Annotated in this window: 57 protein-coding genes and 3 pseudogenes (1 of these 60 running past the window's edge); 22 read left to right on the top strand and 38 right to left on the bottom strand. The window is 60.2% G+C overall.

The window, feature by feature from the left end; all coding sequences use genetic code 11:
• The first annotated feature begins 1,326 nt into the window (after window positions 1-1,326).
• The 3 genes from AC1RMG_RS19815 (at window position 1,327) to AC1RMG_RS19825 (ending at window position 4,429) form a co-directional block, all read left to right on the top strand.
• Entirely contained in the window at window positions 1,327-1,653 is a 327-nt protein-coding gene (locus AC1RMG_RS19815; protein WP_015636211.1) for a hypothetical protein, read from the top strand.
• 112 nt (window positions 1,654-1,765) lie between these two features.
• Window positions 1,766-3,640: a D-arabinono-1,4-lactone oxidase gene (locus AC1RMG_RS19820; RefSeq protein WP_493170022.1), complete on the top strand. Its 1,875-nt coding sequence runs from the start codon at window positions 1,766-1,768 to the stop codon at window positions 3,638-3,640.
• A 75-nt stretch (window positions 3,641-3,715) separates the two neighbouring features.
• On the top strand, window positions 3,716-4,429 hold the full coding sequence (locus AC1RMG_RS19825) for an SOS response-associated peptidase (RefSeq protein WP_410036851.1): 714 nt from the start codon (window positions 3,716-3,718) through the stop codon (window positions 4,427-4,429).
• Here AC1RMG_RS19825 and AC1RMG_RS19830 read toward each other — a convergent pair whose 3' ends face one another.
• The 4 genes and pseudogenes from AC1RMG_RS19830 to AC1RMG_RS19845 form a co-directional block, all read right to left on the bottom strand.
• Window positions 4,430-4,684: a hypothetical protein gene (locus tag AC1RMG_RS19830; RefSeq protein WP_041120661.1), complete on the bottom strand. Its 255-nt coding sequence runs from the start codon at window positions 4,682-4,684 to the stop codon at window positions 4,430-4,432.
• Window positions 4,685-4,847: 163 nt separating this feature from the next.
• Window positions 4,848-5,201 (bottom strand): hypothetical protein, encoded by a 354-nt coding sequence (locus AC1RMG_RS19835; RefSeq protein ID WP_410036852.1) that lies wholly within the window; start codon window positions 5,199-5,201, stop codon window positions 4,848-4,850.
• Between the two features lie 17 nt (window positions 5,202-5,218).
• On the bottom strand, window positions 5,219-5,614 hold the full coding sequence (locus AC1RMG_RS19840; RefSeq protein WP_493170260.1) for a structural protein P5: 396 nt from the start codon (window positions 5,612-5,614) through the stop codon (window positions 5,219-5,221).
• A gap of 59 nt (window positions 5,615-5,673) precedes the next feature.
• Window positions 5,674-5,745, bottom strand: a pseudogene (locus tag AC1RMG_RS19845) (glycoside hydrolase family 19 protein); the annotation flags it as partial.
• Window positions 5,746-6,140: 395 nt separating this feature from the next.
• Between AC1RMG_RS19845 and AC1RMG_RS19850 the strand changes: the two are divergent.
• On the top strand, window positions 6,141-6,917 hold the full coding sequence (locus AC1RMG_RS19850; protein ID WP_370059340.1) for a hypothetical protein: 777 nt from the start codon (window positions 6,141-6,143) through the stop codon (window positions 6,915-6,917).
• Window positions 6,918-6,920: 3 nt separating this feature from the next.
• Here AC1RMG_RS19850 and AC1RMG_RS19855 read toward each other — a convergent pair whose 3' ends face one another.
• A complete protein-coding gene (locus tag AC1RMG_RS19855; protein WP_125063474.1) occupies window positions 6,921-7,577 on the bottom strand; it encodes an HD domain-containing protein in 657 nt (218 codons plus the stop codon).
• A 544-nt stretch (window positions 7,578-8,121) separates the two neighbouring features.
• Between AC1RMG_RS19855 and AC1RMG_RS19860 the strand changes: the two genes are divergently transcribed.
• Complete coding sequence (locus AC1RMG_RS19860; protein WP_019094218.1) at window positions 8,122-8,322, top strand: hypothetical protein; 201 nt, start codon at window positions 8,122-8,124, stop codon at window positions 8,320-8,322.
• Between the two features lie 240 nt (window positions 8,323-8,562).
• Here the strand turns inward: AC1RMG_RS19860 and AC1RMG_RS19865 are convergent, their stop codons facing one another.
• Complete coding sequence (locus AC1RMG_RS19865) at window positions 8,563-9,399, bottom strand: bifunctional allantoicase/(S)-ureidoglycine aminohydrolase (protein WP_011062092.1); 837 nt, start codon at window positions 9,397-9,399, stop codon at window positions 8,563-8,565.
• Between the two features lie 186 nt (window positions 9,400-9,585).
• On the bottom strand, window positions 9,586-10,470 hold the full coding sequence (locus AC1RMG_RS19870; protein ID WP_011062093.1) for a LysR substrate-binding domain-containing protein: 885 nt from the start codon (window positions 10,468-10,470) through the stop codon (window positions 9,586-9,588).
• A gap of 222 nt (window positions 10,471-10,692) precedes the next feature.
• Between AC1RMG_RS19870 and AC1RMG_RS19875 the strand changes: the two genes are divergently transcribed.
• Window positions 10,693-10,887 carry a hypothetical protein gene (locus AC1RMG_RS19875; RefSeq protein WP_015636219.1) on the top strand — a complete coding sequence of 65 codons (195 nt, stop codon included), beginning with the start codon at window positions 10,693-10,695 and terminating at the stop codon, window positions 10,885-10,887.
• An 80-nt stretch (window positions 10,888-10,967) separates the two neighbouring features.
• On the opposite strand, the gene ykgO is transcribed toward AC1RMG_RS19875, so the two are convergent.
• From ykgO to AC1RMG_RS19895, 4 genes are all read right to left on the bottom strand, one after another.
• A complete protein-coding gene (ykgO, locus tag AC1RMG_RS19880; protein WP_011062095.1) occupies window positions 10,968-11,117 on the bottom strand; it encodes a type B 50S ribosomal protein L36 in 150 nt (49 codons plus the stop codon).
• Between the two features lie 186 nt (window positions 11,118-11,303).
• Window positions 11,304-12,518 (bottom strand): TPM domain-containing protein, encoded by a 1,215-nt coding sequence (locus AC1RMG_RS19885; protein WP_493170035.1) that lies wholly within the window; start codon window positions 12,516-12,518, stop codon window positions 11,304-11,306.
• A 156-nt stretch (window positions 12,519-12,674) separates the two neighbouring features.
• Window positions 12,675-14,081: an aldehyde dehydrogenase family protein gene (locus tag AC1RMG_RS19890; protein ID WP_019094216.1), complete on the bottom strand. Its 1,407-nt coding sequence runs from the start codon at window positions 14,079-14,081 to the stop codon at window positions 12,675-12,677.
• Window positions 14,082-14,091: 10 nt separating this feature from the next.
• Window positions 14,092-15,135 carry a homoserine dehydrogenase gene (locus tag AC1RMG_RS19895; protein ID WP_019094215.1) on the bottom strand — a complete coding sequence of 348 codons (1,044 nt, stop codon included), beginning with the start codon at window positions 15,133-15,135 and terminating at the stop codon, window positions 14,092-14,094.
• A gap of 273 nt (window positions 15,136-15,408) precedes the next feature.
• Here AC1RMG_RS19895 and AC1RMG_RS19900 point away from each other — a divergent pair, with 273 nt between their 5' ends.
• Window positions 15,409-15,666, top strand: a complete 258-nt coding sequence (locus AC1RMG_RS19900) for a hypothetical protein (RefSeq protein ID WP_072449878.1) — start codon at window positions 15,409-15,411, stop codon at window positions 15,664-15,666.
• A 173-nt stretch (window positions 15,667-15,839) separates the two neighbouring features.
• Here AC1RMG_RS19900 and AC1RMG_RS19905 read toward each other — a convergent pair whose 3' ends face one another.
• The 22 genes and pseudogenes from AC1RMG_RS19905 to AC1RMG_RS20010 form a co-directional block, all read right to left on the bottom strand.
• Window positions 15,840-16,253: a hypothetical protein gene (locus AC1RMG_RS19905; protein ID WP_125063479.1), complete on the bottom strand. Its 414-nt coding sequence runs from the start codon at window positions 16,251-16,253 to the stop codon at window positions 15,840-15,842.
• 208 nt (window positions 16,254-16,461) lie between these two features.
• A pseudogene (locus AC1RMG_RS19910) lies at window positions 16,462-16,896 on the bottom strand (toxin C-terminal domain-containing protein); the annotation flags it as partial.
• A gap of 250 nt (window positions 16,897-17,146) precedes the next feature.
• A complete protein-coding gene (locus AC1RMG_RS19915) occupies window positions 17,147-17,617 on the bottom strand; it encodes a hypothetical protein (RefSeq protein WP_233447052.1) in 471 nt (156 codons plus the stop codon).
• Complete coding sequence (locus AC1RMG_RS19920) at window positions 17,617-17,961, bottom strand: polymorphic toxin type 24 domain-containing protein (RefSeq protein WP_320334754.1); 345 nt, start codon at window positions 17,959-17,961, stop codon at window positions 17,617-17,619. Before AC1RMG_RS19920 ends, AC1RMG_RS19915 begins: the two co-directional genes overlap by 1 nt.
• A 60-nt stretch (window positions 17,962-18,021) precedes the next feature.
• Window positions 18,022-19,406 (bottom strand): annotated as a pseudogene (locus AC1RMG_RS19925) (hemagglutinin repeat-containing protein); the annotation flags it as partial.
• A 43-nt stretch (window positions 19,407-19,449) separates the two neighbouring features.
• The gene (locus tag AC1RMG_RS19930) at window positions 19,450-19,701 is read right to left on the bottom strand and encodes a hypothetical protein (protein WP_077933565.1); all 252 of its coding nucleotides are present in this window, start codon (window positions 19,699-19,701) and stop codon (window positions 19,450-19,452) included.
• Between the two features lie 3 nt (window positions 19,702-19,704).
• On the bottom strand, window positions 19,705-20,286 hold the full coding sequence (locus tag AC1RMG_RS19935) for a hypothetical protein (RefSeq protein ID WP_493170037.1): 582 nt from the start codon (window positions 20,284-20,286) through the stop codon (window positions 19,705-19,707).
• A gap of 300 nt (window positions 20,287-20,586) precedes the next feature.
• Window positions 20,587-20,871, bottom strand: a complete 285-nt coding sequence (locus AC1RMG_RS19940; RefSeq protein ID WP_123578011.1) for an immunity protein CdiI family protein — start codon at window positions 20,869-20,871, stop codon at window positions 20,587-20,589.
• 43 nt (window positions 20,872-20,914) lie between these two features.
• Window positions 20,915-21,277 (bottom strand): hypothetical protein, encoded by a 363-nt coding sequence (locus tag AC1RMG_RS19945; RefSeq protein WP_146043171.1) that lies wholly within the window; start codon window positions 21,275-21,277, stop codon window positions 20,915-20,917.
• 212 nt (window positions 21,278-21,489) lie between these two features.
• Complete coding sequence (locus tag AC1RMG_RS19950) at window positions 21,490-21,876, bottom strand: hypothetical protein (RefSeq protein ID WP_145711663.1); 387 nt, start codon at window positions 21,874-21,876, stop codon at window positions 21,490-21,492.
• 1,357 nt (window positions 21,877-23,233) lie between these two features.
• The gene (locus tag AC1RMG_RS19955) at window positions 23,234-23,392 is read right to left on the bottom strand and encodes a DUF8617 domain-containing protein (protein ID WP_492590233.1); all 159 of its coding nucleotides are present in this window, start codon (window positions 23,390-23,392) and stop codon (window positions 23,234-23,236) included.
• Between the two features lie 81 nt (window positions 23,393-23,473).
• Window positions 23,474-23,728, bottom strand: a complete 255-nt coding sequence (locus AC1RMG_RS19960) for a CdiA C-terminal domain-containing protein (protein WP_176876790.1) — start codon at window positions 23,726-23,728, stop codon at window positions 23,474-23,476.
• A gap of 100 nt (window positions 23,729-23,828) precedes the next feature.
• Window positions 23,829-24,146: a MafI2 family immunity protein gene (locus AC1RMG_RS19965; RefSeq protein ID WP_019094981.1), complete on the bottom strand. Its 318-nt coding sequence runs from the start codon at window positions 24,144-24,146 to the stop codon at window positions 23,829-23,831.
• On the bottom strand, window positions 24,143-24,496 hold the full coding sequence (locus AC1RMG_RS19970) for a polymorphic toxin type 50 domain-containing protein (protein ID WP_176876789.1): 354 nt from the start codon (window positions 24,494-24,496) through the stop codon (window positions 24,143-24,145). Before AC1RMG_RS19970 ends, AC1RMG_RS19965 begins: the two co-directional genes overlap by 4 nt.
• An 8-nt stretch (window positions 24,497-24,504) precedes the next feature.
• The gene (locus tag AC1RMG_RS19975; protein ID WP_072453203.1) at window positions 24,505-24,783 is read right to left on the bottom strand and encodes a YrhB domain-containing protein; all 279 of its coding nucleotides are present in this window, start codon (window positions 24,781-24,783) and stop codon (window positions 24,505-24,507) included.
• Entirely contained in the window at window positions 24,783-33,452 is an 8,670-nt protein-coding gene (locus AC1RMG_RS19980; RefSeq protein WP_493170040.1) for a hemagglutinin repeat-containing protein, read from the bottom strand. The genes AC1RMG_RS19975 and AC1RMG_RS19980 overlap by 1 nt, the downstream gene beginning before the upstream one ends.
• A 27-nt stretch (window positions 33,453-33,479) precedes the next feature.
• Complete coding sequence (locus AC1RMG_RS19985; RefSeq protein ID WP_019094135.1) at window positions 33,480-33,617, bottom strand: hypothetical protein; 138 nt, start codon at window positions 33,615-33,617, stop codon at window positions 33,480-33,482.
• Window positions 33,618-34,009: 392 nt separating this feature from the next.
• Window positions 34,010-34,447 carry an Lrp/AsnC family transcriptional regulator gene (locus AC1RMG_RS19990; RefSeq protein WP_019095870.1) on the bottom strand — a complete coding sequence of 146 codons (438 nt, stop codon included), beginning with the start codon at window positions 34,445-34,447 and terminating at the stop codon, window positions 34,010-34,012.
• Between the two features lie 22 nt (window positions 34,448-34,469).
• Window positions 34,470-35,846: a threonine synthase gene (locus AC1RMG_RS19995; RefSeq protein WP_493170042.1), complete on the bottom strand. Its 1,377-nt coding sequence runs from the start codon at window positions 35,844-35,846 to the stop codon at window positions 34,470-34,472.
• Between the two features lie 16 nt (window positions 35,847-35,862).
• Window positions 35,863-36,753, bottom strand: coding sequence for a LysR substrate-binding domain-containing protein (locus AC1RMG_RS20000; RefSeq protein WP_072452821.1), 891 nt, complete (start codon window positions 36,751-36,753; stop codon window positions 35,863-35,865).
• A gap of 41 nt (window positions 36,754-36,794) precedes the next feature.
• Complete coding sequence (locus AC1RMG_RS20005) at window positions 36,795-38,231, bottom strand: amino acid permease (protein ID WP_493170044.1); 1,437 nt, start codon at window positions 38,229-38,231, stop codon at window positions 36,795-36,797.
• 153 nt (window positions 38,232-38,384) lie between these two features.
• Entirely contained in the window at window positions 38,385-39,659 is a 1,275-nt protein-coding gene (locus tag AC1RMG_RS20010) for a cystathionine gamma-synthase family protein (RefSeq protein WP_125063482.1), read from the bottom strand.
• A gap of 239 nt (window positions 39,660-39,898) precedes the next feature.
• On the opposite strand from AC1RMG_RS20010, the gene AC1RMG_RS20015 reads away from it, so the two are divergent.
• Window positions 39,899-40,435 (top strand): DinB family protein, encoded by a 537-nt coding sequence (locus tag AC1RMG_RS20015; RefSeq protein WP_011062104.1) that lies wholly within the window; start codon window positions 39,899-39,901, stop codon window positions 40,433-40,435.
• Here AC1RMG_RS20015 and AC1RMG_RS20020 read toward each other — a convergent pair whose 3' ends face one another.
• Complete coding sequence (locus AC1RMG_RS20020; protein ID WP_041118987.1) at window positions 40,436-40,747, bottom strand: hypothetical protein; 312 nt, start codon at window positions 40,745-40,747, stop codon at window positions 40,436-40,438. It lies immediately after the preceding gene.
• Between the two features lie 92 nt (window positions 40,748-40,839).
• Between AC1RMG_RS20020 and AC1RMG_RS20025 the strand changes: the two genes are divergently transcribed.
• Window positions 40,840-41,139 carry a YceK/YidQ family lipoprotein gene (locus tag AC1RMG_RS20025; RefSeq protein ID WP_125063483.1) on the top strand — a complete coding sequence of 100 codons (300 nt, stop codon included), beginning with the start codon at window positions 40,840-40,842 and terminating at the stop codon, window positions 41,137-41,139.
• Between the two features lie 59 nt (window positions 41,140-41,198).
• Entirely contained in the window at window positions 41,199-41,588 is a 390-nt protein-coding gene (locus AC1RMG_RS20030; protein WP_041118989.1) for a YceK/YidQ family lipoprotein, read from the top strand.
• A gap of 27 nt (window positions 41,589-41,615) precedes the next feature.
• On the opposite strand, the gene AC1RMG_RS20035 is transcribed toward AC1RMG_RS20030, so the two are convergent.
• Window positions 41,616-42,389: an EAL domain-containing protein gene (locus AC1RMG_RS20035; RefSeq protein WP_011062108.1), complete on the bottom strand. Its 774-nt coding sequence runs from the start codon at window positions 42,387-42,389 to the stop codon at window positions 41,616-41,618.
• Window positions 42,390-42,635: 246 nt separating this feature from the next.
• Between AC1RMG_RS20035 and AC1RMG_RS20040 the strand changes: the two genes are divergently transcribed.
• Entirely contained in the window at window positions 42,636-43,637 is a 1,002-nt protein-coding gene (locus AC1RMG_RS20040) for an AraC family transcriptional regulator (protein ID WP_011062109.1), read from the top strand.
• Between the two features lie 46 nt (window positions 43,638-43,683).
• On the opposite strand, the gene AC1RMG_RS20045 is transcribed toward AC1RMG_RS20040, so the two are convergent.
• Window positions 43,684-44,205: an SgcJ/EcaC family oxidoreductase gene (locus AC1RMG_RS20045; protein ID WP_053152622.1), complete on the bottom strand. Its 522-nt coding sequence runs from the start codon at window positions 44,203-44,205 to the stop codon at window positions 43,684-43,686.
• Between the two features lie 173 nt (window positions 44,206-44,378).
• Here AC1RMG_RS20045 and AC1RMG_RS20050 point away from each other — a divergent pair, with 173 nt between their 5' ends.
• From AC1RMG_RS20050 to AC1RMG_RS20065, 4 genes are read left to right on the top strand one after another with little or no spacing between them, the layout of a single operon-like run.
• A complete protein-coding gene (locus AC1RMG_RS20050; RefSeq protein ID WP_019094128.1) occupies window positions 44,379-45,539 on the top strand; it encodes a sensor histidine kinase in 1,161 nt (386 codons plus the stop codon).
• Entirely contained in the window at window positions 45,536-46,204 is a 669-nt protein-coding gene (locus AC1RMG_RS20055) for a response regulator (protein ID WP_011062112.1), read from the top strand. Before AC1RMG_RS20050 ends, AC1RMG_RS20055 begins: the two co-directional genes overlap by 4 nt.
• Entirely contained in the window at window positions 46,201-48,528 is a 2,328-nt protein-coding gene (locus AC1RMG_RS20060; protein ID WP_493170047.1) for an ATP-binding protein, read from the top strand. The genes AC1RMG_RS20055 and AC1RMG_RS20060 overlap by 4 nt, the downstream gene beginning before the upstream one ends.
• On the top strand, window positions 48,525-48,977 hold the full coding sequence (locus tag AC1RMG_RS20065; RefSeq protein WP_015636233.1) for a response regulator: 453 nt from the start codon (window positions 48,525-48,527) through the stop codon (window positions 48,975-48,977). The genes AC1RMG_RS20060 and AC1RMG_RS20065 overlap by 4 nt, the downstream gene beginning before the upstream one ends.
• Window positions 48,978-49,161: 184 nt before the next feature.
• Here AC1RMG_RS20065 and AC1RMG_RS20070 read toward each other — a convergent pair whose 3' ends face one another.
• A complete protein-coding gene (locus AC1RMG_RS20070; protein WP_103291395.1) occupies window positions 49,162-49,959 on the bottom strand; it encodes an AraC family transcriptional regulator in 798 nt (265 codons plus the stop codon).
• An 85-nt stretch (window positions 49,960-50,044) separates the two neighbouring features.
• Here AC1RMG_RS20070 and AC1RMG_RS20075 point away from each other — a divergent pair, with 85 nt between their 5' ends.
• The 6 genes from AC1RMG_RS20075 (at window position 50,045) to AC1RMG_RS20100 (ending at window position 54,991) form a co-directional block, all read left to right on the top strand.
• Window positions 50,045-51,043 (top strand): bile acid:sodium symporter family protein, encoded by a 999-nt coding sequence (locus AC1RMG_RS20075; protein ID WP_015636235.1) that lies wholly within the window; start codon window positions 50,045-50,047, stop codon window positions 51,041-51,043.
• A gap of 104 nt (window positions 51,044-51,147) precedes the next feature.
• Entirely contained in the window at window positions 51,148-52,176 is a 1,029-nt protein-coding gene (locus tag AC1RMG_RS20080) for a hypothetical protein (protein WP_493170049.1), read from the top strand.
• A gap of 134 nt (window positions 52,177-52,310) precedes the next feature.
• Window positions 52,311-52,955: a hypothetical protein gene (locus tag AC1RMG_RS20085; RefSeq protein ID WP_493170051.1), complete on the top strand. Its 645-nt coding sequence runs from the start codon at window positions 52,311-52,313 to the stop codon at window positions 52,953-52,955.
• 93 nt (window positions 52,956-53,048) lie between these two features.
• Window positions 53,049-53,771: a CPBP family intramembrane glutamic endopeptidase gene (locus AC1RMG_RS20090; RefSeq protein ID WP_493170053.1), complete on the top strand. Its 723-nt coding sequence runs from the start codon at window positions 53,049-53,051 to the stop codon at window positions 53,769-53,771.
• Between the two features lie 113 nt (window positions 53,772-53,884).
• Window positions 53,885-54,286, top strand: coding sequence for a hypothetical protein (locus tag AC1RMG_RS20095; RefSeq protein WP_015636239.1), 402 nt, complete (start codon window positions 53,885-53,887; stop codon window positions 54,284-54,286).
• An 84-nt stretch (window positions 54,287-54,370) separates the two neighbouring features.
• On the top strand, window positions 54,371-54,991 hold the full coding sequence (locus tag AC1RMG_RS20100; protein ID WP_011062117.1) for a LysE family translocator: 621 nt from the start codon (window positions 54,371-54,373) through the stop codon (window positions 54,989-54,991).
• 12 nt (window positions 54,992-55,003) lie between these two features.
• On the opposite strand, the gene ptrR is transcribed toward AC1RMG_RS20100, so the two are convergent.
• Window positions 55,004-55,882, bottom strand: coding sequence for a putrescine utilization regulator PtrR (ptrR, locus tag AC1RMG_RS20105; protein WP_011062118.1), 879 nt, complete (start codon window positions 55,880-55,882; stop codon window positions 55,004-55,006).
• Between the two features lie 101 nt (window positions 55,883-55,983).
• Here ptrR and AC1RMG_RS20110 point away from each other — a divergent pair, with 101 nt between their 5' ends.
• Window positions 55,984-56,305, top strand: the beginning of a protein-coding gene (locus AC1RMG_RS20110) for an aldehyde dehydrogenase family protein (protein WP_493170055.1). It continues 1,070 nt past the right edge of the window; 322 of the gene's 1,392 nt are visible here — the first part of the coding sequence; it begins with the start codon at window positions 55,984-55,986; its stop codon lies off the right edge, out of view.

Here is a 56,305-nt window from a genome sequence, read left to right on the forward strand (position 1 = left end):
CCTAATAAAACCGGACACCTGCAACCTGAACCTATTTCACTGCCCGCCAGCATTTCCAGGGGCAACTAACTCTCTTCAGTTATCCCTTCTTACCAGAAGGAATTGAGAGAGCACGCTGAGCGAGCGCTGAAGGCAGGTGTCCCACCGGCTTCTGCCGTCTCCCCCCCTGGAGCTCGGCATCGATATTGGCAATATCAAGACCAATGCCACTACCACCTTGCCCGGCATCAGCAGTAACGTGTTGCCCCTCTCATAGACAAGGAGCGGTGATGTCAATCAGAAGCCTCAGGAAAAACCTTCCCGCTAACCCAGACAACAACGGCTGGGTACTCGGCTGGGCAGTAATGAGGGACGTTCCCGGATCATGGCAATTCATCGATATCTACGCAGATAAACCTACCGCCGAAGCGCAGGCTAGACGTCTTGGTGGGTGGTACGTCGTCGAATACGGTGCCCACCAGCCTGGTACTGAAAAATTCATTGGCGGCTCTGCACCTCCGCAATAACGGGCCGATTCTCCTCGGCCAATCCCCTGCGGCACGAACCAGGCCCCGGTTCAGCAGTGAGCCCGGCTTTACCCTTTTGTGCCGCCAATCAGCACCCCGGATCTCGCGCCCGCATCCACCCTGGATGCCGTGCTTGCGGTCCCTATCCTGCAGGTGGTGCATCTGCATCAGCCGTGCAACGGCGCACTGACGCGCTGCAAGCCTGTCGCGCCCGCTGCTTCAGGTGCAGGTTCGCGCTCTGCCCCGCCAGCCATCCTTCTGCTCGGGGATAGTGCATGCCGAATTGATCACCGCCAGGTAGTTACGCCCCGCAAGACGTCTAGCAGTAGAGAGGCCCACCCTCTATAACCATCAACAGCTTGATTGCTAAAAACATCCTGTTTTTATCGTATTCCCGAATGCCCCGTTTAATAGGGACAACTATTAAACCCAACTCAAAACTACACCCACATTAAAAATATGCTTGCTACAGTGTAAGTAGCCAAAGCGCAGTAACCGCCATTAAACCTTTACATAAAATTGAATCACCCTATCGGCAACAACGCTCGTTCCTGCTGTGATATTTGGCCCGCGACAGCTGTTGCAATTGTTTCAACAAGCTTCACCCCAATCCACGAAAGCAGACCCAGCATCAAGCAGCATCGATTGGCATGCCACACAACCCACATGCCATTCAACAGCACTAAGGAAAGCAGACAAGAATAATTGCTTTATACATCCCTAGTTCAACACTTGTCGAACAAGAAACAAGGCATCCACCCGCCAATGGTGGATATCGAATTATCTTGATTGAAAACTTTTCCCCTAACAGGAGATTACTATGAGACCGGTCCAGAAAATCACCGTTAACAACAAAGGCGGCTACGTATTCAACTTCTCGGTCCAATGGCTGGGCAGCGACGGCAGGTGGGTGACTTCCGAATGGAATAGCGGCAACTATCCCGTGGCGACCTCGCGGACAACTCCCGATCTGAACACCATTGGGGTTCCGGCCAATGCGCTGGCGGTCACGGTCTATGGACACGCAGTAGCCGGGACTTCCGGTCAGGGAACGCCGTTTGTCGCGTTCGCGGCTAACGGTCAGATCGCCACCTATGACGCTGTCGGTACCACGTTCATTGGCTTTGCAATCAACTTGATCGAGTAGACCGCAACCCTTGTCCCGATGATGCCTGGCGCCAATGCTCCATGGAGGGTTGGCGCCAGCGCATTTCATCGACCGCATGTTTCATGCCGCCACCACCCAACTGGACATCACCATGAGAAAAGTCGAGCGCATTGGCTGCCTTAACAATGGCATCTTCATCATGAACTTTTCGATTCAGTGGTTTGATTCGAAGGGAAGCTGGCATACCTCAGCCTGGAACAGCGGCAACTTCAACAACGGCCTGTACAAGGTAAGCCCGGCACTTTCGTCGCTCGGAGTTCCAGCCGATGCGATCGGGGTGGCCCCTTATGTTTGTGCAGTGCTTGGAACAAGTAGTCGAGGGACGCCCCTGGTGCAGTCGGCAGATAACGGCCGGCTGGCAGCTTACGAAGTGACAGGAACGACCCTGGACTTCAAGGTCCAGCCTCTGCCGTGGAGGAACTGGGCTCAGAACATCGTTCATACAATGTCGATCGATGGGGAATATTACTTCTCGCCGACGAACCTGGTTGAACTCCAGGCCATCGTCAGTCAAGCCGTACTGGCTGGCGCGACTGTCCGCGTTTCCGGCCAGCGGCACGCGCAGCCGGCCCTGGTGGCCGAAGACAATCGCCTCGCGCCGAACCCGGCGCGCTGGCTGATCGACCTCTCCTGCTACAAGGACCTGGGCCCCGAGGGCAATCAGTCCATCGTGCTGCACCCCTCCGAAACCAAGGTCACGGTGAACACGGGTGTACGCGAGGATGCACTGGATGCGTTTCTGACGGGCCACGACATGATGCTCAAGACCGTGACCGCCGGCGGTTTTTTCAGCCTTGGCGGGATGACCGCGGTGGACGTGCACGGTGCCACCATCAACGCGCCGATCTTCGCGGAAACGGTCTCGGCGTTCAGCATCATGGGCCCGGATGGCCAGGTAAGGACCCTCGACACACAGACCCCAGCGGTGGATGGCTGGTCGCCCCTGCAGTTCGCCCGCGTCTCTCTGGGGGCCCTGGGAATCGTCACCTCGGTCACCGTTGAGGTGATGCCACGCCCCTGGGCCACGACCTTGAAATCGGGCAAGGAGGGCAACATCACCTGTAACGATCAGCAGGCGTTCATTGCCCAATTCAAGACCCTGCTCGCGAGCCATGACCGCGTTGAGTCCTTCGTCAATCCGTACACCCACAACTTCCTCATCCTGTGGTGGGACCTGGTTTCTTCCCCAGCGACGAAGATTCCGAACCTGAAGGCAAGCGTTCCCGATGCCTGCGCCCTGGCGCAAGAAAACATCTTCGGCGCGCCCTATTTGATACCGATGGAGCCGATCCTCGAACCGCCCTTGATTGCGGCGCAGTATCTTGGAAACAAAACGGCGGCCAACGCGATCATCGATGCGGGCTACCTCACCATCGAAACGCTCTTCGATCAGGCTGCGGCTGTCTACTCCGACTTGTGGCTGACCCGGGCGTCGCGGGTGATCTTCATGTCTTATTTCATCGAACTCCCGGCACTCGATGACTCAGGGCTGAGCAAGGCCTGGCAGGGTCTTGACGCGGTCATGGAGCGCCTCAAGCGTTCCAGCGACTTCCTGCTGGTTGCCCCCATGGAGTTCCGCTTCGTCCGTGGCGGCGACAGCGTACTGGCCGGAACCTACACCGAAACCCCCAACGCGACCTTCGTCAATCTGGACCTGATCGGTTACGTACCGGCCGTCGCGGGGGCTGAATACCCCCAGCTCCTGCTGCACTTCTTCGCCGACATCGAGCGCGCCTGGGTGGCCCTGGGAGGAATGCCGCACACCGGCAAGATGTTCGGTTTCTACGACCCGAGTCGCCCCGCTGGAACATTTTCGCCACCGTTCAACCCGGCGTTCCTCAAGGATCTGGCGGCGCGGCGCGGTGCCAGAATCAAGGCCTTCGATTCCTACCGCAGAAGCTGCGATCCACAGGGTGTGTTCCACAACCGTTTCGTAGCGGCGCTGTTGGGAGACACGCCCCAGTAGAGCAGTAGAGCTGCCCCGCCAAGGAAAGCGTCCGGTGCCTGATCTACAGTTGAAGCAGGCATTGAGGACATGACCATGTGCGGGCGCCTTTCCCAGTACCGTGGCATTCATGATTTCGTGGCGGCCTTGAGCATGCCCGGGGCCCTGGTCGACAACCTGGGCGAGCAGCCTCTGGGACACTACAACGGCGCACCGAGCATGCAACTGGCCCTGTTCCATGTCACCGCTGGCAGGCTTTACGCCGACCCGGTGCGCTGGGGCTGGAGGCCGCACTGGGCCAAGGATCGAGCCCCACCGATCAATGCCAGGGCCGAGAACGTGGCCCACGGCCCGTTCTTCCGGCAAATCTGGCCACACCGCGCTATCTGCCCGATCGACAACTGGTTTGAATGGGTGGACGAAGGCGGCCCGAAGAAGCAGCCTTACCTGATCCGGCACCGGGACGGCTCGCCGATTCTCTGCGCTTCGATCGGACAACTTCCGAATCCAGACGAAGGCCACGGGAAGCACGAAGGCTTTGTGATCATCACCGCCGACAGCGCCGGCGGCATGGTCGATATTCACGACCGCCGACCTGTGGTCCTTGCGCCTGAACTGGCCCGGGAGTGGCTCGACCCGGCCACGCCGAAGGAACGCGCCGAGCAGATGGCCCTGCACCAGGGTGAGCCCGCCAGCGCCTTCGAATGGTTCAGGGTAAGCACCGCAGTCGGCAACGTCAGGAATCACGGCCCGGAACTGATCGAGCCCACTACCAAGCCCGCCGGCGGCGATGCGGTCAACAACGGCTGATCACTGGCAAGCCTCCACCGCGGCAACCAGAACTCGCTCATATCCGACCCGCTGCCGGCGCTCCGCCAGCAGCGCCCGCACCTTCAGTTCCAAGCTATCGGTCTTCTTGAGGCTGCCCGTGGCCCAGGCTGGCACAGGCACCACAGGCGCCCTGCACGGCACCTGCACTGGCACCTCCACCCGCACCGTGCGCACCTCGGGCTCCCGGGCTGCGCACCCCGTCAGCACCAACGCAAAAGCGCAAATGCCCGCCAGGCCAGGCCCACGGCCAACCCAGGCTGTAAGCCTTGTAAATAGCGGCCTGTGGACTTTAAAAACCCCAATTTCACCCGGGTTTAGGCCCAGGTGGCCGCCGGGGTACCACCTGCACTTTTTCGCAGGTCCTGCACTACCTGCGCCTTTTGCTGGTCCTGCACGCTCATAACCCCAGCTCCTGATCAATGATCGATTCCGCCGCCGGCGCCGGGTCACCGCCGGTACGTTCCTGCAGGAGACGATTCGCCGCGGAGTAGTCATGTTTGGCCAGCTCCCGGGCGCCAGCCTGGGCCTGGACAGCGTGGCGCTCACGCTCCTGACCTGCCAGCACCAGGTCACCCAGTTTCCGGCCCTGCTCACCCGCCAGGGCTTCCAGGTTGTCGCGACCGGCCTTTGCCGTGGCCAAGTCGCCCAGGGCAGTGTCGAGCAGCGGCCGGTAATGCTTGGAGGCCATCCATGCCCCCAGAGCAGCGCCGGCGAACAGCACCAGGACAGCGGTCAGTAGGACGCCAGCCACCCGCCAGGCGCCGGCGCTCACTTCAGGGCCCTGCGCAGGCCTTCCTCAACCACAGCAGCCGGGTAAGGGTTGCCACCGTTTTCGTGCACGATGATGCCCAGCACGGTCTCGCGCAGCGTCTTGAGGTCGGCCATGTTGATCGAATCGCGTACGCCGACGCCCAGGCGCTTGGCAATCGCTGCAGCGTATGCCTGGGTGTTGTTCTCGTTGCTGGGCGCCCATCGGCTGATGAACTCCAGGGGCGTGTCGATACCGGGCTTGCCCACGCCGGGCATGCCGTCCTTGCCGCGATAGTTGAGCAGCAGCTTGCCCAGGGCACGGATGCCGTTCTCGGCGGTATCGAAGATGGCGAAGCGGCCGTTCGGCTCCTTGCCGAGTTGGCCCTCCCACTGGTTGCGTGGGTTGCAGTCTATGTTTCCAGGGTTGCGGTTGCGGACACCGAGGGCGTTCTAAATGGTCATTGTCAAACTCCAGGCACAAAAAAGCCCGCAACAGGGCGGGCGTTCGGGAGGATCTGCAGCAACTGCTGCTCGGTGATCGGCATTTAATTTTCTCCAGGCAATAAAAAACCCGCTCAGGGCGGGCGCATTCGGACGCTTCAGTTACAGCTGTGGATTGAACGGGTACTGCTGTAACCCGCCTCCGGCGTTCTGCCGACCCAGCCCCCCTACAGTTCGTCGGCGCAAGTCGCGCCGTGCTCAAGTTTCGAATACTGTATATATATACAGCAACCATCTCGAGTCAGCACCGCACACACTGGAGGCACCGCAACAGCCGATTGTCTGCTTCCCCTCACGCCCCTGGAGCGCGGCAGGAACTCCATACGTATCAAGCGAGACACCACGGCTTTTCAGGAAAAGTGGCGATATGGCGGCGGTCATATGCCTCGGGCCATTTCGGCCCGCACTCAAGCACGCACTTCACTTAAGGATGAGCAGCATGAACGATGATTTGAAGCAGTCAGGCTCTACTACGACCTCGCAGACCACCACCTCGCTGGAGCAGGTGAAAACCGGAAGGGTCTTGGATTTCACCTGGGCACCTAACGCCAACACCACGACCACCACCGTATCAGCGGACTTTGTCGACTACCGAGTCGATACAGCCCAAGGCAGCCCTACCGGGGACAGCCACTCCATAGCACGCTTTACCTATGTCCAGGGCAAAGGCGGCGGCCAGATCAGCCAGCTGTTTCTCGAGGAGATGCGTGCCGGTGTACGGGCCAACACCCAGATCGGGCTGATGGTCGGACGCAAGTGGGTTCTGGACCCCAACGGCGAGGTCTCGGGCAGCATCGGCACCTATGTGGTCGAACAATTCGATGACATGCGCGCCAGTGTCAATTATGTCGGTTCCTTCGCCCGCGTCTTCGCCGACCCCAGGATGGTCAGCTACCACGCCGGGGGCCATGTGCACCCCAATGTCTCGATCACCGGCAGCAGGCCCCTGACCATGGCGGATTCAGGCAAGTCGATCCTGGTCATTAGCGACACCGACGTCACGCTGACGATTGGTGACGATGTGACTGAAGGGTTCAAGGCCACGCTAATCCAGGCCGCCGCCGGCAAGATCAACATCGCGGTGTCGAGCAGCCACATGATCTACAGCAACGCAGGGGGCCGCACGCGCACGCTCAACCCCCTGGATGAGCTGGAAGTCAGCACTTTCCCATTCGGCCCGGTGTACCTGGCCTTCCGCGTCAGGCCTACGGCCTGACGATTAATCGGGGGCTCCGATCTCCTCCATGAATCCGTCCAGGAAATCCTTCAGGCGCGCATGCCTGACTGCCGCCAACCGCGCCCCTTCGACCGTCTGAAATCCGGAGGCAAGGGAGAGTAGCTTGGTGTGGAAGTGCTCAATGGTAAAACGCTTGTCTTGATAGGGCCTGCCGATGGCGGTGGGGTTTGTGATGTCGTACAGCGCAGAGCCCATTCGCCCAGCAATGTAGAAACAACGGGCGACTCCGATCATGCCGATGGCGTCCAGGCGGTCGCTGTCCTGAAGGATCCTGGCTTCCAGGGTGAGGGGTTCGACGCCCGCGGAGAAGCTATGAGCCTGGACCGCGTGGGCAACAAGCTCAATACGCGGGGCAGGCCAGCCCATGCGCTGCAGAATAGACGCTGCTTTATTGGCCGAAAGAGTGGATGCCTGCGACCGCAATGGCGAGTTTTTCTCGACGGCCACGCAATCGTGCAAGAGGGTTGCGGCAAGCAACGCTTCCAGGTCCCCACCTTCCTTGTCCTGCAGGCGCCGAACATTCATCCAGACCCGATGAATATGAGAAAGATCGTGAGAGCCGTCCGTGCTGTCCCCAGGCAGGAAAGCGAGCAAGTCGGACGCCAGGCTCTGGTAAGGAAAAAACGGCTCTTCAAGCATTTCGTGGCTCCATGGAAGTACTGATCCTGCAGCGTCGGCGAAACGACTCGAGCAGATATCTCGGCGCTATAGAGAATCGGCGGCTAAGCAGAGAAGTACTTGAGCCAATAAGCATCCCGGCATTCATTGGTGAAGCTGATGTGAGCAGGGCGGATGATTTTGTCGAGAGGTTGGCGAACCCCCTCATGGCAGATCCAGCCTTCGACGCAGGCTGCATCGCTGGGAAACCGCCCTGCTCTGCTAGCCGCTTGATGAGTGCCCTGTCATCGTCGGCGGTGACGGTGTCCCCCTGATCGAGCTGGCTTTCCTGACTCGCGTTGTCAAGTAGCGCGGTGCGAGGCGATGCAACTCCCCGGCTTGCACTGACGTAGCTGGCAAGGTGGTCTGAATGAACCATGGACTCTGTCCACAGGTGGATTGGGACGACTGACAAGCACGCTGACGACGCGCTGGGACTTTACCGATAAGGCGAGCCAATCGACAACCCTGGCCAATGCCACACGCTGTATCCGTTACTCACCTGTAGCAGGAACCTTTTTCCAGAATGGCAATCAGTGCTGCACGCTTTCCGATCAATCATTCAGTGGGCACCGGCATGATCTTGAGAAAAACGGCTCTATACATGGCCTTGGTAATGGCAGGCGTCCTTATCGGCTACAGCATCAAGCCCAGCAATGGGCTCCAGGTAACCGCAGGGCAACTTATAAGCTGCGGCAAGACCACCATTCCAACCATCGAGATGTGATGCCGGCGCACCTGTGCGCCCTCCTCCCTCGCAGCAGATTCCAGCAGGCCCTCAACGACCTTGGACCTGGGCACCGCGCAAAAGAGCAAGACATTGCCAGGGGCGATTGCCTGCGCCCATTCTGGGCTGAACTCCAGGCTCTACCCCTCAGACAAAAGAAAACCGGCGAATGATCGCCGGTTCCTGTCACTCGCCGTTCAGCAGTGCGGAGGCCAGAACGGCCCTTGCACTGCCGTCGGATCAATGCGCTGCGTTGAGGGTCAGGCGCATCTGGCGGTTCACATCCTTGTACAGCAGGTAGCGGAAACGACCCGGGCCGCCGGAGTAGCAGGCCTGTGGGCAGAAGGCGCGCAGCCACATGAAGTCACCGGCCTCGACCTCGACCCAATCCTGGTTCAGGCGATACACCGCCTTGCCTTCCAGGACGTACAGGCCATGCTCCATGACGTGGGTCTCGGCGAACGGAATCACGCCGCCCGGCTCGAAGTTGACGATGTTGACGTGCATGTCATGGCGCATGTCGCTCATGTCGACAAAACGCGTGGTGCTCCAGCGGCCTTCGGTATCGGGCATGACCCGCGGCTCGATGTCCTGCTCGTTGGTGACGAAAGCGTCCGGGTATGGCACTCCATCGACTTTCTGGTAGTGCTTGCGGATCCAGTGGAAACGCGCCTCGGTGCCGCTGGTGTTGCGCAGCTTCCAGTCGGCAGCCGGTGGGATAAAGGCATAGCCGCCGGGTTTGAGGACATGCACCTGGCCTTGCAGGGTCAGGTTGACCTCGCCTTCGACGACGAACAGTACCGCTTCGGCGTTGGGGTCCTGCTCGGGCTTGTCGCTACCGCCATTGGCGCCGACTTCAACGATGTACTGGGAAAAGGTTTCGGCGAAACCCGACAGCGGACGAGCGATGACCCACATGCGCATGTTGTCCCAGTGCGGCAGGTGGCTGGTGACGATGTCGCGCATCACGCCCTTGGGAATCACGGCGTAGGCTTCGGTGAACATTGCGCGGTCGGTGAGCAGTTCGGTCTGTGCCGGGTGCCCGCCGTGAGGCGCGTAATAGGTGGTTTTGGACATGGAGACTCTCCTCATTGTTGTTTTGCTGCCCCGCGCGGCAACGCCGCCAGGGTGAACAAACCTGCGGGTCGACGCGCCAGGGAAGCGGCGCGGACCGCTGCTGGCCACCACGATATCCAGCGTTACGCACATGCACAAATTAAATACTGGAATCCGCCATATTCATTTATCGAATGCCGCGCGACTTCAGCCCTGAGTGTCCTGGGCCAGCACCCGCGACAACACTCGCGCCAGTTCCTTGACCATGGGATCTGCCGCCGGGCGGTGCAGCAACGCCACCTCGAACACGTCCACCGAGGGCAGCCCGGTGCTTTTGGACAGGACCTGGTGGCCAGCCGTGACCGCACGCAATGGCAACAGGCCTATGCCCATGCCATCGGCAATGGCCGACTGCAGGCCGCTGAGGCTGGAGCTGGTGAAGCTGATATGCCAGCGCCGGCCCACCGCCTCCAGGGCATTGATCATGGCATCGCGGTACACCCCGCGTGGCGGGAAGGTAACGATAGGCAGCGGGTCGAGATCGATGCAGGGGTTTTTCGCGCTATCCACCCATCGGGTCTTCTCCGGCCAGCAGGCCAGTGCCTCGCGGCTGTTGCGCAGTTGCTTGAGCACCACCAGGTCCAGTTCGCCACGGTCATAACTGGCGTTGAGGTCGCGACTCATGCCGCTGGTGACCTCCAGCTTGACCTGGGGATAGCGCCGGTTGAACGCAGCCAGTTGCTCGGTGGTGCGGCCGGCAGCGAAGTCGTCCGGCACGCCGATACGCACCGTCAGCACCACCGTGGCACCGGACAGCGCCTCGAACATTTCATCGTTCAGTGCCAGCAGGCGCCGGGCATATCCCAGCAGGGTCTCGCCGGCATCGGTGGGCAACACATCGCGATTGCCGCGCTCAAGCAGGCGCTGCCCGACCATCTCCTCCAGGCGGCGGATCTTCTGGCTGATGGTGGATTGGGTGGAATGCAGGCGGGTGGCGGCCGTGGTGAAACTGCCGCAGTCGGCCACCGTGACAATGGCCCGCAGCAAGTCGAGGTCGAACAGGCGGCTATTGGGTTTCTCAATGTCGCTCATGCTGGTATCTGTTTTCTGAATGCGTTGCGCCTTTCTACCGGGTCTGGCCCGAGGACACAATTGCCCCCCGGCGCTGAGCAGCCCCGTGCCAAGGCGGCATCCTGCAAGCACGGCAGATATTTTTTCCGGGCCCGCCTGATTGGCAATGTGTATCGACATGTAACGGCGTAGGATGAGGCTCCGGTTCGCTCTATCCCTGACCCTGCTCTGGAGATGCTGAAAATGAAGTTGAACTGCCTCAAGGTGTTGCTGATCGGCGCCACCCTTCTACTGGGCGCTTGCTCCAGTGCGACCACCCACCCCTGCTATTCGGACAAGTGCCGGCTTGGCGGTGGCGTGAGCAATCTGAATCTCAACGGCAACCGCGCATTGGGCAACAGCTTCAACGAGTACGGCTCGACCCTGCTGCACGACTGAAAAACCTGCCCCTCATGCCTGGGTGCTCTCGGGAGTGGCTCGCTCCAGCAGCGCCTTGTCACTCCCGACCGCCCCCGCACTCACCCCTTGTTCCGGTTCTTCGCCCCGCCCTGGCGAGCCTTGAAGCGCGGATTGGATTTGCAGATCACATAGATGCGACCGCGACGCTTGACGATCTGGCAGTCGCGGTGACGATTCTTGGCTTCTTTGAGGGACGACAGGACTTTCATGGCAACGCTTCCTTGGGACTGAAATTAATGTAATAACATATCATATTCACCAATGAGAATTATTATCAACCATCAATTTCCGCCAACCTGACCGCTCAACGATTCTCTGCGCCGCCATCGGCCCGTTGCCCGGCCCCGCAGGCTTGGGAGAGCAGGACGGCTGCGTGATCATTACCGCGCCCAGCCTCACCAACTGCCCGACGCCCCGCCGCCGCCACTGGAACCGCCGCCCCCGGAGAAACCGCCACCCGAGCTTGAGCGGCCGCCACTGCTGCTGCCACCGCCACTGCTCCAGCGAAAGCCACTGCCGCCGGCAAACAGTATGAAACTCAGGAAATAGGCGAACGGCACGACCCTCAGCCAACGCTGAGCCGCCTGCCAGGCATCCACACCCAGGCCCATCAGCAGAACCAGCGTCAGCAACACGGCAAAGCGCCATAAAAAGCCCCGGGGGCTCTTGCGCCAGCTGTTGCGCATCATCCAGTACAGCAGCCAATGGCCGCCCAGCACCAGCAGCACCCCCGCCGGCCAGGCCAGGCCGTAGAGGAAAGTCAAACGGCCCAGATACTGGCTGACCAGGGTCAGCAGGCCGATGTACAGCAGCAGCCCCAGCACCCCGTAGAACACCCGCCGCGCCTGCCACAGCCCGGCGAAGGTCGCACCGCCGATCAACATGCACAGCGGCACCAGGAACAACTGCGCCAGCCACTCATGGCCGCCCACGGCTCCCACCAGCACCGCCATCAGCACCACTGCGCCCCCCAGCACCCGGCGCCAGTTCCAGCCGGCGGCCAGCATCACCCCCGCCACCGAGCCGAAAACGAACGCCAGCAGCAAGGCATAGGCTTCGAGCGGCACCGCCAGCCCCGCAGGCTCGGGCAACGAGCCCCCGTCCACCAGCAGGATCAAGTCATCCAGGGCACGGTCGATACCGCCGGCAAAGTCGCCCTGACGAAAGGCCGGGGTCAGGTCCTGGGCGATGATCTGCCCGGCCAGCAGGTCGGTGACCACCGGTTCCAGGCCATAACCGACCTCGATCCGCACCTTGTGGTCGTTCTTCGCCACCAGCAGCAGGATGCCGTCGTCTACCCCCTTGCGCCCCAGCTTCCAGGCGCGAAACAACTGGTTGCTCAGGGCCTCGATGCTCTGCTGGCCCAGGTTGGGCAGCAGCATCACCGCGATCTGCGCGCCGCGGCGCTGCTCCAGCGCCTCCAGCTTGTGCACCATCCGCTCCTGGGTGGCGCTATCCAAGGTCGCGGTCAGGTCGATCACCCGCCGGTCCAGGGGCACCTTCACCAGCCCCGGCGGCGCCTCCTCGGCGTGCACCAGGGTCGGCAACAGCAGCCCGAGAAACAGCGCCAGCCACAGGCCACGCCCTTGTTGCAACCACACCTTGATCATCGGCCCGCTTCCCGCATCGTTCATCCTGAAGCGGCGAACTTTACCACTGCCCGTACCGCGACCGATTCACCGCACCTCACCGCCAGCAAAAAAACACCGGGCAGGTGACCAAACCTGCCCGGTGCCCGGCGACCTGTCGTGTTGCTGCAATCAGCCTCAGCCCAGGCGGTTGAGGCACACCACCTTGGGCTGGGTCATTTCCTCATAGGCGAAACGCACCCCTTCGCGGCCCAGGCTGCCGTACTTGAAGCCGCCAAACGGCATGGCATCGAAACGGTAATCGGACGAATCGTTGATCATCACCCCGCCCGCCTCGATCCGCCGCGCGGCGTCCATGGCGATACGCAGGTCATTGGTGAAGATCCCTGCATGCAGGCTGTATTCGGGCTGATTGGCCAAAGCGATGGCCTGATCCAGATCGTCGAACGGTTGCAAGACCACCACTGGCGCAAAGACCTCGTCCTGCCACAGGCGACTGCCGTGGTCGACATTCTCCAGCACCGTGGCGGCGTAACAGGAACCCCGGCGCTGATGCCCACAGAGCAAACGCGCGCCCTGTTGCAGCGCTTCATCCACGACCTTCTGCGCGTTCTGCGCCGCCTGCAGGCTGATCATCGGCCCGATGTCCGTGCTGCTGGCCAGCGGGTCGCCACTGACCTGCTCCCGAGCCAGGCGCACAAAAGCCTCTCGAAACGCCTCATAGATCGAGGCCTGGACCAGCAGGCGCTGGGTGCCGATGCAGTTCTGCCCCGCCGCCCAGAAGGCCCCGGACACGCAGCTTTCCACCGTCGCCGCCAGGTCGCAGTCGGTCATCACGATCACCGGCGCATTGCCTCCCAGGTCCATGGCCAGCTTTTTCAACCCGGCGCTGCGGGCGATCTGCTCCCCGGTGACAAAGCCGCCAGTGAACGACACCATGCGCACCTCACGGGCTTCCACCAGGGCCTTGCCCAGATCCGCACCACCGGTGGCCAGGGTCACCACCGAGGTCGGCAGGCCGGCATCGCGCAAGTAGTCCACCAGCTTGATCGCCGACAGCGGCGCCAGCTCCGAGGGCTTGAGAATCACCCCGTTGCCCCCGGCGATGGCCGGGCCCAGTTTGTGCGCCACCAGGTTCAACGGATCGTTGTAAGGCGTGATCGCCAGGATCAGCCCCAAGGGCTCGCGCGAAAACCAGCCCTGGCGGTTTTCCGAACCTTCATAGGCATCAAACGGCAGCACCTCGCCGGCATTGCGCTTGGCCTCTTCGGCCGACAGCTTGAGGGTGTTGATGCAGCGCTTGACCTCTTTCTGCGCCTGTTTCAGGGTCTTGCCCGCTTCATCGACGATCAACCGGGCGAAATGTTCGGCGTCGCGCTCGATGTTCAGGGCCGCCCGCTCCAGAATCCGTGCCCGCTGATAGCGCGGCAGCGCCGCGCAGTCGCTGACACCCTGGCGGGCTTGCTGCAACAGGTAGGGCACGGCACAGGCCTCAAGGCGTGGCACTGTCCCGATCAGCCGACCATCGAAGGGGCTGCAGACATCAATCGAATCGGCGGCCAGCGCCAGACGTGACAGGTTCATGGGCATGCTCCTAGCGGGCCAAGCGCGACTGGTGGATGTGAATGATGTCCGAGAGCAAGGCAAAGGCGGTCTCGATGCGCCCAGCGCCCGGCCCGGACACCGTCACCGCGCCCAGCAGTTCGGTGTTGAACGACACCGCGTTGATCGCCCCGCCAATGCCCGCCAGCGGATGGGCCAGGGGCAACAGGCGCGGCTCGACACTGGCTTGCAGCGAGCCATCGGCCAGGCGTTGGGCCGAACCGATCAGCTTCCAGCGCGCGCCCTCGGCACGGGCCTGCTCCAGGTCCTTGGCCGTCAGGCCGGAGATACCCCGGCAACTGACATCACTGACGGTCAACTGCGCGTCGAGCAATTCGTTGGCCAGGATCACCACCTTCAAGCGCACGTCAAAGCCTTCGACATCCGCGCTCGGATCGGCCTCGGCATACCCCAGGGCCTGGGCCTCGGCCACCGCTTCGGCAAAGCCCAGGCCGGCCTCCATGCGGGTCAGCACAAAGTTGGAGGTGCCATTGAGAATGCCCTCGAACCCCAGTAGCCCACTGCCGGCCAGGGACTGCTTGGCCATGCGGATCACCGGGGTGCCGCTCATCACCGCGCCTTCGTATTCGAAGGCCGCCAGATTGCGCTGGGCCAGGGCCTTGAGCTCGGCGCTGTGCAGGGCAATGGGGCCCTTGTTGGTGGTCACCACGTGCTTGCCCTGCTCCAGGGCCCAACGGCAGAAGGTACTCGCTGGCTCGCCGTCCACCGGGTTGGTGAAGGTGGCCTCGGCAATGATGTCGGCGCCAGAGTCCTTGATCACCTGTTCGTTGAGCGCCTCCACCTGGCCGCCAGGCAGTTGCGCCAACGCGCCTTTGGTTGCCGGCAGCTTGCTCAGCAGACCGGCGTCCAGTCCCTGGGGAGCGACGATGGAGCCGAGGAACAGATCGCTGATGCCGACGATTTTCAAACTGAAACCCAGCTGTTTTTTCCATGCCTGATTGCGCTCGGCAATCAATTGCGCCAGGGCCCGATTGACCCCGCCGAAGCCCACCAGGGCGATGTTGTATTCAGTCATTTTTGTTGTGTTCCATCCGGGTTGAGAAGCTGATGGACACAAGGTTAGGGGGCTGGCCCGGGCAGTGAAATATGCCGTTTTGCTGTATTTGCTGAGCATTTTGCCCACGCCTGGAGCCAGGTGCGCGGGCATAGAAATATGGCGGGTTGCGCAGGGACGCCTTCGAGAGTGCCTGGTCCTGTATCCCTGGTCCGCCAACCTTGTGCAATCCGTCACCCTTACTCTGTTTGGCGGCAGAAGGTGATGGCTCTGATTGATACAGGAGTAAGCCCCATGAGGACTCTGAATCGATACATGCCGATTACCGGCCACGACTGCAACATTCCCTCGCTGCTGATCGATACCCAGGCCCCCATTGACGTCCTCCACGATGCAGCGGCGTATCGCATTCGCGCTGTGACTCAACTGCTGGAGAACTTCGCGACTTCTGATGACGCGCCCGAAGGTGCAGTGGTTCTGCAGGAAATGTCACTGGTGTGCAGAATTCTGCTGCGCGGCGGGTATGATTTGATGGATTTTACAACAAGGTGAATACAGGAGCAGGTACTTCAGCAAGCAAAAATCGCGGCTTGAAAGTCGCGATTTTTCTCTCGTGCTCTTCGACGCTCAGTTCGCGACAAGATAGTTACTCTTATTTTCAGAAGCAACCCCTCTTCCAGCCAGCACAGTATCATCAACATCAGTTTCTTTACACCAAATATCAGTCAAGAAACATATTCACATCTAATATCAGAAAAACCAAAGCCACTCACAACTTCCTTAAGTCTAAAAACATACTCAGTAAAATCCGGCACAGTGCCAAAAACACAAATTCTATTTATTGAAATAGACAACGATATACAATCTCGACTAATTAAGAACTCCCCTCCAAACCTTCCATCAAAAACCATAGCAATACCAATCCTCCCGAATGGCGAATGAGAGTCGAGAAATTCCTTTAAGTTGAAATGCTCAGCATACTCTTTCTGCCAATCATAAGAGTCAATATCTGATGACAACAAAAATAGAACATCCCCTTCAAAATCAAAACTCCACCCAGAATCAAGCAGTGCCATCACTATATCTTTTGGACTACAAGGCCGAGACAGACTTACATCTACAGATGCTTGGCTACCCATATTAATACTCCTTAAAAAATATCCCTTTTGAACTCAGCCACTCCTTGGTATGCTGAGGAATCGGTGTATTGGAATGGACCTCAAAAGAAGCGCCATTATCTTTAGCTATTCGAGCATGCGCGCCGACATCTGACTTAAACTTATCAAAACCTTTAGATCCGGCTTGAGCATGATCCTCCCAGTATCGGCCAGATTTAGCCTCGTACCATTCAGACCATTGTTTCAGCGTTTCACCCGGTTTGAGTGCAGCGTCAATGGAAGAACTGCTCGCATACAAATCCGTACGCGACTCCTCATCCTTGGTGATCTCATATGCCTTGCCCACATCCCGGTTCAGCCCGGCCGTTGAATCGGCCCCGGTCTCGGCATCCTTGCGCACCACGATCTCGCCCGCCCCGACGGTGGCGCGCACGATCTGCTCGCGGTCCTTCTGGTAATCCCAGCCGCTGACGCTCCAGCCGGTTTCACCTTCCTTGCCTTTACCCACCTGGCTGCTGTCTTGTGTGGTGCCACTACCGGAGCTGTAGGTGCCGCCCACGTTCAGGTAATAGCCGTGTTCCTTGTCCTTGCCGGCAATATCGCTGAAGCCCAGGGTGCCGGTGTCCAGCTTGAGGTTGCCGTTGTCGGCAAAGATCAGAGTGCCAAAGCCACTCGTTTCTCTCGCGACATATATAGAGTTAGAACTGAATCACTCATCTTTTACGCGGACACTAAGAGCAGAACTATTTAACACGAAACAACCCACTCTTCTTCCAGACAAGCAACATACAAAAAAACTTCTTAACCCCCCTAAACATCACTCTGCAATACACCACCCACGACACATACAACCTAATAACTCACACACAAAACTACTCAACTCAAAAACTCATACCGCCCACTCTAAAACACAACTAACAAATCTGAAAAAAAATTATCGTTGGACCGTAATCCTGCTCGGTATTTGAGACTTCAACAGAAAATTTCTTCTCGGGAAACTTATCTTTTAAAACCAAACGCCATGAAACTGCAAAAATATCCGCCAACTGTTCAAATATTACATCACCAACATCGCTTGCCGTTCCAGAAAAAACATCATAAAGATGAATTTGATTCATCACCCTCTCAACGGCATTGACATCACCATTCAACTGCTCGAGCCAAACATCGAATATCGCAGCGTCGTATCGACTCTCTAGAAACACCGCATCATCCCTAACAACAAAATCGGGAAACAACAATCTACAAAACAACATAACATCTTCAGGACTGCAAATTTCACTCACATAGGAAAATATATCAACTGTACTTTTTTCCGCCCACTGCGATTTCCATGACTCATATCTACTCAAGCCTACAAAAGGTTTAATTGTATTAACACTCATCATGGAACCTCGTCTGGTCTAATCGGTCTTGGGGCTAACTTCGTGGATGGTGACTGCACTCTAACAGTTCCATCAGGAAGTGTATTCCTACCATACTCTATTACATGTGGCGTCGGAACAGACAAATGAGGCTTACCTGTAACATCGACTCTTTTCAACACCATACCCACCGAATCATAAGTAGCGTAGCTAGTTATGTTCCCTTGATTATCAGCCCGATATAACACTCCATTCACGGGACCACCTTCCAATATGAAATTTCGACTAACTTGAGTCCCACCCTCAAGAGGCCCTCCAACTAAATTTCGTGCATTACGAGGAGTAATACCATTTATAGTATACATCACCCCCGGATTCAGCTTGTGCTCCGGAGTCACATAGGCACCATCCTTCTGCACCCCATCCAGTTGAGTACCGCCGGTATGTGGCGTTGTAATAACTCCGCCACCCTCAGCGTAGCCCCCACTGGCAGGATTCCCTCCTGATGCATCAACAATCGGATTGACCAGCTTTCGGTTTTCATCATCAAGCAGGTGAATTGGGAACGGCATAACAGTTAGCAATTCCCAGAGCGCCATTGAAACCCTTAGCCGACTCTGCACCTCCTCCGCTTTTACAGAAACACCCTGACTAGCACTTTTAACCATAGAGTTGGCGGCATTACGCATCCGCTCTTGATTTTCAGGTGTGGACGCTTGATAAGCCAGTGCACCAATCAGGGCAAGCATAACCCCCGAACTAGCGAGCCCCTGAGCATAGTTATTTGCGCCTGCAGGAGAATCGCTGAGGCGGCCGATGAGCGCTGTCAGTTCAACTGACTTCTCAGGGCTCTGACGGGCAATTTCCTGCATGCGAGCGACGAGAAGCTTTTCCCCGTCAGATTTTGGATCTCCGAACTTCTGCTTGAGTCGAAACTCAATAGCCTCCGCACGTCTGTTCTCATCTTTGCTGAAGGCTTTTAGGTAGTTTTCAGTTTCTACCAAGACTCTATTAATTTCTTCGGATGTGCCCTGAAGATTGTCTGGCGACGCGATTAGAACGCCCATGCTGGCCGAGAGAAGGGTCAGCTTTACCATCGTCTCCCGGCTTTTTTCCCCATACAACTCAACACTCTTCTTCCACTGCTCATACGCCTTCTTCGGGCTCGCCACCGCCCCAAGGGAAGAACTGCTCGCATACAGATCCGTACGCGACTCCTCATCCTTGGTGATCTCATACGCCTTGCTCACATCCCGGTTCAGCCCGGCCGTTGAATCGGCCCCGGTCTCGGCATCCTTGCGCACCACGATCTCGCCCGCCCCGACGGTGGCGCGCACGATCTGCTCGCGGTCCTTCTGGTAGTCCCAGCCGCTGACGCTCCAGCCGGTTTCACCTTCCTTGCCTTTACCCACCTGGCTGCTGTCTTGTGTGGTGCCACTACCGGAGCTGTAGGTGCCGCCCACGTTCAGGTAATAACCGTGTTCCTTGTCCTTGCCGGCGATATCGCTGAAGCCCAGGGTGCCGGTGTCCAACTTGAGGTTGCCGTTGTCGGCGGCGATCAGCGCACCGTCGATCTGGGTGTGGTTTTCGGTGCGGATATCGACCTTGTTCTTGCCAGTGATGCGGGTTTGCTCTTCAACCCAGTCGGTCTTGCCGGTGGTCTGGCCGTAACCGACTGAGCCACTGACACCGGCACCCGGGCCGATGGTGGCAGTGACGCTGATGTCGAATTCCTTGCCCTTGACCTTGCCGGTATCGGCGACCGAAACGACATTTGGTCGCCTCCTACGCGCCCGATGACTTCGTCGCCACCACTATTGCAATTGGTCTCGCTGCAATTGCTCCCCCCAAACTTACAAATCACCCTTAAATCTTTCTGGCAAGTACTCTTGCCGAACCATGCCTTTGAGCAACTCTTTAAGTTCATCAAGATAGTAAGAAAGCTCTTCCCTAGACTCGCAGACTGTACTTTTCTCAATATCAGAGTCACTAAAATTCTTCATTACCATCGCTATGCTATCTGCAAAAACCATTAATTCACCCTCGGAGACGCGAAGATCATACAGCGTGACACTTGCAATGCACTCTTTGCTTAAAAGTTCCATACGTTACCACCTCACATAATTAGAAAAAATCGACTCAAATTTATCAAGCTCATCTTGCGAGGCCGGCCGCCACTGCCCCCGTAGAATCCTATCTCTTGTATTAGCTTTAGGATTATTCAATGACGTTACAACCTCACCATCAGGCTCAATAATATGAACACGATCTTTTAGCCCCTTGATTACCCATCTACCATCATCCTGAATCAAAATATCTGCAGGCCGCGCAACCTGAATATCATTTACAACAGAGCCAACCGGGCGTCCTTCTTTATTTCTGATTTTAGCATGCACACCCTGGGTAATTTTTTCACCTTGAGAGTTATAAACAACTCCTGAAGACGGAAGCTCCTCCACAGGTCGAACATAGTCGGTCTCACCTACGCCGCCAATAGGACGACCACCTGTAGTAGTTAAACTGTCCGGGCGACTACCGCCAGCATATCCTTCACTAGAAGGATTCCCTCCTGACGTATCAACAATCGGATTGACCAGCTTTCGGTTTTCGTCATCAAGCAGGTGAATTGGAAACGCAGTGAGGGTTATAAACTCCCAAAGGCCGATCAAAATTTTTAGCTGCCTCTGCACCTCTTCCTTTGCAACACCACCTGCTTTTTTAGCGCTCTCAACAACCGAGTTGGCTGTGTGTCCGGGATTAGTTGACCATTACAGCGAGATGGACGTGATTTGATGAATGTAACGACGAGGCGGATGCAGGAGCAAGTGCTCCAGTAAGCAAAAAAGGCGGCGTGAAAGTTGCCCTTATTTATCGCAATCGATCAAATATCGATCAATAGCTTAATTATTCTCTTTGACGATAGAATGACCACTACAACCAAAACGCACTACCACACATAAAATTCGCGCATTTATCCCGCACATCTTCAATCACTTCAAAACCACAACATAACCTTTCAACTCTACCTTTAGCCGCTCAAACAGATGCTCTCCTTTTTTATTAAACTCCGCCTCATCCTCCTCGCTAGAAAATCCAGAGTCAGGAGGATATTTTTCATCTAAGGTATCATCATACTTAAGTGCCCATGACATTAGATCAGCTTTGAGCTCTTGTGAAGTCGGCAACTCCTCGGGATCAACATTCCCAATAGAGTCTGGCGACAAACTCCACAATGGAAAACACTGATAGTCAGGCATCAGTTTAATAACTTTCATTCCACCCTCAAAATTAGTTACACCCTTGAGAGCAACTTTACTTTTATGATCCGATATAGATACCCTCGGCAGATCCAGGTGAGCTAATAGGCCAGTTCATTTTTTTAGCCACCCCAGCAGCAAGCCCTCTTATTTCCTCCCAGAGGACAGAGTCGTACAAAGAATTTTTAGTCCAAATCTGCGAATTAGACTCACCACTAATAGATAAAATATTCTCATCTAGATTTTGAATTTCCAATAGCGCGCCTGCTGACACCATCTCTCTAAAAACCTCAAGAGCTTCTAAGACATCCTCCCAAATTAATGCAAGCCCATCTGCAACATTAATAAAAGTTGGAAATAAACGCACCTGCTCAGATGCTGGAATAGCCAAAGCTTGAATTATCCATTTTAATTTTGACAACATCAAACTAACCTCCAGAAACAAGCTTTGCCTTTCCCCCAGGATTCGGCTTATACGTTGAAGGATCAACTATCTTTATAGCGCCCTCCGTTGTAGTAGAAACTTTCTAATAAGCTCCTTCATGCCGACCTCCACCAGAATTAACTTGAATCTGCGAAATTTGGGGATACCCTTTTACCTCCTCAATTCGAGTCTTGCTGAAACCAAGAGTAAATTTAGGATGAGGCTTGTTTAAGCCAATCATCCCTCAGACCCGTTAAAATATTCAGAACGTTGGAATAACTCAAAAATGGCACCAAAAGAGAAAACCCAAAAGACTCACACTCAACATCTATAGGAAGATAAAAATCAAAGTCCTCTCTTTCACTAGAGAAAAAACTTGCATTCAAATGACTTTTTATAGCAACAACCGCCTCAAAAAGAATCTTGGGAACATCATCTTTTTTCGAAATAAAAAATCCATCCATACATATATCTAAAACACCATTCTCAAGCTTTACAGAACAAAGTATCTGCCCTTCATCTGCAACCTCATAAAAATGCCCTCGGCCAGATGCATCTAGTTGCCTCATTCTTTTTTCAAGGGTACGACGAATCTTCACTTCTCAAGCCCTTTTAAGAACCCTTTTAACCCTTCTCGGGTAGCGGGGGAAACTGAAGGAAAAATTTTTCTTAACATTATCCACACTACCCGTACCCAACATCGCTCCTTCCTCAGTTGCATAGCGGCCGTTTAAAGTAATTCTCTCTGCCCCTTGAGATTGAGCATAGTCGAGCATCTGTTTCAACGGCCGACCAACTCAACAGTACCATTTGGTCCATAACCAAAATACCTCTTTGAAGCACCTACAGAAAGTCGTTAAATATTATTTAACCATTACTCAAACTAACCTTATGAGAATAGATTTTTCCTATACCACTCGCAGCATCAAAAGAAGCAGAGCTCAAGTGTTTAGAGGTATTCTTTGAACTATCTGACTCACTATACATCACCCCCGGATTCAGCTTGTACTCCAGAATCACATAGGCACCATCCTTCTGCACTCCATCCAGCTGAGTACCACCCGTATGAGGCGTTGTAATAACTCCGCCACCTTCAGCGCCCCCTCAAATGAAGGGGTGCGTGGTGATTACAGTAGAATAAAATAACAACCCCGGACCAACTAAAATCCGGAGCTGTTTATTCAAACGATACACTCACAACTAAAACTAGATACGCCAAAACTTTCTATAACCCATCGAAGCTTACCAATATATTTATTAAAATCTGGCACAGCCTCAAAAAGACAAATTCTATTTATAGAAATAGATAAAGAGATCCAGTCTCGATAAATTAACCCCCCCTCCAAATTTTCCATCAAAAACCATAGCAATCCCGATTACCCCCAGATAACGAATGAGAGTTTAGGAACGCCTCCAAGTTAAATTTTTTAACATGCTCTTTCTGCCATTCATAGGAGTCAACATCAGATAGCAGTAAAAACAAACCTCGCCTTCAGAGTCAATACCCCCCCCAAAATCAATTGGTTTTACTATCACTTCTCTTGGGCTACAAGGTCGAAGTAAGCTTATATCTATAGATGCCTGACTGCTCATATTGACACTCTTTAAACGGTATATCTTTTGAGTCAACCATGACTTAACATGTTGATGAGTTTTTGTATTTTAATGAACTTCAAAAGAAGCACCGCTACCCTTAGCTATTCGAGCATGCGCACCAATATCAGACTTAAACTTTTCAAATCCTTTAGAAGCTGCCTGGACATGATCTTCCCAATATCGGCCTGATTTAGCTTCGTACCAGGTAGAGTTATTCGCTCCATATGCTCCGTCAAACTCTCGTCCCTTCGTCGAAAAACTTGGCTTCCCACCTAATTCTTTATGAAGGTATATTTCAAAGCCCTTACTTATTAAACCTTTAGCTAGTTCTTTTTCCGCAACTTCACTGAGAACAACTAACTATTCTTGAGCATATGACACTGGGGCAGAATCAAAGCCGTTCCAAAACACCCATAATCCTCCACAACGAGAACACTTGAGGGCACTATTCATCTCTCGATAAATCGCCTCCAAACCCACCCGCCCTTGGAACCTGTCAAAGTTCTCATCTGAAATCAAAAGTCATTCAATTGGATTCGGCATCTCACCAAAACTTAACTTATTACCACATTTACAGAGCATTGATGGCATTTCACTTACCTATGATAGCGATGTCATTAATTTTTTCGCCCCTGAACCATTAACTCTCCGCAGAACATCTCCCAACTGCTCTCTAGTAACGGTGCTTCTAGATAAATCTAGAACAACCCCCTCAGCTTGCGTATTTTTCTTTGCTATCGCAGAAATTATTCTGTCCGCATTACCCGTTGCAGGGGTATATACATCATAGCTAACACCATTAACTAGAAGATCTGAAGTTTTCCCTTCTGCTCTCGTACCAACAGGGCGACGCAGCTCAACTTTTTACCTTGAGCAGCCATATAGTATGCAGAATTTATCTCTGACTGAGAGAAACTTCCACTTGGATCTATTCGAAGTTTACCTTTTGCAGCAACTAACTACCAATGGCCTCTCTGCGACGGTACACGACCCGCCCAAGCGCCGATAACCCCGGAAGTCTTTCGCTACCCACAATCAATTCAGAACGGCATCTCAAGCTAGAATTTTGATATGCCGTATATTGACAAACAATATCTTCAATCTCCTCGACGTCATCCTCAAGGTTCTCTTCAAGATAGAACCTCAATACCCACTCATCGCCACACCACAGCAATGCGACCATTCTAAAGTTGGCAGAGACCGCCCCTACCAACGCCTGAACAAGCATTAGCACTTGAAAGTTCCACTCTTCCAGCACAGGCTGATCACTCATTTCTGACTCCAGTTTGGATTTGTGGGGACAATGCTCGGCTTTTTTGTTCCCTTGATAACAAATACGTTAGTCGGCTGATCAGTTATACCAACGCCGAGATTAACGTTAGTTCCAGTAACACCCTCAAATTTAACCACTGGAAAACCTTGACCATTCTTTCCTAGGATTTTCACTTGGCCGGAGTGGTAAGCATCAAGCACTTTTTTAGCATCTGAAACACTGTTCACGAAACCAACGCTCCCCCGCTCCTCAAGCTGCTGTGTCCCTGCAGTATGACGATTCTGCCTCTGGCTTATTTTTGTTGAGACCTCAGGAAAGTCTTTAGGTGTAAGTATTCCTTTTGCAGCAATTACCTATATTATTTCTTATCACGCTTCCTCAGAGAGTACTCTTCCACATACTCCTTTGGCGGCAATGCCGTGCCAAAAAAATGCAGTTCGCCGGTATCTTTATCAACAAAAATCGGCCCATTTCCAACCAGTTGAAATGAAAAATCACCTGTCTCAACATACTGTTTGGAGTTGAAGCAAAATAGCCACCCATCAGGAAACCCTTCAGAATATGTTATAACCAGCGGCATTGGAGACTTACTCAAATGATTAATAACCATCTGCAGAGATTCTTCAAAAGCTATCACTAGTTGGTCCTCAAAAACTTAAACGATGTAAACTTACTGAGATCAGCAACCTTGCCTGTCTGCCCATCTAAGAATCTGATAGTACCATTCTGGTTTACGACATTGAACACATGTCCAGGCTGACCAGGACCATACGACCCATACACAATACCTCGCGCACCTGAGCCAATACCAATCATTTTCTGAGAAATATTATCCGCAGATGAGACCGATACAAATCTTGTACCAAACTGCTTTTCCAGTACTGTAATTGAAACGCCATCTGTTGATTTTATCGGAAGCGCCGAAGCTGGATTTCCAGCCAGAGTTGCATCAGTCGCAATTGAACAATTCACGCAGTTATGAGTTCGACCAGCTTCAGGAAAGCCTGGATTGACATTCTTAATCGAGCCAGCCGTTTCTTCGACTGCGCCACCCGTTCCTTTTGCAGCACTGCCCTCACTATACATCACCCCCGGATTCAGCTTGTGCTCCGGAGTCACATAGGCACCATCCTTCTGCCCCCCATCCAGTTGAGTACCGCCGGTATGTGGCGTTGTAATAACTCCGCCACCCTCAGCGTAGCCCCCACTGGCAGGATTCCCTCCTGATGCATCAACAATCGGATTGACCAGCTTTCGGTTTTCGTCATCAAGCAGGTGAATTGGAAACGGCATGTGGGTTACCAACTCCCAAAGCCCCATCGAAACCCTCAGCCGACTCTGCACTTGCTCCTTTGTTTCAGAGACGCCCCGGCTGACACTTTCAATCATGGAGTTGGCCGCGTTACGCATCCGCGCTTGATTTTCAGGTGTGGACGCTTGATAAGCCAGTGCGCCAACCAGGGCGAGCATAACCCCCGAACTAGCGAGCCCCTGAGCATAGTTATTTGCGCCTGCAGGAGAATCGCTGAGGCGGCCGATGAGCGCTGTCAGTTCAACTGACTTCTCAGGGCTCTGACGGGCAATTTCCTGCATTCGAGCGACGAGAAGCTTTTCCCCGTCAGATTTTGGATCTCCGAACTTCTGCTTGAGTCGAAACTCAATAGCCTCCGCACGTCTGTTCTCATCTTTGCTGAAGGCTTTTAGGTAGTTTTCAGTTTCTACCAAGACTCTATTAATTTCTTCGGATGTGCCCTGAAGATTGTCTGGCGACGCGATTAGAACGCCCATGCTGGCCAAGAGAAGGGTCAGCTTTACCATCGTCTCCCGGCTTTTTTCCCCATACAACTCAACACTCTTCTTCCACTGTTCGTACGCCTTCTTCGGACTCGCCACCGCCCCAAGGGAAGAACTGCTCGCATACAAATCCGTACGCGACTCCTCATCCTTGGTGATCTCATACGCCTTGCTCACATCCCGGTTCAGCCCGGCCGTTGAATCGGCCCCGGTCTCGGCATCCTTGCGCACCACGATCTCGCCCGCCCCGACGGTGGCGCGCACGATCTGCTCGCGGTCCTTCTGGTAGTCCCAGCCGCTGACGCTCCAGCCGGTTTCACCTTCCTTGCCTTTACCCACCTGGCTGCTGTCTTGTGTGGTGCCACTACCGGAGCTGTAGGTGCCGCCCACGTTCAGGTAATAGCCGTGTTCCTTGTCCTTGCCGGCAATATCGCTGAAGCCCAGGGTGCCGGTGTCCAGCTTGAGGTTGCCGTTGTCGGCAGCGATCAGCGCGCCGTCGATTTGGGTGTGGTTTTCGGTGCGGATATCGACCTTGTTCTTGCCGGTAATACGGGTTTGCTCTTCAACCCAGTCGGTCTTGCCGGTGGTCTGGCCATAGCCGACCGAGCCACTGAGCCCTGGAGCAGGACCAAAGGTGGCGGTGACGCTGATGTCGAATTCCTTGCCCTTGACCTTGCCGGTATCGGCGACCGAAGCGACGTCCAGGTCCCCCCCGACACGCCCGATAACTTCATCGCCACGCAGGTTGGCACCAGAAATGTTGGTGTCCTTGCCACTGGTGAAGCCCAGCCGGTCCCCGGCATAGAGATAAGCCTCTTGCTGGCGCTCGCCTTCACGCTCCAGATTGCCTTTGCCCATGCTGACGCTGGCGTAGACGCCCACGCCTTCCGAGCCGAAGGTGAAGCCGACTTCCCCACCACCACTGTTGCGGTTGTTCTCGCTGCTGTGGTCGTTCTGCGCGGCGCGGATGTTCAGGTCGTTACCGGCATCCAGGTCGATGTTGCGTCCAGCCTGGGCCTGGGTCCCGATCAGGTTCAGGTCGTTGCTGGCCTTGAGGTTGATGTCGCGCCCGGCATCCAGTTGGGTGGCAGTGGAGGAGCCTTGGCTACTCTCGGTGCTGGCGGTGCCGAAGCTGCCGCCGACGCCGATCTTGAAGCCGCCGCTGGTGCCGCCGTGGATGCCGCCCCACATCTCGGTGTTGCGGGTTTCCTCGCTGATGCTGCCTTTGGCCACATCCAGGGTGACGTCGCGCCCTTTGACGTTGATGTCGCGCCCGGCACTCAGTTGACTGCCCTTGACGGTCACGTCGTTGTTGGCCGTGAGGTTCAGGTCGTTGCCGGCCTGCAGAGTTGAAGAGCGGTTGCCCTGCTCGATGATCTCCTGGCTGCTGCTTTGCTTGCTGTTGCCAAGCTTGACGTCGGCGGTCGGCCCGGCGAGGAACTGGCTGACCGAGTCGACGGCCTTGAGGGTGCTGGAGGCTTTGCTGGTGTTGTTTTCACCGTCGCCGGCACCATTGACCGCGTCCTTGGTCTTGCCATAGTTGTGGTTAATGGTGACACCCAGGCCATTGCGCTCGCTTTCACGCTGCTGTTCGGTCACCCGCACTTCCCGGGCGGCGTCGATCTTGATATCGCGACCGGCCACCAGGTTGATGTCGTGATCGGCCCGAAGATCGGAACCCATCTGGTTGATGTCGCGCTTGGCGTTGACCGACAGGTCTGCACCGGCACTGATCTGGCTGGCGGCGGCGGTCTGGGTTTCGACGCGATTCTTTTCCTTGTTGCGCTCGGCACCGGCGAAGAGGCTGACACCGTTGTCGTCGCTGCTGACGCCCACGCCGACTTGCTTGCTCTTCTTCCAGTCCTGCTCCGCCGAGCTGTTCTGTGCCGCCAGCACATTCACATCGCGTCCGGCGTCAAGACTGACATTGCGCCCGGCGCTGATGCCGCTGCCCACCACATTGATGTCGCGCTCGGCCTTCAGGCTCGCATCGCGCTCGGCCAGCACCTGGCTGCCCACGCTGGTGCTGCTTTGCGCCTGGCGCCCGGACTCCTTGGCCGAGGCAAAGGAGACGCTGGTCCCGGAGGAGGAAAGCCCGACTTTTTTCTTGTACTGCTCGCTGCGGCTGTAGGCCGTGTCATTGGCCGAAACCAGGTTGATGTCACCGCTGTCCTTGACCAGCCCGGCACGCAGTTCCACATCGTTGCCGGCCACGGCTTCACTGGCCCGCAGGCGGATATCGTTGCCCGCGGCCACCACCACATCGTTGCCAGCGCTCAGCTCGCTGCCGACCTGGGTCGCGGTGGTTTGCAACTGGCTCTTGCCGCTTTTGGACAGGCCGAGGAAACCGGACTTGGTCTTCTTGCTGTAGGAGCCGTGCTCCTCGACACCGGAGAGGATCGCCACATCACCGGTGGCACCGACCATCAGGTCTGCACCGGCCTTGAGCTGGCTGCCGATCAGCGTGACATCGCGGCCACCGTTGATGCTCATGCCGCCATCGGCTTTCTTGCTGGTGTTGAGGGTCAGGTCTTTCCCGGCCTCGACCACAGAGGCGATGTTGGTGCTGTGGTAGCTCTCCTGCTGTTTGCTGCTGCTCTGACCAAAGGAGCCTTTGCCCTTCTTGGACATGAAAGAGGCAGTCTCATCCTTTGCCGACAGCACATTGAGATCGCGAGCAGCATCCAACGCGACGTTTTGCTCGCCCTTCACCTGGCTGGCCACCAAGATCAGGTCCTGACCCGCCTTGATCGACAGATCGCCGCCAGCGGTCACCGAAGACGCCTGCTGACGTACCTGATCGTTACTGCTGGTGACCTTCTTGCTCTTCGACGCGCGGTGGCTCTCATTGGCCGCAGCTTCGATGGATACGTCACGCGCCGCTGCCAATGCCAGGTTGCCCTGGGCAGCGACCTTGCTGGCCACCATCTGCAGATCCTGGCCGGCCGTGGCGGAAAGATTGCCACCGACCTGCACTTCACTGCCGTACTGGGTGGTCTGGCTCTGGCTCCAGTTGGTCTTCTTGTGGCGTCCGCTGCTGCTGTTCACTTGCTCGGTGGCCACCAGCGCCAGATCACGCCCCGCCTTGAGACTCGCATCGCCCCCGGCCTGGAGCACGCTGCCGCTGTTACGGATATCCCGTCCGGCGTCGATATTCAGGCTGTTGTCCGCCTCGACCCGAGCCGCGTTGTTGAGGTAGTCGTTGTGCTGGGCCCCGCCGCCATAACGGGTGTCCTGGCTGACTTTCGAGCGTTCGTTGATGACGTCGCCCTGGGTCGCTACCAGGCTGACGTCCTGGCCTTTGAGAATCCCGCCCTGGGCGTTGCGGATGCTTTGGGTGGCCAGCAGCGACAGGCGTTCGTTGGCGTCCATCAGGCCGCTGTTGTCGATGTTCTGGGCGCTGGCTTGCAGTTGTGCACTGGCGCGCAGGGTGCCCTGGTTGGCCAGGGTGCCGCCGGAGATCAGGTTCACGTCGCGCCCCTGAATCAGTGCGCCGTTGGGCGCCAGGCGGTTGTTGGCCTGGGCCATGTACAGCACCGGTACCAGGACCTTCTCGCCGTTGACCTCCTGTTCCTGCATCCAGACGATGTCGTGGGTCAGGGCCGCGACCTGGGCTGAGGTCAGGGCTATACCGGGTGACAGGTCAAGGGCGGTCTTGCTGGCGATCGCGTTGTCCATCAGGTAGCGGAACATCGCTTCGTCGCTGTCCAGCCCAGCAATAAAACGCTGGCCGGTGCGGGCAATCACCGCTTCGCGGATCAGCCGTTGCTCATAGAGCCCGTCGCCCAGGCGGCGCTGGGTCTGGTCGCTGTTGAAACCGATGCGGCTGAGCAGGTAGTCGGAACTGATGAACTGCTTGAGGTTGGCGAACGCCGGGTTGGTTTCGATCAGGTATTTGTGTTGCAGGTTGCTGCTGACTCTGAACAGGCCGCTGTCACCTTGCGGCAAGTTGAAACTGGGCAAGGCCAGAGGGTTGACCGCTTGTTGCTGCAGGTCCGGAGCGGCTTGCAGGTTCAACTGCGGCAGAGCCTGGGTGCTGCTATCCACAGCTGTCATGCCGACCCGGCTGGCACTGGCGGCCACGGCTTCACCCGGACGAATCACGCTGTTTTCCAGCAGTTGGGTGCCGGTGATGTCCACCTTGCCGGCGCCCTGGATGACTGCCGCGGCGACTTCGCCACTGCCGGTGGTCTCGACCTTGCTGAAGCCGCTCAGGCTACCGAGCGCAATCGCTCCCAGCGGCATCGCCGTAGGGTTGTAACTGGCAGAGTTGGGGTCGTTGTAGGCGTTGTAGCGCCCGATGTTGTTGACGAAGGTGTAGTAGGCACCTTCGTCCTTGGTGTAGACCGAGTAAGCGTAATTGCGAATCTCGCCGCCGCCGGCACCGATGTTCTTCAGGCTGTTGCTTTGCAAGCTGATATCGCCGGCGGCAGAAACGGTACTGAACTGGTTCTCGAAGCTGTCGCCCTTGAAGGTCAGCTCGGCGCCGGAAATCAGGTTGCCGCGCTGGGAGTCCTCGGTGATTTTCGTGCCGTAGACCTCGGTCACCGAGTAATAGGCTTCGCAGTGCTTACCCTTGCAGTTATCGGTAAAACCGAGGTTGATGCGCCCGGAGGTCAGGGCCGGAATAAAGGCGAACTTCTCCTTGCGGTTGACCAGGCGATTGGCCAGCAACTGCATGCCATGGGCGCTTTCAATGGTGCCGGAAATGTTTTCGATCAGGCTGGCCGGTTGTTGTCCCGGGGCATTCACGTCCAGGCGCCCAAGGCTGTAGATGTCACCCTTGTCGTTGGTCAGGCTGCTGGTTTCCAGCTGCATGTCGGCGCCGCTGAAGATCAGCCCGCCCTGGTTGACCAGGGTCGGGGTTTCAATATGCAAGGCATTGCCCGCCCCCAGGGTGCCCTGGTTGGTCAGGCTGTCGACCTTGAGTTGCAGGTCTCCGGCAGCCGTGAGCGTGCCGAGGTTCTGCAGGTGACTGCCCAAGGTGAAATCGGCCACACCGCCACTGCGCACCTCGGCCTCCTGGCCAAGGTCGGCACGGGCGGCAGCGAAAGTCATGCGCCCCTGGCTCTTGAGCAGGCCGTTGCCCTGGTAAGAACCACTGAGAATCAGCTTCAGGTCGCCGTCGGTTTCCAGGCCGCCGTCGTTGATCCAGTGGTTACCACTGGCTTCGACGCCCTCCACTGAAATCAGCTTGCCAGTGCGGGTCTGGGTGAAGGTCCCGACCTTCAAGCCGATCTTTTGTGCCTGGATCTGACTGGTATTGCTCCAGTCCGCCAGGTCCAGATCCAGCCGGCTGTTGGTGATGAAACTGCCGCCGGCATTGCCGGTGTCCGCCAGGGACAACGCGAAGCCTTGTTGCCCCAGGTGGCGCACCAACCCTTGCTGGTTGCTCAGGCCCCCGCTGCTCAGCAGCAAGCGCTGATTGCCGATCTCCACCAGGCCCTGGTCGTTATCGAAACGGCCACCGATGCTGAAGCGGCTCTCGCCCTGCTCGCCCAAAGCCCGCAAACGGCCCTTGGCATTGCTCACCGAACCGGCTTCCACCGCGAGGCTTTCCCGGGACTCGATCAGCCCTGCGTCGTTGTCCAGCTTGCCGGAAAGTGCCAGCCCGATGGTTTCGGCGCTGAGGCTGCCCTTTTGGTTCTGCAGACTGTCGACGGAGAGTTGCAGGTGCTTCTGGCTGGCGATCTCGCCCTCGTTGTTGCGGACCTCGCCGCCCTTGAGTTGCAAATCGCCTGCGGTGGACAGTACATGCCCCTGATCATTGATCAGACGGGAGCTGCTGCCGATCTCGACTGCCGCCCCGCGGGCCTGCCCCTGAGTGTTGTCGAAGGTCGCGCTCTTGACTTCGAGCTTGCCAGTCTGGGCGTTCAGTCGTCCTTGCTGGTTGCGCAGTTCATCGGCTTCCAGGCTCAGTTTGCCGGCACCCGTGAGGATCTTGCCGCCGCCATTGTCGAGGACCTGCTTGACCCTGGCCTTGAGCTCGCCCTGGCTGGCTTGCAGGGTGCCCTGGCGGTTATCCAGGCTACCGGCATTGAGAGTCAAGTCTGCGCTTTTGCTGAGGATCAGCCCCTGATCGCGGTTGTCCAGGCTGTCGACCGCCACCTTGAGTGACTGCTCGGCGGCCAGGGTCCCGCCACGATTATCCAGACTGTCACCCTCAACCTTCAGGGCTTGCTGGCCAATCAACTGACCGCCACGGTTATCGACACGACCGGCCTTGAGGTGCAGATCCCCCGCTGCCACCAGTTCCGCGCCCTGGTTATCCAGGCGCTCAAGATCAGTCGTGAGACTGCCCCGGGCGTTGATACTGCCCGTGTTGATCAGACTGCCACCCTGAAGCTGCAGATGGCTGGTGGGGTTGATGGTCTCGATACCCTCTTGCCGCTGAAGCCCCGCATTGAGCTGACCGCGACTGACCACCTGCTGGCCTTCGAGGTGCAGGTTGCCGCCCGCGGTCAGGTTTTTGTCCACTGTCAGTTTTTCAGCGGCAACCACTTTGGCGTTCCGGTCCGCATACACCGACTCGGTCAGTTGCACCGCTTGCGCCTTGAGTTGCACGTCGCCCTGGGCTTGAGCACGAGCCAGGGTCAGCTTGCCGTTGGCATCGATTTGCAGGTCACCACCGCTGGTAGCCATATCACCTGCCAGCTTCACCCCTACACCGGCTTCAGTGCCCACCAGCTTGATCGCCCCGGCGTACATGCCGCCCAGGGCCGAAGAGTCGATCGCCAGTTGCGGCGCATCCGCCGGGTTGGCGGTGCGGGCGGTGGCGTTCAAGGTCTTGGCGTCGACGTCATTGGCCCCGGCGATCACCGCCAGATGCTTGGCCTGGATCTCGGCGTTGATTTTCGCGCTGCGGGTGATGATTTCGAACTGGTCGATGTTGCTCGCGTTGAGCCCCGCGCCCTCGATGGCGACGCTGCCCTGGTCCACCTGGTAACGCTGGACCTGGCCGTTCTCGATCACCGGCTTGCCGGTGGTCAGGGTAGCCTTGGGGGTATTGATGAAGCCGCAGCCATTGCAGGTCACGCCATAGGGGTTGGCGACGATCACATGGGCCGACTGCCCGGCCACTTCGGTGTAGCCCTTGAGCTGGCTGGGGCTGCCGCCGTTGACTTCGTTGAGGATCACATTGGCCGCGCGGCCACCCAGGTTGGGGTTGCCGATAATGTAGCCACCCAACTGGGTGCTCTGCAGCTTTTGCGTGGCGTTGTTGAGGATCACCCCCTGCTGGCCAACGTTGTAATCGCTGAACTTGTTATGGGACAGCCCGCCGCCATTGGGCGTGGCAATGTTGACGATGGGCACGCCATTAGCCGCTTGCCCGAGGCTGGTGCCGCTGCCGTTGACCACGATGCCGTCGGCCATCACCACCAGCGGCTGCCAGAACATCACGTTGGCCAGGATGAACGCCAGTCCGCGTTTCGGCAGGCCCAAAAAGGACTCACGGGATTGCAGGGCAGCCGAAGGCTGGCGGGCCAGAAAGGCAAACTGACGAACGTCCATGTCGAATATCTCAGGCAAAAAGCGGAATTAGAGGAACAGGTCCTGGTCGCCGGGGTTGAAGGTCGGTGCGGGCAAGGGAGCGGCAATCGCCATGTGCACGGGGCCGGCCAGCAACAGGCAAGACAAGGCACAGCACAACCTCATCCCGAGGGCGGAGATAGGCATATTCGGTCCTTCGAAAGGGCAGCAAGGGTCAAGACAAGGCGAGCGATGCTAATGTGCCACTACCTTGGCGTCAAACAAGCGCCGAGCACCCCGACAAACTGCGTATACCCCCCGGAATACGGGCCTTGCAGTGGGCGCCGATACTAGATTGATCCCGGTAACCACCACATCGGATTGATCTGAATTTTCGAAAGAGGTTTCTTGGTAGCGGACTGTTGATCCGCCAGAGGCGTTTCTTAGAGCCATCGGCTACCCGCGCAGATTTCCACCGAAGCCATTTCCAGGCGTACCGCCCAACACCTGTTCATGAGGCATGAACAGGCACATTCTGCAGCGCCGAAAAAGCAAAAAAAGCCAACACTCGTTGGCTTTTTCAAGCAGGCAGACAGCCCCTAACTCACCGAGGACAAGACAAAGGACGTCACGGTGTTTTCCACCCCGGGCAAGGCGGCGATGTCATTCCACACCCGATGCACCCGTTCCGCCGTGGCGGCGCTGACCCGCACCAGCACATCGAACTCGCCGCTGAGCACTTCGCACTGGACGATCTCCGGCATGGCACGCAAGGCCTGCAGCACTTCGGCACCGCGCATGCGGTCGTAGCGGTAGACGAAAATCAGCGCATTGATCCGGGTGTCCGCGCCCCGCCCCTCTCCCACGCGAATGGTGTAGCCCTGGATCGCCCCGTCCCGCTCCAGGCGCTCGATACGCTGGCGCACGGCGTTGCGCGACAGGTTGACCTTGGCCGCCAGCTCGGCGTGGGCGGCCCGGGCATTGAGGGTCAGTTCGGCCAGGATGCGCTCGTCCAGAGGATCAAGAATCCGCTTCATAGGCTCACCTTGCACCGGCCCATCACCAGGACTCCAGGCAGTGCAGCAGCGCGCCAAAGTCATCCGCGGCCAGCGTCTGCCACTGCAGCGTCGAAGGCTGTGCCACCGGCTCTTTCGGCAACCCGGGGATGCCCAGCGAGCTCAGCAGGCGCGCCGACTTGGCCGGTGCAATCTCCCCCAGGGTGACCATCGGTGCCACCAGGCTGCGGCGGTACAGGCGCGCCGCCAGGACGCCGGTGGCGGCATGGGGGTCAATGACGTAGCCGGTGTCCCGATACAGGCTGACGATCTCCTTGCCGGTCTCTTCATCACTGACCGAATAGGAGTCGATGATCATCCGCGCCTGGAGCCAGGCCTCGTTGTCCAGGGTCATCTCGCCGCTGTCCTCGAAGCCCTGCATCAGCACCGCCACCGCCTGCGGGTCCTGGCCATACAGCTCCCAGACCAGGCGCTCCAGGTTGGCGAACAGCGACAGGTCCATGGCCGGCGACAGGCTCTGGCTGGCCTGCCCCCGGGAATAGTGGTTCTTCAGGAACAGTTGATGCAGGGCGTCATTGCGGTTGGTGGCCACGATCATCTGGGTGATGGGCAGGCCCATTTTCTGCACGATGTAGCCGGCATAGACCTCGGCGAAACTGGCCGCCGGTACGCTGAAACCGATGGGCCGCTGGCCCCCGCCCAGTTGCAGCACGGCGTGGAAATACAGCACCAGCTGGGCCATGACCCCGACCCAGTTGCTGGAGTTGAAGCCGATCACCTCATGCTCGGCCAACGGCCACTGACGCAGCAAGCGGCCGACCAGGGTCTGGCAGTCATCGAAGCTGCCCTCCACGGCGAAGCGCCACAGGCCCGGCTGGTGCGCCGCCTGCAACTGTCGCCCTTGCTGCTCGGGCACGCCGTGCTGCGGATAGAACACCAGCAGTCGCGTCTGCGGGCAGTCCTTGAAGGCCTCGATGGCCGCCAGCCCGGTGTCGCCATTGGTGGCCCCCACCAGCACCCCACGCCGCTGCCGGCGCTGGAGAAAGTAGCCCACCAGTTGGGCCTGCAGGCGTGCGGCAAAGTCCTTGGCCGAACCGCTGGCGCCATGAAACAGCTCCAGCAGCCATTCATTGCGATCGATCTGGCGCAGCGGCGCCACCGCACGATGGCCAAAACCGCTGTAGGCCTGGCGAAGCAGCCCCTTGAAGTCGGCCTCGGGCAGGCTGTCGCCGACAAAGGGCCTGAGCACGCGAAAGGCCAGTTCGGGGTAATCCAGGGTCGACCAGTTGGCGATTTCCTGGGGGCTGAAACTCGGCAACTGCTGCGGCACATAAAGCCCGCCGTCGGCCGCCACGCCTGACAGGACCACGGTTGCAAAATCCACCTGCTCGGTGGCACTGCGGGTACTCACATAACGCATGCTTGGCTCCGGCCAGTCATTTGTAGCGATGGGCCTGCTCCACCAGCCAGGTGGAAAATTCCAGCGCATCGGGGTGTGGATCGGCCCCGGCGCCACGCACCAGGTAAAAGGATTCGCTGGCCTCGATGCGCTGACTGAAAGGCTCCAGCAAGCGCCCGTCGGCGAGCATCTGGTCGACCATGGAGGAACGGGCCAGGGCCACGCCCAGGCCCAGTTCGGCCATGCGCAAGGTGGAAATCAGGGTGTCGAACTGCATCCCCCGGGACGAATCCACTTGCTCGGCGCCGGCCCGCTGCAGCCAGTAGCCCCAGCCCTCTTCGTAGCCCAGCACATGCAGCAGCGGGTGCCGGGCCAGGTCCGCCGGCACCTCTAGCGGCGCCTTGTCCAGCAAGGCCGGGGCGCACACCGGGAACAGCGTGTCCCAAGTCAGGCGCTGGGCCACCAGCCCCGGCCAGTGGCCGTGGCCCCAACGAATTTCCAGGTCGTCTTCGCCGTCCAGCTCCTTGACCCAGATATTGCTGATGTAGCGGATATCCACCAGCGGGTGCCTGTGCTGAAAATCCGCCAGCTTGGGCGCCAGCCAGTGGACGAAAAACGCCAGGCTGCCGCGCACCTTGATCGGCCGGCGCTTGTGCTGGCCGAAAATTTCGTTGGTGCCCACCGCCAACCGGGTGATCGCGTCCTGCACCACCGGCAGGTAGGAGCGGCCCTCCTCGGTCAGGTCCAGGCCGCGGGGCAGGCGCTTGAACAGCGCCACCCCGAGGTGGCTTTCCAGCTGGCGGATCTGTTGGCTGACCGCGCCCTGGGTGAGGAACAGTTCCTCGGCGGCGTGGGTGAAGTTAAGGCAACGGGCGGACACCTCGAAGGCGCGCAGCCAGTTCAGCGGGGGCAAGCTTTTCTGCTTCATGGCCTGGCTCTCATGGACACCCTGGGCGCCGGGCGCACCCGTCAACCCTGCAGGGCATCGGAGGGCCGAGCCAGGGCTGCCAGGGACAGGCGCCGCTGGCGGCTACTGCGGGTAATGTAATACACCAGGTAGCACCAGGCGATGAAGGGCAGGCCGAAGTACAAGGCCACGCGCTGCTCGGGGTCGAAACCGATGCCGACACAGGCCAGGGCGCAGCACAACAGCGCCCCCAACGGCACCCAGGGGTAGCCACGAACACGGAATTTCAAGTCGCGCACGTCACCGCCGTTGGCCACGAAGTGCCGGCGAAAGGCGATCTGGCTGGCGGCGATGCTCATCCACACCACCACCACCGCCAGCCCGGAAATCGACACCAGGGCCAGGTAGATGGTGTCCGGGGCGAACACGCTGCTGAGCAGCGAGGCGGCGCCACCGGCCATGCTCACGATGATCGCGTTGAGCGGCGTGCCCATGCGGGTCAGGGCCGAGAACTGCTTGGGCAGGTGGCCCTGGTCGCTCAGGGTCCAGAGCATCCGCGAGGCGGCGTACAGCCCGGAGTTGGCGGCGGACAGCAACGCGCTGATGATCACGAAGTTCATGATGTCGGCCGAGTACGGAATGCCGATGTAGGTGAACACCGTGACGAACGGGCTTTCCACCAGGCCGGCCTGCTCCCGGGGCAACAGGGTGGCGAGGACGAAGATGGTGCCGACGAAGAAGATCGCCAGGCGCAGCACCGTGGTGCGGATCGCCCGTGGCACATTGCGTTGCGGGTCACGGGTTTCGCCAGCGGCGATGCCGATCAGTTCGGTGCCGGAGAAAGCGAAGGCCACCGCCAGTAGGGTCATGGCGATCGGCATGAAGCCGGTGGGGAATAGCCCCTCACGGGTGAAGTTGCTCAGGCCGATGCTGTGGGCCTGGTCGATGTGCAGAAGACCGAGAATCCCCCCGCCGCCCACCACCAGGAATGCCAGCACGGTGATCACCTTGACCAGCGACAGCCAGAACTCGGTCTCGGCGAACAGCCGCACCGACACCACGTTGGACAAGAACACCACCATGGCGAACAGCGCGCTCCAGATCCACACCGGGGTCTCGGGGAACCAGCGGGCCATGAGGATCCCGGCGGCGGTGAATTCCGAGCCGATGGCCACGGTCCAGGTCAGCCAGTACAGCCAGGCCACGGTGTAGCCGGTACCGGGGCCGAGAAAGCGCGTGGCGTAGGTGCTGAAGGAGCCGGTCTCGGGCATCTGCACCGCCAGCTCGCCGAGGCACATCATCACCAGGTACACCATCAGCGCGCCGATGATGTAGGCGATCACCGCACCCAGCGGGCCGGCCTGGTTCACCGTGTAGCCGGACGTGAGGAACAGCCCGGTGCCTATCACCCCGCCCAGGGCGAGCATGACAATGTGCCGGGTCTGCATTTCTTGCTTGAAGCCGCCGCGCAAGTCGGTCTGTTGTTCTTGTAGGGACATGATGGTTCTCATGAAAGTTGTCAGGGCAAGTCTCAATTTCTGCGACTGTGGAAATGGGCAGAAAACAAATCGGATGCCACCAGGTTTTTATTGTTATTCCTCTTCATGAAGCCCCCACTGGCTGCCTTGCTGTGGGGGTGTTGCGCGCTCTTTTCAGTGGGCGACCTCGGCCCGCGGGTCCTGGGATGGGATGGCGCCAGGCGCCGCATTCTGCTTGAGGGATTGGCGCAGCCAGGCGAAGGCCTGCTGCAGGTCGGCCAGCAGGTCATCGGTGTCTTCGATGCCCACCGAAATCCGCACCAGGCCTTCGGAAATGCCCAGGGCCTGGCGCTCTTCCAGGGTGTTCTCCACATGGCTGGTAGTGCGCGCCGGGCCGTAGATGGTTTCCACCGCCCCCAGGTTGCCGGCGCAGTGGGCATAGCGCAGGCGTGGCAACAGCTGCTTGACGCTGTCCATGCCACCCCCCAGGACAAAGCTGACGATGGCGCCGAAACCGCGCATCTGCGCACAGGCCACGGCGTGGTTCGGGTGGTTGGGCAGGCCCGGGTAGTTCACGGCTTCCACCAACGGCTCGTTGAGCAGGAACTGCGCCAGCTGCGCGGCGCTGTGCTGTTGCTGGCGCATGCGCAGGGCCAGGGTCTTGATCCCGCGAATGATCAGGTAGGCCGAGAACGGATCGAGGCTGGCACCGTTGATTTCCCGGTAGTGACGCACCTGGCTCATCAGCGCTTCGCTGCCGCAGGCCACGCCACCAAGCACATCGCCGTGACCGCTGAGGAACTTGGTAGCGCTGTGGATCACCACATCCACGCCCAGCGCCAGGGGGTTCTGATTCAGCGGCGTAGCGAAGGTGTTGTCCGCCACCACCAGGGCGCCGACCTGTTTCGCCGCGGCGACCAGACGCTGGATATCGACGATCTTCAGGGTCGGGTTGGTCGGCGTCTCCAGGTACAGCAGGTCGCAGCCCTTGGCGATCTCGGCCTCGATCTGCTGCTGGTCGAAGGTTTCGCAGAGGGTCACGGCCACGCCCATGCGCGGCAGGAATTCCTCGAAGATCTTGTTGGTACCACCGTAGCTGTCCTTGGTCGACACCACCCGCTGGCCGTGGCGCAGGAAGCTGTAGAGCACGCCGCTGATGGCTGCCATGCCGCTGCTGAAGGCCACCGCCGATTCGGCGTTTTCCAGATCCTGCAGCTTGGCTTCCAGGGTTTGCACCGTGGGGTTGCTCATGCGGCTGTAGATAAAGCCCGGGGCCTTGCCCAGGGCCACGTCGTACCACTGGTCGATGTCGTCGTAGCCATAGGCGGCGCTGGCGACAATCGGGGGTTGCGTGGCGTTGTAGGGATGACGGACTTGCTCTCCGCCCCAGACCACCCGGGTAGCGGTCCCGGGGTTTTCCAGCCCTGTGCGTTCAGGTTTTTTATTCATTGCAACGGCTCACCATAAAGGGTGCGCGGCCTGTTGCCGCGCTGGATCTGGTGGCCAATATAGAGAAAAGCCCAAGCCCCGAGAAACGATGTTATCGGGGCCAAAGGGGCGGTTTTTTTAATGGCTGCACAGCCCTGCAAACGGCCTGCGCACGAGGCTTTTGTGACGCCTCTTGCATTGCGCCACCGGGGCTTGCGAAGCTGCTGCGCGCCAGCCCGCAAACCCCAAAAGGAACCGCAATGAACCGCACCGAGCACCTGTGCCTGATGGCTCGCTACAACCAGTGGATGAACAGCAAGCTGTACAGCGCCGCCATGGGCCTATCCGATGCGCAACTGGCTCTGGACCGGCAGGCCTTTTTCGGCTCGATCCTCGGCACCCTCAATCATTTGCTGGCCGGCGACACCATCTGGCTCAAGCGCTTTGCCCAGCACCCGGCGCGGTTTGCGGCCCTGGCGCCGCTGCAGCAGGTGGCCCTGCCACAGGACCTCAAGACCCTGCTGTTCCCAAACCTGGGCGGGCTCTGGCAGCAGCGTCAGTGGCTGGACCAGTTGATCCTCGATTTCAGCCAGTCCCTGAGCGACGCCGACCTGGACAGCAGCCTGCATTACGCCAACACCCGGGGCGTGGTCGCCGAGCGCGATTTCTATAGCCTGCTGGTGCATTTCTTCAACCACCAGACCCACCACCGCGGCCAGGCCAGCACCCTGCTGACCCAGGCCGGGGTGGATATCGGCGATACCGACCTGCTTATGCTGATACCCAGCGATATCTGATCAGGCTTGAGCCCAACGGGCGCACAACAGGGGCAGGCCGCGCTCGTGCCAGAAGCCCATGGAAATCCCGCCGCTGGACATGCCGCCATGAGCAAAGGCCTCGACGAAGAAGTGCCCTGCCGAGCTCCAGGCCCTGCCGGTCAGTTGCTCGAAGGCCTGGACGATCAGGGCTTCCAACTGCTGCGCCGTGGCCGGCCAGGGCGTGTGGGCCAGATGCGTGGCCATGGCTCGCCACAAATAGGGGTCACCCCGCAGCCCCCAGGACAGCGGTTCCTCGGCGAACAGCCGTGCGACGCTGCGCTCTCCCTCCATCGAACCCTCCCGGCACTGCGCCCAGTATTTATTCAGCGCCCAATCTAGCGTCTGCATCGGGCTTCTGCGACCATGCGCGCGGAAAAACCCGCTTGCTAAGGAATGGCGCCATCAAAGCCCTCAATGCTCTGTTCGTTGTGTCCCTGCTGTCCCTGGTGGGCTGCGGCACCCTGATCGCCCGCACCCCCAATGCCCATACCAGCTACGACTACTACAAAGGCACCCAGGCCAATATCGAACTGCTGACCATGCGCGGAGCCAGCGGCTACGACGGCTACGTCACGCTGTTCTGCTGGATGAGCATTGTCTGCCCGGTGGTGGCCATCGTCAGCCTGCCGGTGGACGCCGTGGCCGACACCGCGCTGCTGCCCTATGACGCGATGAAGCCCTGAGCCGCGCCCCTGCCAATGGCCTGAATGGAAGAGCGATCATCCGAACCATCAATTACCTGTTGCTGCTCAACACCCTGCTGCTGTCCGGCTGCGGCACCTACATGACTCGCGGCAATGCCCTGGACTTTCGCGACGACCGCTACTACCGCAGCGTCAAGACCAACGCCCAAGTGCTCACCGGCTACGACATGGGCTACGCACGCATGATTACCGGCGGCTGCTGGGTGATGGTGGTGTGCCCGATCCTGATGATCGCCAGCCTGCCCCTGGACGCGGCGCTCGACACCGTGCTGCTGCCCTACGACGCGCTCCAGCCGGAGCGGCCCAAGCGCAACATGCACGTGGATAGGAAGGAGATTCCCGAGCAAGACCTGCAGGCATTGCCCATCAGTGCCGAGGTGCAAGACCCGACGGCCCACACCCCGCCCATCACCCCGCAGGCTGATTGAACCCCTTCAGGCGGGCATGCACCCGGGCTACGCCTGATCCGGCGTGCACAGCTGGGGCACCCGCTGCGCCAGGCGGCAACGTCGCCCCAGGCGATCCACCTGGGGGCGGCCGAACAGGTAGCCCTGCCCCCACTCGCCACCACAGGCCGTGGCCAGGCCCTGGTCGGTGGCAGTCTCCACCCCTTCGATGATCACGCAGGGCGCCAGGGTCTTGCACAGTTGCACCAGGTGGCTGAGGGTCTGGGCGCTGTTGAGTTCGCTGCGGGCGCGCTGGATGTAGCCCTTGTCGATCTTGACGATGTCCGGCCGGGTCTGGCGGATGAACTCCAGGGTGCCCAGGCCCGCGCCGAAATCGTCGATGGCCACCCGGCAGCCCAGTTCGCGCAGGCACAGGACAAACTCGCTGGCCGCCTCGATGCTCGGTGGCGTGGCGCTTTCGGTGATCTCGATGACCAGCCGCGCGGCCACGCCGGGAAAGTCCCGCAACTGCTGGACAATGGGGTACCAGAATGAATCGATGATCGCGCTCTGGGCCGAGATATTGCACCCCAGGCGCAGGCGTTCGTCCCGTTGCAGGCTGTCGATCACACAGAGCACCACGCTGCGGTCCAGCTCGCGCATCACCTGGTGTTTCTCCAGTAGCGCCAGGGGGTAGACATCCCCGCCCTGGGCATCGACATGGCGCAGCAACCCTTCGTGGTAGAGCACCCGGCTGCTGTCGGGCAGCCACACCACCGGCTGGAATGCCAGCATCAAATGGCCCTCGGCCAATTCACGATAAAAGTCTTTGATGCTTTGCATGACAGATCCATAGGCAAGCCAACGACGCACCCTCGAACGTGGCACGACGAGCCCGCCGCCGCACTCGCCCAAGGGTCCCTGCCCAACCATGATCGACCCTGCCCGGGCCACCCGGAAGTGTTCCCGGATACCTTTCGCTTGTCCTCGGAAACCTGGGCCGGTGCTTATTCGTCTGTGGCCTTTTGTTTATTGCAATCATGCAAAAGGCCTCATCGATATCATTTAGCCACTAGTCCAGGAAGACCTATGCACAGAATGACCAGCGCCAGCTTTCGGGTGCTTGCCGATGTCATGAGAGAAGGCGGCGCGAATGTCGACGCCCTGCTCAGAACCTTCGGCAGCAGCATCCAGGACGTTGAGGAAAATCCCAAGGGCGTGAGGCTGGAACTGGTCTATCAAGTAATGCGCGAAGCCACCCGCCGCACCGGCAACCCGGACCTCGGGCTGCTGGCCTACAGCAAGGCCCACCCGGCCAACCTGGAGGCCCTGGGCTATGCGGTGATGTCTTGCGCGACCCTGGGGGCAGCGCTGCAGCGCCTGGTGGATTACCAGGCGCTGACCAGCAACGGCTTCTGCATGTGCCTGGAACGCAAGCCCGACGCGTTGCAACTGATCGGTTTCGACGTCACCGCCGAGCCTTCGCTGATCCCCCGGGCGGTGATCGACGCCGGCGCCGCCCAGACCCTGGGCCTGCTGCACTGGCTGCTGCCCCAGCACAAGCCGCGGCCGCTGGTGGCGGCCTTCACCTACCCCGAGCCTGCGGACACGCGCATGCTGCGCCGGCTGATGGGCGACAACCTGCAGTTCTGCGCGCCCCACAACAGCCTGACCTTCAGCAGCCAGGACTGCGCCATCGCCCTGCCCACCGCCGACCCGGCGCTGGATGTGCTGCACATGGAATACGCCCGCAACCGCCTCAATGTGCTGCTCAGCGGCTCGATGACTGCGCGGGTGCGCCGCGCCCTGTCCGAATCCCTGGCCCAGGGCGCGCCCAGCGACCTGCCGCATATCGCCCAGGCAGTGGGGGTCAGCACCCGCAGCCTGCAACGCAGCCTGGGCCATGAAGACGTGCACTTCTCGGCGCTGCAGGACGAGGCGCGGCTGATGCTGGCCCACAGTTTTCTGCGCAACTCCATGCGCAGCGTCAAGTACATCGGCGCCCTGTTGGGCTTTCGCGACCAGAGCAGCTTTCACAAGGCCTGCCTGCGCTGGTTCGGCATGACCCCGGGGCGCTACCGCGAGCAGTGACAGCAGCGCCGAGCAAAGGCTCGGCGCAAGGTGACAGGAGCCTGGATCAGTGGCTGGCTTGCAACTGCGGCTGCACTTGCGGCATGGCCGAAGAGTGGTGGTTGAGGATTTTCCACTGCCCGCCCAGGCGCTCGTAGAGAAAGGTGTAACGGGCCTGGACCTGCTGTTTCTTGCCGTCGGCGGCAGTCAGGGTGAAGGTGTAGACGCCGCTGTCCATGGCCGCATCCGGGCCCAGGTGACGAATCTCCCGGTAGTTGATCTGGCCCACCGGCCGCGAGGCCATGAAGTGCTCGAAGTAGTCCTGGATCTGCGCGTGGGTGCTGCGCACCTGGTTGGAGACCGTGGGTTGCAGCACTGCATTGGCCGCATAGAGGCTGACCACGGCTTGTGGGTTGCCGGTCTGCAGGGCGCTGTTCCAGCGGTCGAAGAGGCCGGCGATTTCCCGGTCCTGCAGGTTCTGCGGCTGCTCGGCCACGGTGCGGTACACGTAAGGGGTGGCTTCCAGGGCCTGAGCCAGTGGCGCGCTCAGCACGAAGAACAGGGCCAGGGCGGTGCTTTTCAGTTTCATTCACGGACTCCAGTGGGTTTCAATGAGCCCCACTGTGCCCCGGGCCGTCGCCCCTGCCATCGGCCAACTGGAGCCTGCGGCCTATGCCATTTGGCAGATAGGCGCGATACCGGGCACGGGGGTCTAATACCCTGCCCCGAGCCACTGCACCGCCCCCACCCTGGAGTTTCCCGATGCCCAGCCCGCCCCTCGATCCCGCCAGCGCCCTGGCCCTGCGCAGCCAGTACCGGCAGTCGCAAAGCCGCGCCGCGCGCCTGCGGCTGCTGGTGGACACCGGCCAGGAGCTGCTGCAACTGCCCCCCGGACAGATGCGCCAGCGGGTGGTGCAGCGGGCCTGCGCCTTTGTCGCCATGGACCAGGGGCTGTTGCTGGAATGGAGCAGCGACGGCGTGGCCCACGCCAGCGCCGAACAGGGCCACGGCGAATGCCTGCAAGCCCTGCGCGCCGTGGCCGGGCAGGCCCAGTGGCTGGAGCGCCCGCTTGCGCAAACCGGGGTGCTGCGCGTACTGCTGCACCGCGCCGACGGCCAGCCCTTCGGCGCCCTGCTGCTGGCCAACAGTGTGCCCATCAGCGCGCCGGACAGCGAAGACCTGGAATCCCTGCAACTGCTGGCCACGCTGTTGGCCACGCACCTGGAAAACCAGCGCCTGCTGCAGGACCTGCAAGCCCGGGAGCGCAGTATGTCGGAGCTGGTGCAGCGCCTGTTCAGCGCCCAGGAGGATGAGCGCAAGCGCGTCGCCTACGACCTGCACGACGGCCTGGCGCAAACCCTGGCCGGGTTGCACCAGCGCCTGCAGGGTTTCGCCGGGCGCTGCCCGCCGCTGCCGGAGCCCCTGCACGATGAACTGCAGACCATCCTGCAACTGGCCCAGGGCTGCGTCGGCGAAGGCCGGCAACTGATCGGCGGCCTGCGCCCCCATGTGCTGGACGACTTCGGCCTGTTGCGGGCCATCGACCGCGAGGCCGACCGCCTGCGCGACGCCGGGCTGGCGGTGCACTGGCAGCAGCGCTACCCGGAGCGCCTGCCGGCGGCCCTGGAAATCGCCCTGTTCCGCATCGCCCAGGAAGCCATCAACAACATCCTCAAGCATGCCCGGGCCCACAGCGTCAGCCTGAACCTGGCCCTGGAAGCAGGCCAGGCGGTGCTCGGCATCAGCGACGACGGCGCAGGTTTCCAGCCGGCATCCGGCCAGGGCATCGAACAGTTGGGCCAGGTGGCCATGCAGGAACGCGCCCATTTGCTGGGCGGGCGTTTCACCTGCCACAGCCGGCCCGGCAGCGGCACGCGGATTCTCGCCCGCGTCCCCGTCCCCTCCCTGGAGCACGCGGTATGACAGCGGTGATACGCCTGGTCCTGGCGGACGATCATGAAGTCACCCGCACCGGCTTCATCGCCCTGCTGGCGGGCAACCCGGAGTTCGAGGTGGTGGGGCAAGCCAGGGATGGCGAGCAAGCCCTGGCCCTGTGCGAGCAACTGCGCCCGGACCTGGCCATCCTCGATATCCGCATGCCCCTGCTCAACGGCCTGGGGGCCGCGCGCCTGCTGCAACAGCGCCAGCCCGAGGTCAAGGTGGTGATCTTCACCATGGACGACAGCCCCGATCACCTGGAAGCCGCCATGGCCGCCGGCGCCGTGGGCTACCTGCTCAAGGACGCCAGCCGCGAAGAGGTGCTCGACGCCCTGCAGCGCGTGGCCCGCGGCGAAGAGGCGCTCAACAGTGCGGTCAGCGCCCGCCTGCTGCGGCGCATGAGCGAGCGCGGCAACGGCCAGGCGCCCCAGGCTCAGGCCCTGACTGCCCGCGAGCGCCAGGTGCTGGGGCTGGTGGCCGGCGGCTTCAGCAACCGCGAGATCGGTGAAAAGCTGGGCATCACCACCGGCACCGCCAAGGCCCATGTGGAACGGGTGATCGGCAAGCTCGGCGCCGCCGACCGCACCCAGGCCGCGGTGCGCGGCATGGCCCTGGGGCTGGTGGCGCAACCTGCCGGGCAGTGGCCGTGAACCTGCTCAGCGCCCGGCGCTGGGCCGACCTGCCGCTGCGGGGCAAGGCGCTGGTGGTGATCTCCCTGCCGTTGGTGATCCTGCTGCTGTCGCTGGTGCTGATCTACAGCACCGAGCGCCAGACCGCCCGCGCCGAGGAGGACGTGCGCCGGGTGCTGCTGGTGCAGGGCGATATCCAGGCGGTGCACACCCTCCTGGCCGAGGCCGCCGCCAGCGTGCGTGGCTACCTGCTGACCCGGCGCGAGGACTTTTTACCCGCCTACCTCCAGGCCCGGCCGCAGATCGAGGCCGCGCTGCAACGCCTGGACCAGAATGTCCAGGACCCGCGCATGCGCGACTACCTGCAGACCATCACCCCGCTGATCCGCACCAAGCTCGACGGCCTGGTGGCCCTGCGCAACGGCAGCCGCGACGACGCCGCCACGGTGACCGCGATCCTGATCGACAACAAGCAGGTACTGGACGTGCTGCGCGAGCAGATCAGCGCCATGCGCGTGCGCGAGGATGCGCTGCTGGCCGAACGTAGCGCAGCCGCCGCGGCAACCCGCATGCGCCTGCTGTTCGCCACCTTGCTGGCCGCCGGCTGCGGGCTGTTCGGCGCCATCGTCGCGGTGCTGTTGCTGTCCCGGGGCATCGTCACCCGGGTGCAGCAGGTACAGGGCAATGCCCAGCGCCTGGCCCTGGGCCAGCCGCTGCGCCCGCAAGCGCCGGAACAGGATGAAATCGGCCAGCTGGGCACGCGCCTGGTGGAGGCCGGGCAACTGCTGGCCGAGCGCGAACGGGCCCTGCGCGACAACGAGGAACGCCTGCGGCTGATCATCGACGGGGTCAAGGACTACGGGATCTTCGCCCTGGACACCGCAGGCCGGGTTACCACCTGGAACGTCGGCGCGGAACGGATCAAGGGCTACAGCGAGCAGGAAATCATCGGCCGGCATTTTTCCCTGTTCTACCTGCCCGAAGAGTGCCCCCAGCACCCGGACATGGCCCTGCGCGAGGCCACCGCCCACGGCCACTACATGGAGGAGGCCTGGCGCTGTCGCAAGGACGGCAGCCGCTTCTGGGCCAGCGTGGTGATCACCGCGCAGTACGACGCCAGCGGCGCCCTGCGCGGTTTTTCCAAGATCACCCGGGACATCACCGATCGCCGTGCCGCGGAAATCGCCCTAGGCACCGCCCGCGAGGAAGCGGAAAGCGCCAGCCGCGCCAAGAGCGAATTCCTCTCGCGCATGAGCCACGAACTACGCACGCCGCTCAACGCCATCCTCGGCTTCGCCCAACTGCTGGACATGGATTCCAATGCCGGCCAGCGGCCCCAGGTCGGGCATATCCTGCGGGCCGGGCAGCACCTGCTGGGGCTGATCAACGAGGTGCTGGACATTGCCCGTATCGAGGCCGGGCGCCTGCCGCTGAACGTCGAGCCCATGGCCCTGGCGGCGGTGCTGCACGAAGCCCTTACCCTGGTGTCACCCATGGCCGCGGACGCCGGCATCACCCTGGCGCCGCTGCCGGAACTGGCGGCGGACAGCGGCGTGATCGCCGACCGCCAGCGCCTGATCCAGGTGCTGCTCAATCTGCTGTCCAACGCCATCAAGTACAACCGCGCGGGTGGCCGGGTCAGCATCGACGTGGCGATCGAGGCATCGCGCCTGCGCCTGAGCGTGCTCGACACCGGCGCCGGCATCACCGCCGAGCGCCTGGAGCGCCTGTTCAAGCCCTTCGAACGCCTGGACGCCGACCCCAGGGTCGAAGGCACCGGCCTGGGGCTGGCCCTGAGCAGGAGCCTGCTGGAAATGATGGACGGCAGCCTGGGCGTACAGAGCACCCCGGGCAGCGGCAGTTGCTTCACCCTGGAGCTGCCCTTCGTGCGCCTGGCCGCTGCAGCCGCCGTGGCGCCCTGCAACGCCCCGGCGCTGAACGTGCCGGCGCCACTGCCCGCAAGCCGCTACCAGGGCAAGGTGCTGTGCATCGAAGACAACCTGCAAAGCCTGGCGCTGATCGAAACCCTGCTGCAACGGCGCCCGGGCATCCGGCTGCTGTCGAGCATGCAAGGCCAGATGGGCCTGGACCTGGCCCGCCAGCACGCGCCGCAGATGATCCTGCTGGACGTCAGCCTGCCGGACCTGCCCGGCCTGGAGGTGCTGCAACGCCTGCGGGCCTCCAGCGCCACGGCCGACACCCCGATCCTGATGATCACCGCCGACGCCAGCGAACCGACCCGGCGCGCCCTGCTCGACGCCGGGGCCACGGCGATCCTGACCAAGCCCATCCACATCCCGGTGTTCTTCGCCCACCTCGATGCCTGTCTCCCGGAGCTCCCATGACTGCCGATCTGCGCATCCTCATCATCGATGACCAGCGCCCCAACCTCGACCTGATGGAACAGCTGCTGGCCCGCGAAGGGCTGCACAACGTCCTCAGCAGCACCCAGCCGCTGCGCAGCCTGGAGCTGTTCAACAGCTTCGAGCCGGACCTGGTGATCCTCGACCTGCACATGCCCGAGTTCGATGGCTTTGCGGTACTGGAACAGCTCAACCGACGGATCCCGGCCAACGACTACCTGCCGATCCTGGTACTCACCGCCGACGCCACCCGCGACACCCGCCTGCGGGCGCTGGCCCTGGGCGCCCGGGACTTCATCAGCAAACCGCTGGATGCCCTGGAAACCCTGCTGCGGATCTGGAACCTGCTGGAGACCCGGGCCCTGTACAAGACCCTGCGCACCCTGGTGCCGCCGGAGCGCATCGAACTGCTGCGCCCACCAAGAACCTGACCTGCCACGCCTTGTCGCGTCAGTCGCACCTGCCGCACCGCCGCCCCCTGTAGCCGCTGCCGCAGGCTGCGAACGGTCGCGCAGCGGCCGCCGGACGGGCGCCACGGTGTGCCAGGAACCCGGTTCGGGTCTGCTGCGCAGCCCATCGCAGCCTGCGGCAGCGGCTACAGGAAGCTCGGGGGGGTCAGAGGTCGCGGAAGAACTCCCCCGGGGTGGCGTCGAACTGCTGGCGAAAGGCGGCGATAAATGCCGAGGTCGAGTCATAACCACAGGCCAGCGCCACATCAGTGACCCGCTCGCCCTGCTCCAGGGGAGTCAGGGCGCCCAGCAGGCGCAGGCGCTGGCGCCAGGCACGGAAGGTCAGCCCGGTGTCCTTGAGGAACAGGCGGCTGAGGGTCTTCTCCGTCACCCCGAGCTTCTGGCTCCACTGGCCCAGCGTCGTGGCCTGCTCCGGGTGCGCCTGCAGGCTGCGGTAGATCGACCGCAGGCGCACGTCGTGGGGCAGCGGCAGCATCAGGTCCAGCTGCGGCGCGGCGGCCAACTGGTCCAGCAGCACCTGGGCCAGGCGCCCGTCGGCGCTGTCCTCGACATATTCCACCGGCAATTCACTGAAGGCGCGGATCAACTCCCGCAGCAGGCTGCTGACCGCCAGCACCTGGCAGCTGTCCGGCGCCGCCCAGGTGGTAACGCTGCAATCGAGGTACAGGCTGCGCATCTCGGTGCGCGGCGAGCTGAACACCCGGTGCGGCACCCCGGCGGGAATCCACACCGCCCGTTGCGGCGGGGCGATAAAGCGCCCGCCGCTGGTCTGGATCTCCAGCACCCCGGCAATGGCGTAGGACAATTGCACCCACGGGTGGCTGTGGCGCCGGGTCAAGGCGCGATTGGGCAAGGATTCGGTGCGCCCGTACACCGGCCGCGGCAGGCTGGGCAAACCGGGAATACTGCGCCGGACGATCTTTTCATGTCCTTTAGGCGGCATTAACTGGCTCCTTGGCGTTAGTCGGTAAAACGCAGCCACGTTAGAGTCGCCCCACCGCACTTGGCAACCCCCGGATGATCCCGCTATGACTCGCTCGCGTCTTTTGCCCGACAACTTCACCCTGACCCTGATCGGCGTGGTGCTGCTGGCCAGTTTCCTGCCGGCCAGCGGCCAGGTGGCCATAGGTTTCGGCTGGCTGACCAACATCGCCATCGGCCTGCTGTTCTTCCTCCACGGCGCCAAGCTGTCGCGCGAGGCGATCATTGCCGGGGCCGGCCACTGGCGCCTGCACTTGCTGGTGTTCAGCCTGACCTTCATCCTCTTTCCCGTGTTGGGCCTGGCGCTCAAGCCGCTGCTGTCACCGCTGGTGGGCAACGACCTGTACATGGGCATGCTGTATCTGTGCGCCCTGCCGGCCACGGTGCAATCGGCGATCGCCTTCACCTCCCTGGCCCGGGGCAACATCCCGGCAGCCATCTGCAGCGCCGCGGCGTCGAGCCTGTTCGGGATCTTCCTCACCCCGCTCTTGGTAACCCTGCTGCTGAACGTGCACGGCGAAGGTGGCTCGACCCTGGACGCCATCCTCAAGATCAGCGTGCAGTTGCTGCTGCCCTTTATCGCCGGGCAGATCGCTCGACGCTGGATCGGCGCCTGGGTCGGGCGCAACAAGAACTGGCTGCGCTTCGTCGACCAGGGCTCGATCCTGCTGGTGGTCTACGGCGCCTTCAGCGAAGCGGTGAACGAAGGCATCTGGCACCAGATCCCGCTGTGGGAACTGGCCGGCCTGGTGGTGGCCTGCTGCGTCCTCCTGGCGCTGGTGCTGCTGGCGTCGAGCTTTCTCGGCAAGCTGTTCGGCTTCGACCAGGAAGACCGCATCACTATCCTCTTCTGCGGCTCGAAAAAGAGCCTGGCCACCGGCGTGCCCATGGCCCAGGTGCTGTTTGCCGGCAGCACCATGGGCGTGCTGATTCTGCCCCTGATGCTGTTCCACCAGATCCAGCTGATGGTCTGCGCGGTGCTGGCCCAGCGCTACGCCAAGCGCCCGGAATCGGTGGCCGAGCTGATGGGCCAGGTCGACCCGTAGCCTTTCCTGCAAGGCGGCCCGGCGGCTGGCCGGGCCTGCGCGCAGATGGCGGTGAAGATCGCGCAATGGCATGATGCCGCGGCGAAAATCATCAAGGACCGCTGATGTTTCCCCATCGAATTCAAGCCCCCAGCCAGGCCGACCTGGAACTGCAGGTTAGCGCCAGGCTGGAGGCCGATGACCAGGCCCAGGTCATCGTCCAGTTCGCCAAGGCCGAACAGTACGACGACGAACTGCTGAGCCAGCTCGACACGCTCTGCGCCCGTTTCGGCGAGCGCCTCAATGTGCGTTTCTACAGCCACTATCCGGGCAGCGCGTTTGACGGCCGCACCTTGCTCGCCCTGCCCAATGTCCACTCCCTGAGCCTGGATTGCCTGGACACTCTGGAACACTTCGAAACCATTGGCAGCCTGCACAAGCTCAAGGATTTCGCCCTGCAAGTCATCAGCGCCGACCTGCCGGGCCTCTTGGCCCTGCCCAACTTGAGGGGGCTGCGAACGCTGCGCCTGTCCCTGGACAAAGGCCCGGCCATAGACCTGGCGCCCCTGGCCACCATGGCCGAGCTGCACACCCTGTCCCTCAGCGTGCAAAGCCATCACCTGGACGTACTGAGCCAGTGCCCGGGCATCCGCCACCTGGACCTGCATCGCATGCCGGCCAAGACGCCCCTGGGCATGGTCGCCGGCATGACCGGCCTGCACAGCCTCTCGGTGACTTTCGGCAGCCGTGAACAGATGCCGGAGCTGCGCAATCCCCAGGTCAAGGAACTGGAGATCATGCGGGTGCGCGGCCTCAACCGCCTGGACCTGGATGGCTTTCCCCTGCTTGAAGTGTTGAAGATCGAGGACCAGGCGCAACTGAGCCAACTGGACCTTGGCGGGGCGCCGCAGTTGCGCAAGATGAGCCTGATCAACCTCAAGACCCTGGGGGAACTCAGCGGCCTGAAAACCTCGAACATCGCTGACCTGCGCATCATCAAGGCCCCACAGTTGGATCTGCTGACACTGATCGACAGCCACCTACCGGCCAGCGTGCAGCACCTCAAGCTGCTCAGTGGCAAACGCGCCGTAGACAAACAGCTCGACGCCCGGCAACAGCAGCTGGGCATTCCTGAACCCCGCGGCCCCTATTGACCCACCCTTGTAGGCGCGAGCTTGCTCGCGAAGGACGTCAACGATAACGCGCACTTGCAGGGAACAGGCGGCGCTTTGGAAATCATCGCGAGCAAGCTCGCTCCTACAGATCGGTGTTATTCCTTGGAGATCCCATGTCCTTTGTCCGTGAATTTGCCCCGTTCCTGCTAAACCACCTAAAAGAAGAGCGCCAGCACATCCTCAAGTCCATCGCAGTCAGCGTCGCTGCCGAGCTATGGCTGAGCCTGGAGTCAGCGGCGCTGCTGGATATCAACCGCGACCAGTTCGGCCTCGGCGGCCAGCTGGATGAGCGCCGCAACGTACCTCGCTGGCTGATCGCTGCCGAACGCCGCAAGGTGGATGTCTGGGTTGAAGACAGCTACGGCGAACATCCCTCCACCGCTATCGAATTCAAAGTGATACACAACAACAAGAATGCGTATGACAAGATTCGGCAAATTCGCAGGGACCTGATCAAGCCCATTCCCCACACCGCGCCTGACGAACACATCGAACGCTGGGGCATCGTGCTGCTGACCTACTCGCGCTTCTACAGCGACCAACGAGGCAACTATGTCTACGGCAAGTTCGCCAACCGTGATGCCTTTCTCCAAGCCTTCAGGCATGCACTGAGCGATGACGCTGACCGTTACACGGGTACCCCTGAGCTGGAGCTGGCGATGGAGCCGATTCAGGTCGCCGATCTGGAAGGCGCCCACTACATCGAACCGGAGAAAGAGGCCGGGGTGTATCTGGCGCTGGTCAAGCGCAAAGGCTGAATGCCCTTTGCAAGCGCCACCTGGAAGCGGTTCCCGGCGGTCGACGATAGTGGCACTATGCCGCCCCGTTTATCCCGCATTCATGGAGTGACTGTGACTCATCTGTTTTCCCCGCCTGGGGTCTGCGCCCCTGAGCGTTCTACCTACCGGTTCTTTCCCAGGGTCGGCCTGTTTATTCTGGCCACCCTGTTATACATCCTGGCGGGAATACCCGGCATCCTGCTGGTGCCGCCACAGATGCAAACCTATCTGATATTCATCAGCACCCAGGGCCTGGGCATGCTGCTCTTGCTCGGCCTGTTCTGGCTGCAGTACCGCCAGCATTTCAGCGCCGCCTGGCGCGGACGGGTAATACGCCGTCCTCTGGGCATAGGCGCTGCATGCATGGTGGCCGCCTATGTGCTGTGCGGGGTCGCCATCCTCATGCTCGGATCTCCTGAAGAGGCGTTCATGGCCGAATTGCTGGCGGGCCTGAACGGCTGGCAAACCCTGATCAAGATCGCCTCACTGATGGTGCTGCCCCCCATCGTTGAGGAGTTGTTTTTCCGCTATTACCTGCTGCGCCTGTTTCCGTATGAAAACAGCCAAGTCTGGAAATGGATCGCCGTTATCGTCAGTGCGGCCATCTTCGCCGGGCTTCACACCCAGTACGGCAACGGCACGACAATGGCCCTGATCTTTGTCAGTGGCTGCATTTTCGCGGTCGCCAGAATAGTCAGTGGCGGCCTTCTGGTTCCGATCCTCCTGCATTCAATGGCCGAGGTTCTCGGGATGTCCCTGGACACGCTGTTCAGAATGGCAGGGCTGTTCGGCTGAGGAGCCGCAGTGTCAGGACGAATGATCATTCGTCCTGATGGCCCAAGGCCAGAAACTGCCTCAAGCACTTAGCACCGACCTTCCTTTGTCCTACCCGCCCTCAGGCAAACCCAATGACACGCAAAATCGAAGACCTGGCTAGGCACTACCTGCTCAATCAGTTCACCCATGCCGATTATCGCTTTCATCCCAAGGAGCCGGGAGACCGTGGCTTTGATCTGTGGCTGGAACAGAACGGCGAACCCCGGCAAAAGGTCGAACTCAAGGCCACCAAAGCCAGGTACCTCAGACCCAGTAACATCTTCGCGCAGCTGGTGTTCAACGCCAAAATCGAAAGGCAGTTGTTCGAAAGTGGCGAAACAGTGATTGTCAGGGTCTTCATGGGCTCCTCGCCACCGCAGGTTTTCATTGTCACCAACGCTGTTCTCTCCAGCGGAGCACGGTTGAAGGAAGAGGCCAGGTACGTACTGTGTGGCAAGCTCAACTATGAGGACTCGATTACCAGCCTCGGTTGAGTATCCAGTGTACGAGCGCAGCATCAGGCCCTCAGGCCACTTACCGGTCCGTTTTTAACCTGTGCCCCTAACTCCGGAGCCCCCATGTCCATCACTGAGAATCTCCTGGCCTTCACCCTGGCTGCCACGCTACTGACCCTGACCCCGGGCCTGGACACCGCCCTGGTGCTGCGCACCGCCACGGTAGAAGGCCGGCGGCAGGCGCTGCGCGCGGCGTTGGGCATCAATGCCGGCTGCCTGATCTGGGGCGCGGCTGTGGCCTTCGGCCTGGGGGCCTTGATCGCGGTGTCGGAACTGGCCTTCAACCTGTTGAAGTACTGCGGCGCCGCCTACCTCGCCTGGCTGGGACTGAACATGCTGCTGCGCCCGCGCCACTCGTTTGCTCCCACAGGCGCGAACAGCGACCCCGGCACCAACTGGTTTCTCAAGGGCATGCTGGGCAATGTGCTCAACCCCAAGGTGGGAGTGTTCTACGTGTCCTTTCTGCCGCAGTTCATTCCCCAGGGCCAGCCGTTGGTGGCCTGGACCTTCGGCCTGGTGAGCATTCACGTGGTACTGGGGCTGGTCTGGTCGCTACTGCTGATCGCCGCCACCCGGCCCCTGGCCGGTGTGCTGCAGCGGGAAAAGGTGATCCAGTGGATGGACCGCACCACAGGGATGATCTTCGTACTGTTTGCCGCTCGATTGGCCTTGAGCAGGCGTTGAACATCGCTCCCCTCAAACCTCAGCCAGCACCGCCCCACGCTCCTCCAGCAGCTTCACAAAACTGCTCAAACTCTGGGACACGGTGCCGCGCCGCCAGACCAGCCAGGTGCGCAGGAAGCGAAAACGCGGGGACAACGGCCAGACGCTGACCGTGGCGCAGCCGGGCATGCTTTCCAGCATGCTGCGGGGCATCAGCGCCAGCCCGGCGCCGGCGCTGACGCAGGCCAGCATGCCGTGGTAGGACTCCATTTCATGGATCTTGCCCGGCACCGCGGCGTCCTGGGTGAACCAGCTTTCGAAGTGATGACGGTAGGAGCAGTTGGCGCGAAAGGCGTAGATGCTTTCGCCGTTGACCTCCCGCGCCCGGGTAATCGGCGCATGGCCCAGCGGGGCGATCAGCACCATTTCCTCCTCGAACACCGGCAGCCCTTCCAGGGCCGGGTGGCGCACCGGGCCGTCGACGAAGGCGGCCACCAGGCGGCCGGACAGCACGCCGTCGATCATGGTCCCGGAGGGGCCGGTGGACAGGTCCAGTTCCACCTTGGCGTACTGCTGGTTGTAGGCCGCGAGCAGCGCCGGGATGCGTACCGCCGCCGTGCTTTCCAGCGAGCCCAGGGCGAACGGTCCCTGAGGCTCCTCGCCGGCTACGGTCAGACGCGCCTCGGCCACCAGGTCGAGAATGCGCCGGGCATAGTCGAGGAAATTCCAGCCGGCGGGGGACAGGCGCATGCGGCTCTTCTCGCGGATAAACAGCTCCACCCCCAGGTCCTGCTCCAGTTGCTTGATCCTGGTGGTCAGGTTCGACGGCACCCGGTGGATCAGCTGCGCGGCGGCGCTGATGCTGCCCTGCTCGGCAACGGCCTTGAAAATTTCCAGCTGGACCAGATCCACGGCATTCTCCAAACGTGAACGACTTGCTCAATATTATTCAGTTTTCAGCAAAGATCCAGCACCGTAACCTGCTGCCATTCCCACCCGAGCAGGACGGTGCCATGAGCCTTGTTTCCAGCCACACCCACGCCTTGTCGATCAACCCCGCCACTGGCGAGCAGATCGGCGCCTACCCCTACCAGTCCGAGGCTGAGCAGGACGCCGCGCTGAGCCGTGCCGCCGCTGGTTTCGCCCAGTGGAAACGCCAGAGCATCGCCGAGCGCGCCAGCCGCCTGAACGCACTGGCCCAGGCCCTGCGGGACAACAGCGAGGCCATGGCCCGCATGATCAGCCTGGAAATGGGCAAGCCCCTGCCCCAGGCCCGGGGCGAAATCGAAAAGTGCGCCCAGCTGTGCCTGTGGTACGCCGAGCACGGCCCGGCCA

This window comes from Pseudomonas sp. GW822-FHT04H02, from assembly GCF_058800645.1.

Bases quoted from the DNA above. Each gene is read 5' to 3' on its own strand.
- AC1RMG_RS20000 (WP_072452821.1), bottom strand. From the start codon at position 36,753: ATGAAGCAGAAAAGCTTGCCCCCGCTGAACTGGCTGCGCGCCTTCGAG.
- AC1RMG_RS19985 (WP_019094135.1), bottom strand. From the start codon at position 33,617: ATGCCTATCTCCGCCCTCGGGATGAGGTTGTGCTGTGCCTTGTCTTGC.
- AC1RMG_RS20070 (WP_103291395.1), bottom strand. From the start codon at position 49,959: ATGCCGCCTAAAGGACATGAAAAGATCGTCCGGCGCAGTATTCCCGGT.
- AC1RMG_RS19895 (WP_019094215.1), bottom strand. From the start codon at position 15,135: ATGACTGAATACAACATCGCCCTGGTGGGCTTCGGCGGGGTCAATCGG.
- AC1RMG_RS20055 (WP_011062112.1), top strand. From the start codon at position 45,536: ATGACAGCGGTGATACGCCTGGTCCTGGCGGACGATCATGAAGTCACC.
- AC1RMG_RS20050 (WP_019094128.1), top strand. From the start codon at position 44,379: ATGCCCAGCCCGCCCCTCGATCCCGCCAGCGCCCTGGCCCTGCGCAGC.
- AC1RMG_RS20015 (WP_011062104.1), top strand. From the start codon at position 39,899: ATGAACCGCACCGAGCACCTGTGCCTGATGGCTCGCTACAACCAGTGG.
- AC1RMG_RS19860 (WP_019094218.1), top strand. From the start codon at position 8,122: ATGGCAATCAGTGCTGCACGCTTTCCGATCAATCATTCAGTGGGCACC.
- AC1RMG_RS20065 (WP_015636233.1), top strand. From the start codon at position 48,525: ATGACTGCCGATCTGCGCATCCTCATCATCGATGACCAGCGCCCCAAC.
- AC1RMG_RS19825 (WP_410036851.1), top strand. From the start codon at position 3,716: ATGTGCGGGCGCCTTTCCCAGTACCGTGGCATTCATGATTTCGTGGCG.
- AC1RMG_RS20095 (WP_015636239.1), top strand. From the start codon at position 53,885: ATGACACGCAAAATCGAAGACCTGGCTAGGCACTACCTGCTCAATCAG.
- AC1RMG_RS20040 (WP_011062109.1), top strand. From the start codon at position 42,636: ATGCACAGAATGACCAGCGCCAGCTTTCGGGTGCTTGCCGATGTCATG.
- AC1RMG_RS19930 (WP_077933565.1), bottom strand. From the start codon at position 19,701: ATGGAACTTTTAAGCAAAGAGTGCATTGCAAGTGTCACGCTGTATGAT.
- AC1RMG_RS19915 (WP_233447052.1), bottom strand. From the start codon at position 17,617: ATGAGTGTTAATACAATTAAACCTTTTGTAGGCTTGAGTAGATATGAG.
- AC1RMG_RS19820 (WP_493170022.1), top strand. From the start codon at position 1,766: ATGAGAAAAGTCGAGCGCATTGGCTGCCTTAACAATGGCATCTTCATC.
- AC1RMG_RS19940 (WP_123578011.1), bottom strand. From the start codon at position 20,871: ATGAAAGTTATTAAACTGATGCCTGACTATCAGTGTTTTCCATTGTGG.
- AC1RMG_RS19850 (WP_370059340.1), top strand. From the start codon at position 6,141: ATGAACGATGATTTGAAGCAGTCAGGCTCTACTACGACCTCGCAGACC.
- AC1RMG_RS19815 (WP_015636211.1), top strand. From the start codon at position 1,327: ATGAGACCGGTCCAGAAAATCACCGTTAACAACAAAGGCGGCTACGTA.
- AC1RMG_RS19870 (WP_011062093.1), bottom strand. From the start codon at position 10,470: ATGAGCGACATTGAGAAACCCAATAGCCGCCTGTTCGACCTCGACTTG.
- AC1RMG_RS19920 (WP_320334754.1), bottom strand. From the start codon at position 17,961: ATGTATACTATAAATGGTATTACTCCTCGTAATGCACGAAATTTAGTT.
- AC1RMG_RS20080 (WP_493170049.1), top strand. From the start codon at position 51,148: ATGTTTCCCCATCGAATTCAAGCCCCCAGCCAGGCCGACCTGGAACTG.
- AC1RMG_RS19885 (WP_493170035.1), bottom strand. From the start codon at position 12,518: ATGATCAAGGTGTGGTTGCAACAAGGGCGTGGCCTGTGGCTGGCGCTG.
- AC1RMG_RS20100 (WP_011062117.1), top strand. From the start codon at position 54,371: ATGTCCATCACTGAGAATCTCCTGGCCTTCACCCTGGCTGCCACGCTA.
- AC1RMG_RS19855 (WP_125063474.1), bottom strand. From the start codon at position 7,577: ATGCTTGAAGAGCCGTTTTTTCCTTACCAGAGCCTGGCGTCCGACTTG.
- AC1RMG_RS19995 (WP_493170042.1), bottom strand. From the start codon at position 35,846: ATGCGTTATGTGAGTACCCGCAGTGCCACCGAGCAGGTGGATTTTGCA.
- AC1RMG_RS20075 (WP_015636235.1), top strand. From the start codon at position 50,045: ATGACTCGCTCGCGTCTTTTGCCCGACAACTTCACCCTGACCCTGATC.
- AC1RMG_RS20035 (WP_011062108.1), bottom strand. From the start codon at position 42,389: ATGCAAAGCATCAAAGACTTTTATCGTGAATTGGCCGAGGGCCATTTG.
- AC1RMG_RS20005 (WP_493170044.1), bottom strand. From the start codon at position 38,231: ATGTCCCTACAAGAACAACAGACCGACTTGCGCGGCGGCTTCAAGCAA.
- AC1RMG_RS19865 (WP_011062092.1), bottom strand. From the start codon at position 9,399: ATGTCCAAAACCACCTATTACGCGCCTCACGGCGGGCACCCGGCACAG.
- AC1RMG_RS19980 (WP_493170040.1), bottom strand. From the start codon at position 33,452: ATGGACGTTCGTCAGTTTGCCTTTCTGGCCCGCCAGCCTTCGGCTGCC.
- AC1RMG_RS19965 (WP_019094981.1), bottom strand. From the start codon at position 24,146: ATGAGTGATCAGCCTGTGCTGGAAGAGTGGAACTTTCAAGTGCTAATG.
- AC1RMG_RS20010 (WP_125063482.1), bottom strand. From the start codon at position 39,659: ATGAATAAAAAACCTGAACGCACAGGGCTGGAAAACCCCGGGACCGCT.
- AC1RMG_RS19905 (WP_125063479.1), bottom strand. From the start codon at position 16,253: ATGGGTAGCCAAGCATCTGTAGATGTAAGTCTGTCTCGGCCTTGTAGT.
- AC1RMG_RS19890 (WP_019094216.1), bottom strand. From the start codon at position 14,081: ATGAACCTGTCACGTCTGGCGCTGGCCGCCGATTCGATTGATGTCTGC.
- ykgO (WP_011062095.1), bottom strand. From the start codon at position 11,117: ATGAAAGTCCTGTCGTCCCTCAAAGAAGCCAAGAATCGTCACCGCGAC.
- AC1RMG_RS20085 (WP_493170051.1), top strand. From the start codon at position 52,311: ATGTCCTTTGTCCGTGAATTTGCCCCGTTCCTGCTAAACCACCTAAAA.
- AC1RMG_RS19990 (WP_019095870.1), bottom strand. From the start codon at position 34,447: ATGAAGCGGATTCTTGATCCTCTGGACGAGCGCATCCTGGCCGAACTG.
- AC1RMG_RS20020 (WP_041118987.1), bottom strand. From the start codon at position 40,747: ATGGAGGGAGAGCGCAGCGTCGCACGGCTGTTCGCCGAGGAACCGCTG.
- AC1RMG_RS20045 (WP_053152622.1), bottom strand. From the start codon at position 44,205: ATGAAACTGAAAAGCACCGCCCTGGCCCTGTTCTTCGTGCTGAGCGCG.
- AC1RMG_RS19900 (WP_072449878.1), top strand. From the start codon at position 15,409: ATGAGGACTCTGAATCGATACATGCCGATTACCGGCCACGACTGCAAC.
- AC1RMG_RS19875 (WP_015636219.1), top strand. From the start codon at position 10,693: ATGAAGTTGAACTGCCTCAAGGTGTTGCTGATCGGCGCCACCCTTCTA.
- AC1RMG_RS19945 (WP_146043171.1), bottom strand. From the start codon at position 21,277: ATGTTGTCAAAATTAAAATGGATAATTCAAGCTTTGGCTATTCCAGCA.